This is a genomic window from Oribacterium sp. WCC10, from assembly GCF_900113415.1.
GTDB lineage: Bacteria > Bacillota > Clostridia > Lachnospirales > Lachnospiraceae > Oribacterium.
In genome coordinates this window covers 173014-230684 of sequence record NZ_FOPH01000003.1, presented here as the reverse complement: position 1 = coordinate 230684, position 57671 = coordinate 173014, and the positions used below count along the sequence as shown (strand labels likewise).

49 protein-coding genes and 2 riboswitches (1 of these 51 running past the window's edge) are annotated in these 57671 nt (G+C 39.6%); of the genes, 42 read left to right on the top strand and 7 right to left on the bottom strand.

The features are described 5' to 3' along the window. The first annotated feature begins 159 nt into the window (after positions 1-159). From BM294_RS03630 to BM294_RS03615, 4 genes are all read left to right on the top strand, one after another. Positions 160-1227, top strand: a complete 1068-nt coding sequence (locus tag BM294_RS03630) for an NAD(P)-dependent alcohol dehydrogenase (RefSeq protein WP_091204985.1) — start codon at positions 160-162, stop codon at positions 1225-1227. 181 nt (positions 1228-1408) lie between these two features. After that, positions 1409-2431, top strand: coding sequence for a CobW family GTP-binding protein (locus tag BM294_RS03625; protein WP_091204983.1), 1023 nt, complete (start codon positions 1409-1411; stop codon positions 2429-2431). Between the two features lie 187 nt (positions 2432-2618). Continuing rightward, on the top strand, positions 2619-3221 hold the full coding sequence (locus tag BM294_RS03620; RefSeq protein ID WP_091204982.1) for a 5' nucleotidase, NT5C type: 603 nt from the start codon (positions 2619-2621) through the stop codon (positions 3219-3221). Positions 3222-3442: 221 nt separating this feature from the next. Continuing rightward, entirely contained in the window at positions 3443-4276 is an 834-nt protein-coding gene (locus BM294_RS03615) for an alpha/beta fold hydrolase (RefSeq protein WP_091204980.1), read from the top strand. Here the strand turns inward: BM294_RS03615 and BM294_RS03610 are convergent. Together BM294_RS03610 and BM294_RS03605 are read right to left on the bottom strand one after the other, a co-directional pair. Continuing rightward, positions 4256-5434, bottom strand: coding sequence for a CapA family protein (locus BM294_RS03610; protein ID WP_091204978.1), 1179 nt, complete (start codon positions 5432-5434; stop codon positions 4256-4258). The genes BM294_RS03615 and BM294_RS03610 overlap by 21 nt on opposite strands. A gap of 141 nt (positions 5435-5575) precedes the next feature. Beyond that, positions 5576-6748 carry a DUF819 family protein gene (locus tag BM294_RS03605; protein ID WP_091204977.1) on the bottom strand — a complete coding sequence of 391 codons (1173 nt, stop codon included), beginning with the start codon at positions 6746-6748 and terminating at the stop codon, positions 5576-5578. A gap of 275 nt (positions 6749-7023) precedes the next feature. Between BM294_RS03605 and BM294_RS03600 the strand changes: the two genes are divergently transcribed. The 11 genes from BM294_RS03600 (at position 7024) to BM294_RS03550 (ending at position 19998) form a co-directional block, all read left to right on the top strand. Continuing rightward, positions 7024-7944 carry a hypothetical protein gene (locus BM294_RS03600; protein ID WP_091204975.1) on the top strand — a complete coding sequence of 307 codons (921 nt, stop codon included), beginning with the start codon at positions 7024-7026 and terminating at the stop codon, positions 7942-7944. Positions 7945-8090: 146 nt separating this feature from the next. Next, the gene (amrA, locus tag BM294_RS03595; RefSeq protein WP_091204973.1) at positions 8091-9476 is read left to right on the top strand and encodes an AmmeMemoRadiSam system protein A; all 1386 of its coding nucleotides are present in this window, start codon (positions 8091-8093) and stop codon (positions 9474-9476) included. Between the two features lie 173 nt (positions 9477-9649). After that, positions 9650-10177, top strand: a complete 528-nt coding sequence (locus BM294_RS03590; protein ID WP_091204972.1) for a nitroreductase — start codon at positions 9650-9652, stop codon at positions 10175-10177. 339 nt (positions 10178-10516) lie between these two features. Further along, on the top strand, positions 10517-13711 hold the full coding sequence (locus BM294_RS03585) for an EAL domain-containing protein (RefSeq protein ID WP_139225844.1): 3195 nt from the start codon (positions 10517-10519) through the stop codon (positions 13709-13711). A 201-nt stretch (positions 13712-13912) separates the two neighbouring features. After that, positions 13913-14785 carry a cation diffusion facilitator family transporter gene (locus BM294_RS03580; protein WP_091204968.1) on the top strand — a complete coding sequence of 291 codons (873 nt, stop codon included), beginning with the start codon at positions 13913-13915 and terminating at the stop codon, positions 14783-14785. Positions 14786-14942: 157 nt separating this feature from the next. Further along, positions 14943-15626 (top strand): cyclodeaminase/cyclohydrolase family protein, encoded by a 684-nt coding sequence (locus tag BM294_RS03575; RefSeq protein ID WP_091204967.1) that lies wholly within the window; start codon positions 14943-14945, stop codon positions 15624-15626. 71 nt (positions 15627-15697) lie between these two features. Next, positions 15698-16579 carry a bifunctional 5,10-methylenetetrahydrofolate dehydrogenase/5,10-methenyltetrahydrofolate cyclohydrolase gene (locus BM294_RS03570; RefSeq protein WP_091204964.1) on the top strand — a complete coding sequence of 294 codons (882 nt, stop codon included), beginning with the start codon at positions 15698-15700 and terminating at the stop codon, positions 16577-16579. A 90-nt stretch (positions 16580-16669) separates the two neighbouring features. Then, positions 16670-16779, top strand: a riboswitch (TPP riboswitch). A gap of 161 nt (positions 16780-16940) precedes the next feature. Next, positions 16941-17582: a thiamine phosphate synthase gene (gene thiE / locus BM294_RS03565; protein ID WP_091204963.1), complete on the top strand. Its 642-nt coding sequence runs from the start codon at positions 16941-16943 to the stop codon at positions 17580-17582. Between the two features lie 139 nt (positions 17583-17721). Further along, positions 17722-18540: a bifunctional hydroxymethylpyrimidine kinase/phosphomethylpyrimidine kinase gene (gene thiD / locus BM294_RS03560; RefSeq protein ID WP_091204961.1), complete on the top strand. Its 819-nt coding sequence runs from the start codon at positions 17722-17724 to the stop codon at positions 18538-18540. 28 nt (positions 18541-18568) lie between these two features. Beyond that, positions 18569-19123 (top strand): energy coupling factor transporter S component ThiW, encoded by a 555-nt coding sequence (gene thiW, locus BM294_RS03555; protein ID WP_242944409.1) that lies wholly within the window; start codon positions 18569-18571, stop codon positions 19121-19123. An 11-nt stretch (positions 19124-19134) separates the two neighbouring features. After that, a complete protein-coding gene (locus tag BM294_RS03550; protein ID WP_091204957.1) occupies positions 19135-19998 on the top strand; it encodes a hydroxyethylthiazole kinase in 864 nt (287 codons plus the stop codon). A 165-nt stretch (positions 19999-20163) separates the two neighbouring features. Here BM294_RS03550 and thiT read toward each other — a convergent pair whose 3' ends face one another. Further along, positions 20164-20703 carry an energy-coupled thiamine transporter ThiT gene (gene thiT, locus BM294_RS03545; protein ID WP_091204956.1) on the bottom strand — a complete coding sequence of 180 codons (540 nt, stop codon included), beginning with the start codon at positions 20701-20703 and terminating at the stop codon, positions 20164-20166. A gap of 67 nt (positions 20704-20770) precedes the next feature. Then, a riboswitch (TPP riboswitch) is annotated at positions 20771-20869 on the bottom strand. Between the two features lie 59 nt (positions 20870-20928). On the opposite strand from thiT, the gene BM294_RS03540 reads away from it, so the two are divergent. The 16 genes from BM294_RS03540 to BM294_RS03465 all read left to right on the top strand — a co-directional run bounded on the left by BM294_RS03540 (position 20929) and on the right by BM294_RS03465 (position 37403). Then, on the top strand, positions 20929-21495 hold the full coding sequence (locus BM294_RS03540) for a ComEA family DNA-binding protein (RefSeq protein WP_091204954.1): 567 nt from the start codon (positions 20929-20931) through the stop codon (positions 21493-21495). A gap of 159 nt (positions 21496-21654) precedes the next feature. Continuing rightward, complete coding sequence (locus BM294_RS03535; RefSeq protein ID WP_091204952.1) at positions 21655-22038, top strand: Asp23/Gls24 family envelope stress response protein; 384 nt, start codon at positions 21655-21657, stop codon at positions 22036-22038. A gap of 69 nt (positions 22039-22107) precedes the next feature. Further along, a complete protein-coding gene (gene nusB, locus BM294_RS03530; protein WP_091204951.1) occupies positions 22108-22656 on the top strand; it encodes a transcription antitermination factor NusB in 549 nt (182 codons plus the stop codon). A 2-nt stretch (positions 22657-22658) separates the two neighbouring features. Then, positions 22659-24002: an exodeoxyribonuclease VII large subunit gene (gene xseA, locus BM294_RS03525; protein WP_091204949.1), complete on the top strand. Its 1344-nt coding sequence runs from the start codon at positions 22659-22661 to the stop codon at positions 24000-24002. Then, positions 23986-24222, top strand: coding sequence for an exodeoxyribonuclease VII small subunit (locus tag BM294_RS03520; RefSeq protein ID WP_091204948.1), 237 nt, complete (start codon positions 23986-23988; stop codon positions 24220-24222). Before xseA ends, BM294_RS03520 begins: the two co-directional genes overlap by 17 nt. Continuing rightward, complete coding sequence (locus tag BM294_RS03515) at positions 24200-25183, top strand: polyprenyl synthetase family protein (RefSeq protein ID WP_242944408.1); 984 nt, start codon at positions 24200-24202, stop codon at positions 25181-25183. The genes BM294_RS03520 and BM294_RS03515 overlap by 23 nt, the downstream gene beginning before the upstream one ends. Positions 25184-25292: 109 nt before the next feature. Beyond that, the gene (dxs, locus tag BM294_RS03510) at positions 25293-27161 is read left to right on the top strand and encodes a 1-deoxy-D-xylulose-5-phosphate synthase (RefSeq protein ID WP_091204944.1); all 1869 of its coding nucleotides are present in this window, start codon (positions 25293-25295) and stop codon (positions 27159-27161) included. Positions 27162-27192: 31 nt separating this feature from the next. After that, entirely contained in the window at positions 27193-28023 is an 831-nt protein-coding gene (locus tag BM294_RS03505) for a TlyA family RNA methyltransferase (protein WP_091204943.1), read from the top strand. A 117-nt stretch (positions 28024-28140) separates the two neighbouring features. After that, positions 28141-28959 (top strand): NAD(+)/NADH kinase, encoded by an 819-nt coding sequence (locus BM294_RS03500; RefSeq protein ID WP_091204941.1) that lies wholly within the window; start codon positions 28141-28143, stop codon positions 28957-28959. A gap of 143 nt (positions 28960-29102) precedes the next feature. Then, entirely contained in the window at positions 29103-29552 is a 450-nt protein-coding gene (argR, locus tag BM294_RS03495) for an arginine repressor (RefSeq protein ID WP_091204940.1), read from the top strand. A gap of 77 nt (positions 29553-29629) precedes the next feature. Continuing rightward, positions 29630-31294 carry a DNA repair protein RecN gene (recN, locus tag BM294_RS03490; RefSeq protein ID WP_091204938.1) on the top strand — a complete coding sequence of 555 codons (1665 nt, stop codon included), beginning with the start codon at positions 29630-29632 and terminating at the stop codon, positions 31292-31294. A gap of 113 nt (positions 31295-31407) precedes the next feature. Then, positions 31408-32853: a glycogen synthase GlgA gene (gene glgA, locus BM294_RS03485; RefSeq protein ID WP_091204937.1), complete on the top strand. Its 1446-nt coding sequence runs from the start codon at positions 31408-31410 to the stop codon at positions 32851-32853. Between the two features lie 6 nt (positions 32854-32859). Then, on the top strand, positions 32860-33327 hold the full coding sequence (locus tag BM294_RS03480; RefSeq protein WP_091204935.1) for a divergent PAP2 family protein: 468 nt from the start codon (positions 32860-32862) through the stop codon (positions 33325-33327). A gap of 23 nt (positions 33328-33350) precedes the next feature. Next, positions 33351-34334 (top strand): peptidylprolyl isomerase, encoded by a 984-nt coding sequence (locus tag BM294_RS03475; protein ID WP_091204934.1) that lies wholly within the window; start codon positions 33351-33353, stop codon positions 34332-34334. A 321-nt stretch (positions 34335-34655) separates the two neighbouring features. Continuing rightward, positions 34656-36167: a carbon starvation CstA family protein gene (locus BM294_RS03470; RefSeq protein ID WP_091204931.1), complete on the top strand. Its 1512-nt coding sequence runs from the start codon at positions 34656-34658 to the stop codon at positions 36165-36167. 228 nt (positions 36168-36395) lie between these two features. Beyond that, positions 36396-37403, top strand: coding sequence for an ATPase P (locus BM294_RS03465; RefSeq protein WP_091204930.1), 1008 nt, complete (start codon positions 36396-36398; stop codon positions 37401-37403). A 47-nt stretch (positions 37404-37450) separates the two neighbouring features. On the opposite strand, the gene BM294_RS03460 is transcribed toward BM294_RS03465, so the two are convergent. Beyond that, complete coding sequence (locus BM294_RS03460) at positions 37451-38305, bottom strand: DegV family protein (RefSeq protein ID WP_091204928.1); 855 nt, start codon at positions 38303-38305, stop codon at positions 37451-37453. A 176-nt stretch (positions 38306-38481) separates the two neighbouring features. Here BM294_RS03460 and BM294_RS03455 point away from each other — a divergent pair, with 176 nt between their 5' ends. Both BM294_RS03455 and BM294_RS03450 read left to right on the top strand, forming a co-directional pair. Continuing rightward, positions 38482-40251, top strand: a complete 1770-nt coding sequence (locus BM294_RS03455) for a polysaccharide deacetylase family protein (RefSeq protein ID WP_242944407.1) — start codon at positions 38482-38484, stop codon at positions 40249-40251. Positions 40252-40711: 460 nt separating this feature from the next. Continuing rightward, complete coding sequence (locus tag BM294_RS03450) at positions 40712-41020, top strand: YerC/YecD family TrpR-related protein (RefSeq protein ID WP_091204927.1); 309 nt, start codon at positions 40712-40714, stop codon at positions 41018-41020. Positions 41021-41115: 95 nt separating this feature from the next. Here the strand turns inward: BM294_RS03450 and BM294_RS03445 are convergent, their stop codons facing one another. Continuing rightward, complete coding sequence (locus BM294_RS03445; protein WP_091205060.1) at positions 41116-41763, bottom strand: DUF1836 domain-containing protein; 648 nt, start codon at positions 41761-41763, stop codon at positions 41116-41118. Positions 41764-42012: 249 nt separating this feature from the next. On the opposite strand from BM294_RS03445, the gene BM294_RS03440 reads away from it, so the two are divergent. The 8 genes from BM294_RS03440 (at position 42013) to BM294_RS03405 (ending at position 52497) form a co-directional block, all read left to right on the top strand. Then, positions 42013-44607: an ATP-dependent helicase gene (locus BM294_RS03440; protein WP_091204925.1), complete on the top strand. Its 2595-nt coding sequence runs from the start codon at positions 42013-42015 to the stop codon at positions 44605-44607. Positions 44608-44704: 97 nt separating this feature from the next. Beyond that, complete coding sequence (locus tag BM294_RS03435; protein WP_242944406.1) at positions 44705-45019, top strand: DUF4366 domain-containing protein; 315 nt, start codon at positions 44705-44707, stop codon at positions 45017-45019. Positions 45020-45368: 349 nt separating this feature from the next. Next, positions 45369-46769, top strand: coding sequence for a class I SAM-dependent RNA methyltransferase (locus BM294_RS03430; protein WP_091204923.1), 1401 nt, complete (start codon positions 45369-45371; stop codon positions 46767-46769). A gap of 111 nt (positions 46770-46880) precedes the next feature. Then, positions 46881-49556 carry an EAL domain-containing protein gene (locus BM294_RS03425; RefSeq protein WP_091204922.1) on the top strand — a complete coding sequence of 892 codons (2676 nt, stop codon included), beginning with the start codon at positions 46881-46883 and terminating at the stop codon, positions 49554-49556. Positions 49557-49769: 213 nt separating this feature from the next. Further along, positions 49770-50339: a TVP38/TMEM64 family protein gene (locus tag BM294_RS03420; protein ID WP_242944405.1), complete on the top strand. Its 570-nt coding sequence runs from the start codon at positions 49770-49772 to the stop codon at positions 50337-50339. Between the two features lie 13 nt (positions 50340-50352). Beyond that, a complete protein-coding gene (locus BM294_RS03415) occupies positions 50353-50997 on the top strand; it encodes a CDP-alcohol phosphatidyltransferase family protein (RefSeq protein WP_091204920.1) in 645 nt (214 codons plus the stop codon). A gap of 22 nt (positions 50998-51019) precedes the next feature. After that, on the top strand, positions 51020-51814 hold the full coding sequence (locus BM294_RS03410) for a phosphatidylserine decarboxylase (RefSeq protein WP_091204919.1): 795 nt from the start codon (positions 51020-51022) through the stop codon (positions 51812-51814). Then, positions 51811-52497, top strand: coding sequence for a phosphatase PAP2 family protein (locus tag BM294_RS03405; protein WP_091204917.1), 687 nt, complete (start codon positions 51811-51813; stop codon positions 52495-52497). The genes BM294_RS03410 and BM294_RS03405 overlap by 4 nt, the downstream gene beginning before the upstream one ends. Before the next feature lie 161 nt (positions 52498-52658). Here the strand turns inward: BM294_RS03405 and BM294_RS03400 are convergent, their stop codons facing one another. Both BM294_RS03400 and BM294_RS03395 read right to left on the bottom strand, forming a co-directional pair. Continuing rightward, a complete protein-coding gene (locus BM294_RS03400; protein WP_091204915.1) occupies positions 52659-53777 on the bottom strand; it encodes an SLC13 family permease in 1119 nt (372 codons plus the stop codon). A 343-nt stretch (positions 53778-54120) separates the two neighbouring features. Further along, positions 54121-56562, bottom strand: a complete 2442-nt coding sequence (locus BM294_RS03395) for a glycoside hydrolase family 94 protein (RefSeq protein WP_091204914.1) — start codon at positions 56560-56562, stop codon at positions 54121-54123. A gap of 301 nt (positions 56563-56863) precedes the next feature. On the opposite strand from BM294_RS03395, the gene BM294_RS03390 reads away from it, so the two are divergent. Continuing rightward, positions 56864-57671 carry the 5' portion of a LacI family DNA-binding transcriptional regulator gene (locus BM294_RS03390; RefSeq protein ID WP_091204912.1) on the top strand. 254 nt of this gene lie beyond the right edge of the window, so only the first 808 of its 1062 coding nucleotides appear in the window; its start codon is at positions 56864-56866; its stop codon lies beyond the right edge, outside the window.

Sequence of the window (57671 nt, the reverse complement as noted above, 5' to 3'; positions counted from 1 at the left end):
AAATGTCAGATATTGTGCATATTTTATTGTGGGATAAAAAAAGAAATATCCTTTTATTGTTAAATTGTTCTCATATATTAGTGACATATTAGTATCACTAGTATATAATGTACATATCATGTAGATCGGTAAAAAAATAACAATATGAGGAGGTATTACATGAAGGGTTTTGCAATGCTTAAAATTGGCGAGGTAGGTTGGATTGAGAAGGAGCGTCCGGCTTGTGGTCCTATGGATGCTATATGTCGTCCGCTCGCTATCGCTATTTGTACTTCCGATGTACACACAGTCTGGGAAGGTGCTGTAGGTGATCGTCATAATATGATCCTTGGTCACGAGGGCTGCGCTGAGGTTGTTGAAGTAGGAAGCATGGTTAAGGATTTCAAACCGGGTGACAAGGTTCTTGTTCCTGCAATCACACCTGATTGGAATTCACTTGAAGCTCAGGCCGGTTATTCGATGCATTCAGGCGGAATGCTTGCAGGCTGGAAGTTCTCAAACTTTAAGGATGGTCTTGATTCTGAGTTTTTCCATGTTAATGATGCTGACGGTAATCTAGCACATATGCCTGAGGGTATGACTCTTGAAGATGCCTGCATGCTTTCAGATATGGTACCAACAGGATTCCATGGCGTAGAACTTGCAGATGTTCAGTTTGGTGATACAGTTCTTGTTATAGGTATCGGTCCTGTAGGATTGATGAGTGTTGCCGGTGCACGTCTTCGTGGTGCATCACGTATTATTGCAGTAGGTACACGTCCTAAGTGTGTTGATGCTGCAAGATTCTATGGAGCAGATGATTTCATCAGTTACAAGAATGGTACTATAGAAGATCAGGTTCTCGCTATGACTGATGGTAAGGGTGTAGATAAGGTTATCGTAGCAGGTGGTGGAGTTAATACATTTGAATCCGCTGTCAAGTCACTTAAGGCCGGCGGAAAGATCGGTAATGTCAACTACCTTGGAAGCGGTGATTTTGTAACTATTCCTCGTGTAGAGTGGGGCGTAGGAATGGGACACAAGCAGATCGCAGGTGGTCTTATGCCTGGTGGAAGACTTCGTATGGAGAAGCTTGGTTCACTTATTTCTTCAGGAAAACTTGATGTAAGCAAACTTTCTACACATGTATTCCATGGCTGGGAGCATATTCCTGAAGCTCTTCAGCTCATGAAAGATAAGCCTGCTGATCTCATTAAGCCGGTTGTTATCCTTGATAATCAGCCGTGATCATTTATATCTATTGATTAGCACCGTCGCAAATGAGATTTCGATATGTGGCGTGTAATATGGATATTTCGGGCGGTCTTCTGACCGTCCGTTCTTTTATATAGTTTCAGTTGTCAGTCAACAGGTAGACAGCGGACAATAAGTTCAAATGAAATATTTTTAGAATATCAGGAGTCATACGATGAAAATACTATTGGTATCCGGTTTTCTCGGTGCAGGAAAAACAACATTTATAAAAGAACTAATAAAAAAAACCGAGACTCATCCTGTAATCATGGAAAATGAGTATGGCGATAATAATCTTGATTCACTGGAATTGAAAGCTGAGACCGCCCAAAAAGATGATATTAAGGTTATGGAATTCATGGAAGGATGTGTTTGCTGTTCCATGAAGGACAGCTTTGCAAATTCGGTATTTACCATCTATTCATCCCTTGATCCCGAGTATCTTGTGGTTGAACCTACAGGAGTGGGAAAACTGAGTAATATCATCCGTAACCTAAGTCCTTTACTGCATAGTAATATCAGTCTGTTGAAGCCGGTTGTTGTTCTTTCTCCTGAAAATTTTACAAATAACATGAAGGAATGGCCTGAACTTTACAGGGATCAGATTGAAAATGCTTCTACCGTTGTTTTTTCAAAATGTGAACATACTTCAGCCGATATTCTTCAAAGAGTATCTGAAATGATTCATGATATCAATCCAAATGCTGATATAACAGGATCACATTATTCCTATATGAATGCTGAATGGTGGAATTCACTTATGGATATAAATGAGTCAGTCGATACGGGGGGTGACAGTCAGTATATTAACGGTTTAAATTCGGCAGATGCATCAATGTTGTCCTGGAAGCGGAATGGTGCTGATTCATTTTCACAGGTAAGCATTACTAAAACTGAACTTGATAATCCGGCAGAATTAGTTATGTTTCTTGAAGACTGCCTTCATGGTGAGTTTGGTCATATGGCGAGAGCAAAGGGAACCGTTCTAATAGAAGGTGAAATGCTCAGATTTGATCTCGCAGATCGTATGTATGCCATAACATCTTCTCCGGATACAAAGTGCCAGTGCGTATTTATCGGACAATTCCTTGATGAAAGGAAGATAAGAAAGCGTTTTTGCGGTGGAAGAAAAGTTATTCAAAAGATACAACAGATACCGGAAAAGAGATTTAAGACAGCGGTTAATGATATTTGGTGAACAAAAGTCCTGCTGATTCAGATATTTTTTAAATAAAGATGAGAAGTTCATGTGAGATACGCAGGATCTTATATGAACTTCTTTTTTTAGCATACCTCATCTCATGATTGATAGAATAGTCATTTGTAATTATACTAATCATTGTTTTTATTGTGACATTAAAAATATTCCTAAATGAGGTTGCTAAATGAAGTTTTATGTAGATTTTGATGATTGTCTGTGCGAAACGGCTAAATCATTTACAGTAATAGCTGAACGACTTTTCGGTAAGAAGGTGCAGTATGAGAATGTCAGATTCTTTGATCTGAAGAAAACATTTGATCTTACGGATGAAGAATATAAGAAGATGATGATCGAAGGACATCGGGAGGAAGTTCTCCTTTCGTATGAAGAGACTCCCGGAGCTTCATTTGTATTAAATGAGTTGATCGATAGCGGTCATGAAGTTTCCATCATAACCGGGCGACCGGCATGTACATATGATGTCTCAAGAAGATGGCTTGATGAGCACGGGCTTGAAAGAGTTACCCTGTACACACTTGATAAGTATGGCAGGGATACTTCGCCCAAGAACAACAGGTTCAATCTTGAACTTGAAGATTATTATAGGATGGAATTTGACTATGCAATAGAGGATTCACCTTTGGCCTTCAAATTCTTTGATCATATGCCTGAGTTGAAGGTTATGGTTTTTGACCGTCCATGGAATACGGACTATAAGCTACCGGGTGAGAATTATACCCGTTGTGTAGACTGGAAATGCATACGCGACAGAGTTAATGCAAAGTGAATTTTATCATAGGTGTGACAGGTAAAATCCGACTTTAGGTATATGTAATGACCTCCTCTTTGTAGCAACGTGGATTTACCTGTATACTAAAGTTGCTAAGACAATGGTAACAGGGATTACCGCATACAAAGGGAGGTCACAACATGAATAATACCACAGTTTACGTAGGTATTATAATAGTATGATGTCAGGGTCATAGTATAAAGAGGATTATTTGATATATGAGTGAGTTTGTACTGAAAAACGGAGAGAAATTATATTACGAAGATAAAGGTGAAGGCAGTCAAACAGTTGTGATGCTGCACGGATGGACCGGATCACATACTACTTATGACAAGGTAGTCGATGCTCTGAAAGGAAAAGTCCGTTGTATCACTTATGATCATAGAGGACACGGTAAAAGTAAGGATGCAAACGGTGAAAAAGTGAGTCTTTCTACTCTCGCATCCGACCTTGATGAGTTGCTTAGCGGACTTTTACTTAATGATGTGACTCTTTTGGGATGGTCTATGGGTTCCGGCGTTATTATGTCGTATATAAAAGAGTTTGGATGTGACCGTTTAAAACAGATTGTCTTATGCGACATGACACCAAGGCAGCTTAATGATAATGAGTGGTCACTGGGACTCTATCAGGGCAGATATAATGCTGAAAATATGGAAGCTGATTCCGTTAGACCATTTTTTGATCTTTATAAGGATTTTGCGTTGGCAGCATCTCCTAAATTAAAGAAAGTTCCGGGATTTATATTGAATCCCGGAATAAAAAAATTTCTTTTGCAATGTGATGAAGGTGTAGTGAGAAGTCTGTCTGCATCCATGAAGACAGTTGACAACAGAGATTTTGTTCAGAAACTCTCTGTCCCTATGTATTATTTTTATGCTGATCCGGGTTCTATCTTTTCACCTGAACTGGCCGTATGGTACGAGGAAAATGTTCCTACAGAGTATCATTCTGTGAAATTCAGTAATGCTACCCATATGCTGGTCAATGATCATCCTGAAGAAGTAGCCGCGGAACTGGCAAAAATACTTTCAGATCGATGCCATGGTTAGTATATATTCTTTGATTTTTTCAAGTTTTGACTTTTCCCATTCCCGGAGAGCTGCCTTCCTGGAAAGCGGAACTATCAGTGATAAGTCCATATGAGCGTCCTTGAAATATCCATCCGGTTCTTCACTGAAAAAGTAGGAATTCCATACATCCTCTGATGCATTTCTGAAACGTTCAGGTTCAAGATAGATCATCTTTTTTCGTTCTTCCTCGATGAAAGCGTTGGCAGAAAGAGGGGCGAGGAGTTCATAATCTTCTGATGGAATATCCGAAAAAACCGGAGGCAGTTCATCATCTGTAATCACTTCTCTTCCTCGAACTATTCTTGTTCCCAAGGCTTCAAATGACATTTCGCTTTCAGTAAAGGAAAGTTTCAGAAGCACACCTCTGTCAGTGTATGGATGGACCCGCTGATAGTCTGTATCAAATATAAAATTACCTAAGGAATAGAAAATTGCTTTTCCATTAGGAAATGTTTCGTAGTTTTCCACGACATGAGGATGATGCGCCACTACCAGGTCGGCCCCCATGTTCAGATACTCTATGTACCGGTTTCTTGTGTAGGGGTTTGGCATGGCGGCAAATTCTTCGCCACCGTGGGCAACAACTATACACCAGCGACACTTTGACTTTATCTCAAGTATACGTTCTTTTATTTTATTCATGGCATCCCAGCGAAATACTCCGGGCTCTGTGGAAGTGGCAGGAATGCATTCAGACATATATGCAACACCAAACATTCCGATACCGCCTGACTCGGGAAGTATCACAGGTGAGGATGCTTCAATATCATTAACTCCTGCGCCTATGGTCATTGCCTTATGTTCTCCGGCAAGACATCTGGTGTTAACAAGGCCGTCAAGGCCCGCATCCATGATGTGATTGTTGGAAATATTCCATATATCAGAATGGATTTTGTCGAGTAGATTGACCGCCTCCGGATTCATACTGTGAAAGAACACACCATGACTTCCGTTGTCATTTGCTTCAATCAGAGGACCTTCAACATTGGCGATGACATGATCACCGGAATCAAAAAACTTTTGTACAGCAGGAGATAAGAGCTCAGGGTCTTTCCAACGATCCTGCATATATTTATCAAATCCTATGTCTCCAGTGAAAATCAGATTAACTGCCTTACTGTGTATATTATCTTTCATTAAAGATAACCTCCGAAGGTTAGTGTAGTTAAACAATAATCGGTATTACAAAACCGGTAGTGAAAAGGATTTAAGTGAAACACTGATTTAATCAGTGTTTCCAAAGATAGTTCCTTAGTACTGCCGGTAAATCTATACTAATCACGCCAGAGATTTCATGATGTTGGCAACTATAACCGCAAAAGGAGTACCTACTACATAGCCCATAAGTGCCATAAGAATACCTACAGGTACAAGAGAACCGCTGTATGCTCCGGCAAGAACAGGAGCGGAAGCAGTACCACCGATATTTGCGAGAGATGCTACACCGGCAGTGAAGAGATCCAGTTTGAGTACCTTACATATGATAAGCATAAGAACAGCATGAATAGCCAGAATGATAAAACCTGTCAGGATCCAGGCCGGTGCATCTGCAAGTTCAAGGAGACTTGCACGGCTGGCCAGAAGACCGATGACCGCATATAAGAGGAGATTGGATACTTCTGAAGAACCTGCCACCTTACCAAGCGGAGTTACAGCTGCGATGAGTGAAACGGCAGTAATGAAAAGAACTGTCCAGGTTGCCTTATCAGAGAAGTTGGTTGCACTGTAAAGAGCAGCGCCTACATTGGAAGCAATTGCACTTGCAAGAAATGCTGAACCTATAAGCAGTAAAAGACTCTGGAAAGAGATTGAAGCGGTGTTGGATTTCGCTTCAGCTTCGAGATTACTGGATACTTCATCCAGAGTTTTTGTATTTGCCTTTGTCCATTTATTGAACTTTGGAGCAAGCTGAATAGCCCAAAGCAGAAACATTACCCAAAGAGAATAGTCGATGGAGTCAATCACAAGTGCATAACCCATGTCGGCTTCACTGATATTTAAAGCTGCCTGTACGGCTACCATGTTACCTGAGCCGCCGATCCATGATCCACAGAGTGCGCTGAGACCCATCCAGGAATCACTTCCTATAACACCTTTCATGATAAGGAATGCAGATATGAAACCTACCATGATAGTAACAGTTGCCGAGAAGAATCCGATAAGCATCTTTGGTCCGAGTTTAAGAACTTTACGAATGTCACATCTTAGCAGCATAGCAAAGATCATGGCATAGGTCAGATTGTTCTTTAATGCACTGTATGCAGGCTTGGTTTCCGCCATATCCCAGAGCTTAATAGTGCAAAAAAGCATAGCAAAGAGATAGCAGAGCACTACGGGTGGTACATAGCTGAAGAATTTCTTCAGCCCTCCCTTTGCATTCTTCTGCAAAGTAACGAGGACAGCCGCCATAAACAGCAGCACTGCAACATAAGTAAAGCCATTCGTAATCATAACATTCCCCTTTTCAATTGTATTTCCACTCTTAAAATTCGTGGATTTTTGAATAATTTAATCATAACACTTTAAAGTGAAAAATGTATTTATAAAAGAACATTTTGCGATACATTATGGTTATATATGCTAATTTGAGGTGTCATAACAAAAAATTAGGAATTTTATAAGAATTAGTGGACTTTTGTCCATATTTTCCTAAGAAATACGACAGTTGACCTTAGTGGCAGAGAATGATAAAACACTTCAATATCATCATTAGAAAAGAAGGTATTATGGAATTTCAGGAATACGCAGAACATTATTTTGATATGGAAAAGGCAGTCCCATACTTTCTGATATGCTTTGCAGCACTTCTTGTTGTTATGGGAATAATCCTTATTATCGCAAGGTTAAGAAAAGAACTGGATAAGACCGGTTCGGAAGGTGAGTATATAGATGAGTCGGAAATGGATACTTATGACCGGGAGGATTTCCGGGATAATGGTATTTCCACTCAGAATGATGAGTCACTAATTGATGAGCGACCGAATCATAGCATTAGAAGGCGTTCCAGAAGCCGTCAGCGCTTATTGCATCGTAAAATCGATATTCGTCCATTTGCATTCATTGAATCATTCTATGAAATGGCCTTTGCAAGCACCGCCGTGTTGCTCCTTCTCAGTCTTTACTACATTATCAATGACCGTATCAATCTTCGGGAAGTACATATACTTTGGGATACCTATAAAGACTGGATTCTGGTCGCATTTCTGATAGTATCAATGATTCTGAACCGTATCTTTGACCGACTTCTTGTGAGGCTTCGTTATATAGATGCAAAGCAGCGATCAAGTATTCGTTTAGTCAGTTCGATATATGTCATACTGATTCTTGTCTATATTTGCTTCATTTACCAGAGTCCAAACTACGGAAGCATCATCATATATTTCGTTATGATGGTCATTGGAAGACTTTTTTATTTTGATGTTACCTGGGAGAATTTTAAAGGAGATATCATCAACATCTGGAAAAATCTTCCTATATTGTTTCTGATGATTGCGTATTCAGGATTTACCATCTGGTACGGTTTCAATAGTCAGTTCTTGTGGAAGTCAAACGGTGTGCTTGTATCGACTCTGATAGCACATGTTTTCATGGATGTGGGAATAGTTCTCATTCATCATCTGAGACTCGTGAAGCTGATTCTTCGATGACATTTTTTTATGAATCGGATTATTTAGCCTGAAATGTTACAGTGAAAGACTTTTCTTTGAATTTGAAATCAGAGAAAAGTCTTTTTTGGTATATAAAATTTGGGATATAATGATGTGAGAATATTTGTTTGAAAGGAAGTGATCGAATGTCTATAGTCGCTGCATTTATGGTGCCACATCCCCCTCTTATTATCCCAAATGTAGGTAAAGGCGGTGAAAAAATAGTCAGTGAAACGATAAAGTCTTATGAACAGGTTGCATCTGAAATTGCAGAGTTGCGTCCTGATACCATTATCATCACAAGTCCTCACAGTATCATGTATTCTGACTACTTTCATATCTCACCAGGGGAAAGGGCCAAAGGATCATTTTCCAGGTTTAATGCCGGGGAAGTATCCTTCGATGAAATGTATGATACAGAACTCAGAAACAGAATCTGTGAAATTGCAGAACAGCGAGATTTTCCTGCAGGAGTTCTGGGCGAGAAGTCTTCTGAACTCGATCATGGTACTATGGTACCTCTCTGGTTCATAAGACAAAAATATAGTGATGGTAAGATAATACGTATAGGACTTTCTGGTCTTGGATTATTTGAACATTATGAGCTTGGAGAGATTATTGCAAAGGCCTCAGATGATTGTGATATAAATGCAGTGTTTGTAGCCAGCGGTGATCTTTCACACAAATTACAGGAAAAAGGTCCATACGGTTTTGATCCTGAAGGTCCTGTTTATGATGAACGAATAATGGATGTCGCAAGGAGATCTGCTTTTGATGAGATGTTTGACTTCGATGAATCCTTCTGTCGAAAAGCCGCTGAATGTGGACACAGATCTTTTGTTATCATGGCAGGTGCTTTTGATGGTAAAGCCGTGAAATCAAAAGTATATTCACATCAGGATGTGACAGGTGTAGGTTATGGTATTGCATCTTTTTACCCGGTAAAAACTGATGCAACAAGACATTTTCGAAAGAACAGAATGGAAAAGATGAAAGAAGAATTAGAGAAAAAATCAGAACATTCTGATGCCTATGTACGTCTTGCAGCAGATTCACTTCAGTCTTATATCATTTCCGGAAAGGTGCTTAAAGAACCGGAAGATTTACCGGATGAAATGCTCTCAAAGAGGGCAGGAACATTTGTATCTATCCATAAAGAAGGGAGACTCAGGGGATGTATAGGCACAATTCTTCCAACCAAAAGAAGTATTGCGGAAGAAATCATTTACAATGCTATCAGTGCGTCCACAAGGGATCCTCGTTTCAGTCCAATAAGACCTGATGAACTGCCTTTTCTGGAGATTAATGTTGATGTGCTCTCGGAACCGGAGGATATAGAATCTATGGATCAGCTTGATGTTAAGCGTTATGGTGTTATCGTGAGCAAAGGAAATCGCCGTGGACTGTTGCTGCCTGATCTTGAAGGTGTTGATACTGTAGAGCAGCAGGTGGCCATAGCTATGCAGAAGGCAGGTATAGATTCAGAAGAAGACATCAGACTTCAAAGATTTGAAGTAATCAGACATGTATGAAAAATGCGGGTTTCAGATGAGCTGGATTCCCGATGATTGTTTTTAAAAAAGTAAAAATCAAATAGACTTGAAAATTCAGAACGATATGGTACTATTATATTGTTTGCAATCTATAGCGATTTGATATGAATTACATCATTTTTTACATAACATATTCGTAAGGAGGGAACTTCATGAACGAGACATTAAAGGTACTTGAAACAAGACGAAGCTGCAGAAGCTTTAAGCCTGATATGATAAAAAAGGAAGAACTTGATGCTATACTCAGGGCAGGCACATACTCAGCTACAGGTATGGGAAAGCAGAGTCCTGTGATCATTGCTGTCACAAACAAGGAACTGCGTGACGCGATTTCTGAAGAGAACAGAAAGATCGGTGGATGGCCTGAGGGCTTTGATCCGTTCTATGGAGCTCCGGTTATTCTCATAGTACTTGCTGATAAGGCAGTTCGTACACATATTTACGACGGATCACTCGTTATGGGTAATCTTATGAATGCAGCAGAGAGTCTCGGTGTAGGAAGTATCTGGATTCACCGGGCAAAGGAAGAGTTTGAGTCTGAGTTTGGAAAAGAAATTCTCAAGAAGCTTGGAATTGAAGGTGATTTCGAAGGTATCGGACACTGTGCTCTCGGATATGCAGCTGCTCCCGCGAAGGATCCGGCTCCAAGAAAAGAGAACTATGTTTATTACGTTGACTGATATTTAGTGTCCTGCAAAAATTTTTCAGTCTATTAAGACACTTGATGAGGTTAAGCCTCTTGCAGAACAGGGTCTTAAGGAACTCGGACCTATGACAGGAAAAGAGGCAGCATAAATAAATAACAAGATTATTCATTTCATAAAGGCACACAGTATTTCTATGCTGTGTGTCTTTTTGTAATATAAAGATTGGGCCTTCATATGAATACAAAGGGAAATGCTGATTAAAGCATTTCCTCGGATATTTTTTCTGATATTTCTGATTCCTGAGTCTTATGAATTATTAAAAAACATACGAAGAAATATATGCATGCATATATTCTTACAGGAGGTATTCTCTTGAAAAAATACAGATATAGTGATGAAGAGCTGGCATTTCTGGAAAGCAGCGCTGTGCCGTTCGCTGTTTATCAGTTTATTAATAAAAGAGTAGTTACCATAGTATTATCCAAAGGATTCATTGAGCTTTTTGGTTACCGGGATATGAAAAAAAGTGAAGTATATGAACTGATGGATAATAACATGTATAAAGATACCCATCCTGACGATCTTGCGTCTTTAGGAGATGCCGCCTATCGTTTTGCTACTGAGGGCGGAGTATATGATGTTATCTACCGTAGCAAACGGGAAGGTCAGTACAGGATCATTCATTCTTACGGAAGACATATCGAAAAGGAGAATGGTGTCAGACTGGCCTTCGTCTGGTATACAGATCAGGGGGCTTTTGTTGGTGACGGTAAAAATGAAAAAGACGGATTGCTGAATGCATTAAAGAATCAGCTGACTGAAAGAAGTATTAACATAAAGATCGGTCATGACTATCTGACCGGTCTTCCTTCCATGTCATATTTCTTTGAGCTAGCTGAAGCCGGATGCAGGGAGATACGGAAGAACGGAAGAATTCCTGTTATTCTTTTCATGGATTTCAACGGTTTAAAAGTCTATAACCAAAAGTATGGTATCGAAGAAGGTGACAAATATTTAAAATCCTTTGCCGATAAAGTGATTGAGCTGTTCAGTCATGAGAATTGCAGTAGATTTAATGCTGATCATTTCTGTGTATATACTGATGATGAGAATGCTGAAAATGCTGCTGAAAAGCTGATAAAATCAAAATTCGGAATGGATAGTAATAAAGGAATGACTCTTCGAATCGGCATATACTATTATGAAGATGAAAGCATCAGCATAAGCGGAGCATGTGACAGAGCAAAGATTGCCTGTGATTCCGGCAGAAAAAACTATATTTCCAACATATATACATTCAACCCTAAGATGATGACTGAAATTGAAGAAAGACAGTATGTGGTTGAAAATATTGACAGAGCTATAAGTGATGAATGGATCAGGATCTTTTATCAGCCCATCATAAGAACAGCTAACGGAAGAGTTTGCCATGAGGAAGCTCTTGCAAGATGGATAGATCCGAAGAAAGGATTTTTCAGTCCTGCTGCCTTCATACCGGCACTTGAAGAGTCAAATACTATCTATAAGCTGGATCTTTATGTTGTAGATACCGTTCTTAAGAAAATGAAAGTGCAGGCAGAGAGAGGTCTCTATGTAGTTCCCATATCTGTCAATTTATCCCGTTCGGACTTTTATACCTGCGATATCGTTGAAGAAATCAGAAAACGAGTGGATGCATCGGGCATTGCGCGTGACAGACTTGTCATAGAGATAACGGAAAGCATTGTGGCCAATGACATCGATTATATGTTCAATGAGATAAAGCGGTTTAAAGATCTTGGGTTTGATGTATGGATGGATGATTACGGAAGCGGTTATTCATCTCCTTTGATACTGCATAAGATACCGTTTGATCTCATTAAGATAGATATGATGTTTGTCCGTCAGCTTGATGATGGTGATAAGGCGAAGATCATTCTGACCGAGATAGTAAGGATGGCTATGTCACTTGGCATGGATACAGTCGCAGAAGGGGTTGAAACAACAGAACAGGCTGAATTTCTTAAGGATATAGGATGCACCATGCTACAGGGCTACTATTTCTGTAAGCCTGTTTCACTTGAGGATATCATTGACAGATATGAAAAAGGCGTTCAGATCGGATTTGAAAATCCTCTTGAAACCGATTACTATTCAAGGATTGGAAAAGTTAATTTCTATAACCTTTCGTTTTCCAGCTCTGATGACGATAAGCTGAAAAACTATTTTGATACATGGCCTATGATTATGGTGGAATGTAAAGATCAATTTGCCTCAGTTATAAGAGCCAATGATGTTTATAAAAAGTTTTTCAAAGAGAATTTTCCGGATACTTATGGGAAATTGAGATTTGATACTTCCAGACTTATGGATAAGCCCGGAGCTTATTCAATGAAGGCTGTTATGAAGGTCGCCAGAGATGGTAAAAGAGTGATAGTTGATGACATAACAATTGACGGAAAAATGATTCAATTGTTTGTATGCAGAGTTGCTGTAAATCCTGTGAATGGTGTTTCGGCAGTTATGATAGTCATACTCTCGGCATCAGATGTGGACATTAACACAATTGCCGGTCATTCTGACAAAGAAATGTACAGAATATCAGGTAAACGGGCAAATCTGCAGCAGGATAACAAACGCGTAAAGCAGGATGTTAATACAATCAAAAAGATTTCCGAACTGAAAGAATCAGTAGATTCTCTTTTGAAAAATATGCCGGCAATGACATTTTCAAAGGATGTGACAACCGGAGTATATCTTGCATGTAATCAGGCATTTGCAGATTATGCCCATAAACCTACTCCGGAGGAAGTTGTTGGTTTAACAGATTATGAGATCTTCGATGAGAATACAGCGAGGCATTTTGTAGAAGATGATAAAAAGGCATTATCAATGGATAAACCCTACATTTTCTTTGAAGATGTACCGGATGCTGCAGGAAATCCGCAAAAATTCCAGACTACAAAGCTGAAGTTTGTTGATAATACCGGAAGACAATGCCTTTTAGGTATGTGTCAGGATGTTACTGATGCCATGCGTATCAAACGTGAGTACCTGGAACGCATTGCTCAGGCTCAGAATAAAGCTCAGATTGATACTCTGACAGGAATAAAAAACAAGAATGCATATCAGGAAATGGAGTCTATAATTAATCACAGGATAGCAGATAAGCGTCAGCCCTGTTTTGCGATCACGATTCTTGATATGAATGATCTCAAAAAGATCAATGATACAAAAGGTCATCGTGCAGGAGATGAATGCATCTGTGAAGCATGCAATATCATTTGCAGGACATTCAAGCATAGTGAGGTCTTTCGAGTCGGAGGTGATGAGTTTGTTGCTGTTTCTCAGGGGACAGACTACGAACAGATAGACAGTCTGATCAATACTATTGCCGCACACAATGAGGATGCATTATTCAATGATGGTGTAGTTATAGCATGCGGTATGTCAAAGTATAAAAATGATAATGACATTTGTGTGGCAGATGTTTTCACTCGTGCGGACAGGAGAATGTACAAGAACAAAAGCAATCTGAAGAAGTTTAATGTTACTATGAATGTAGAGGAAACGGATTCAGACTCCTAAATGGCGTAGGATTGACTTTTACAGATTATATGGGATATTCTGAATCTTAAGTTATAGAGTTCGTAAGCTTCGTGTTTCGGCACGAAGCTTAACTTTTGTGTAAAAATATAATGCTGTTCTTTAAAAAATAACTCAATATGCATTTTCTTTGGAAAATAAATTGTTTATAATTTATTTTATCGTTCTCATGGAGGAATGATTATGAGCAATGATAGTATTGTAAAAAGGCTTTCGAATGTAGGGATTTTCGGAAATATAGTTCTGGCCGGATTCAAACTTATTGCAGGTATCCTTGGAAACTCCGGTGCTATGATTTCAGATTCAGTACATTCACTTTCTGATGTATTCGCAACTCTTATTGCTACTGTAGGCGTGAGAATCTCTCAAAAGGCAGAAGATAAAAATCATCCCTACGGACATGAAAGATTTGAGTGTATTTCTTCACTGATGCTTGGACTTATTCTTGCAGGAACAGGTCTTGGAATAGGATATACCGGTATCAATGAACTGTTTTTTCATCAGGAAGAAATAAAGATACCTACATTTCTTCCGCTGATTGCAGCGATAGTTTCCATCATTGTCAAGGAAGGGATGTTCTGGTATACCATGTACTATGCCAGGAAACTTAATTCAGACGCCTTCAAGGCAGATGCATGGCATCACCGCTCTGATGCGATCTCTTCTGTCGGTTCTTTCATAGGAATAGGTCTGGCAAAACTTGGTTTTCCATTCATGGATCCTGTAGCGAGTCTTTTGATTTGCATTTTGATACTAAAGGTTGCTTTTGACATAATAAAAGATTCACTTAACAAGATGCTTGATACTTCCTGCGATGATGAATTTGAACAGAGCATAAGAGAATATGTTCTTTCTAAACCAGGTGTGATTCGTATAGATGTACTCAGGACAAGACAGTTCAGCAATAGAGTATATGTAGATCTTGAGATAGCGGTGAAGGGAGATATGTCCCTGATAAATGCCCACGCCATCGCAGAGGATGTTCACCATGGTCTTGAACATGAGTTTTCGGACATAAAGCATGTTATGATCCATGTGAATCCATACCTTGACTGAAATCTGAAAATGATGAATCATGTTCAGCAGCACAACAGCCTGTGATTATTATTGAAAGAGTCAGGCTTTGAGTGCAGTTTGTCAGGAATCCGTAAGGATTCCTGACAAACTGCACTCTTAAGTGTTAAATGTGTTTCTGATATGAACGGAGAATATTATGACATCTAAGGAAATGAAAATCGAAGAATATCTTGAAAAGCTCGGAGCCAAAGAATCCGTACCGGGAGGCGGCGGTGCCAGTGCATTAGCAGGTGCTTACGGTGTAAGTCTTGGACTTATGGTATGCAGCTTTACAAGCGGAAAGAAAAAGTATGCGGATTTTGAGCCGAGACTAAAGACAATACAGGAAAAGCTTAAAAAGCTCAGAAGCAGATTTTTGGAGTTGTCAGACGAAGATGAAAAAGTATTTTATCCTTTGAGCAAGGCTTATAGTCTTCCGGAAAACACTGTTGAAGAGAAGGACTACAAGGAAACAACTCTTGAAAGCTGTCTTTCCGCTGCTTCCATGACTCCTGTAAAAGTTATGGAATGTGCCTGTGAGGCACTGATATGCATGCAGGAGCTTGCGGATAACGGATCAAAGCTTATGCTTAGTGATGTCGGCGTTGGGGTATCATTTTTAAATACTGCAATTGAAGGCGCCGTCATGAATGTTTACATCAATACAAAGATGATGAAGAATAAAAACCGTATGATTGAGCTTAATGAATATGCATATAAGCTTCTTAATGACGGAAAGAGTAAAGCCCGTCTTATATATGAGCAGGTTGAAGATACAATAAGACCTGACTATGACGCTGAAAAAGACAGAATAAAAAGAAATAAAGTTGACTTCGAGTGATTATATTATGACGTGAGTGTCAAAAGTATATTTGCCCCTTACATCATATTATTTATAGAAAAGGAGAACTTATGCAGGAATTAAAAGGTAAATTAATTGCAGACCGTATAAAGGGAGAATGTCTTGATTTTGTTGGAAAGTACAATGGTATCCTGCCTGCACTCGCCATACTGAGAGTAGGTGACAAAGAAGCTGATATAGCCTACGAAAGAAATATAAAGAAACGTTTCGTTGATTTTGGCCTGGAAGCAAAAGATTATGAGCTTCCCGCAAACTGTACCAATGAAGAATTTCAGGAGGTTTTTGATTTTATCAACAACGATCCCGATATACACGGAATACTTGTTATGCGCCCGCTTCCTGAGCATATCGATGAAGAAGCCATGCTTAAGAAGATGAATCCTTTAAAGGATCTCGATGGTATCACAGATGCCAATGTTGCAGGAATCATGCGTGGTGACAAGGATGCATTTGCACCTTGTACAGCACAGGCTGTAGTTGAGATACTCAAAGGTTACAACATTGAGATGGCCGGAAAGAGAGCCTGTATCATAGGACGTTCCATGGTTGTAGGAAAGCCGCTTTCGATGCTTCTTCTTAAAGAGAATGCAACTGTAACTGTATGTCATTCAAAAACCGTAAATATCAAGTCGGTTGCATCAGAAGCGGATATAGTTGTAGCTGCAATTGGCAAAGCAAAGCAGATAAGCGGAGGCTATGTAAAGGAAGATGCCACTGTGATCGATGTGGGAATCAATGTAGATGAGCAGGGCAATCTCTCAGGTGACTGCGACTGGGATCAGATCGTTCTCAAAGCAGGTGCAGCAACACCTGTACCCGGTGGTGTTGGTACAGTTACAACTGCCGTTCTTGCAAAACACCTTGTAGATGCGGCAAGACTTCAGCTGAATCTTCCGGAAGTTGATGACTCCAAAGATGAATATATAGAATAAATATTTTTTTTAAAATTCAAAAATCAATATCACATATGTTTCTAACGTGATATAATTTAACAATAATTATGTACATTCAGTTGTACATATAGAAGTAAACGGGGGTGTCGGTCAGAACCGGCTGAGATTGGGAATGTGCTTCCCGGACCCTGAAACCTGATTTGGATCATGCCAACGTAGGGAGTAGAGCTTTTGTATACGTTAACCCGAGGACTATCCATATCAGGATAGTCCTTTTTTATTGTCGTGGCTTTACCTATCAGAAAAAGGATTGTTATTAATATCTGATTTATGCTGTACCTGTATGACCACATAACTTTAGCTTGTGTATCATGCATAAAGAATAAATGTTAGGAGCTGTATGAAAAGAGAAGAATTATTGCTTTACGGTATCACTGACAGAGCCTGTCTAAAAAATGGAAAAACACTGGCGGAAGCTGTTTCAGAAGCAATAGAAGGTGGTATCACCATGCTTCAGTTGAGAGAAAAGGAACTTAAGGGGGAAGATCTTTTGAATCTTTCAAAGGAAATACAACTTGTGTGCAGGAAACACAATATTCCTTTCATCATAAACGATGATGTTGAGCTTGCCGGACTTATCGATGCTGACGGTGTGCATGTTGGTCAGGATGATATGCCGGCTTATGAAGCAAGAAAGATGCTCGGTGAAAGAAAAATAGTAGGAGTCACTGCCAAAACAGTGAAACAGGCACTTCTTGCAGAGAAGGAAGGAGCTGATTATCTAGGATCCGGGGCACTTTTTGGCTCATCCACAAAGAAAGATGCCATATATATGACTATGGAAACATTTTCATCCATAACACAATCTGTTAAGGTTCCTGTTGTTGGAATTGGCGGGATAAACTTTTCCAATGCACATAATCTTATACATTCCGGAGCATCCGGAATAGCAGTTGTCAGCAGTATTTTCGGAGTCGATGATATAAAAAATGCAACAGCGGAACTAAGGAAGGTTGCTGAGTTGATAGCGGGTATAGATTAATCATGTCCACTGTCACTTGACATAAAAGCGGCATGTCGGGGGCACCACCTCATGTCGCTATATAAAATTAATGTTGAAGGATGCGGAATGAAGCAAGTGGCATTGCATCAAGTCTACCCCGCATCAGGAAGGAGATAATATGAAGACAGCATTAACAATCGCAGGAAGTGATTCCAGCGGAGGCGCCGGCATCCAGGCAGATATCAAGACAATGCTTGCACATCATGTATACGCCATGAGCGCAATTACAGCATTAACTGCCCAGAATACTACCGGTGTTTCTGACATTATGGAAAGCAGTCCTGAATTTTTAAAGGAGCAGCTGGACTGTATATTCACTGATATTTACCCGGATGCGGTAAAAACAGGAATGGTATCATCTTCCGGACTAATAAAGGTCATAGCCGAAAGACTCATATTTTATAAAGCGAAAAACATAGTTGTGGATCCTGTAATGGTGGCCACAAGCGGTTCAAGACTTATAACTGAAGAAGCTATCGAGACATTGAAAGAGCATTTGCTGCCCATAGCCACAGTTATCACTCCCAATATTCCTGAAGCAGAAGTTTTGTCGGGAATGAAGATTGAAAGTACTCAGGATATGATAAATGCTTCTAAAAAGATATTTGAGACTTTCGGATGTGCGGTATTATGTAAAGGCGGACATAGTCTTAATGATGCAAATGATCTCTTATATTCAGATAAAGGCTATGTCTGGTTCAACGGAAAACGTATAAACAACCCGAATACTCACGGTACCGGATGTACATTATCTTCTGCCATTGCCTCGAATCTTGCCAGGGGATATGGACTTCAGGATGCTGTACGTTATGCAAAGAACTATATCTCCGGTGCTTTGGGAGCAATGCTTGATCTTGGAAAGGGCTCAGGACCTATGGATCATGGCTTTGCGATAAAGGGTGATTATACTTTCTGTGATACCGGTATCGTAATGTAAATTTGCTGCTCCGGAACAGGAGATTGTAATGGATAATCTAAAAAAGGAAACTCTGGAAATGAATGTAACTTCGGGTATCAACACCAAAAAGCTTGCACTTGCAGCATTTTTTGCAGCTGTAGCTGTAGTAGGATCAACATTTTCCATACCCGTATTCGGCTCAAAATGTTCACCTGTACAGCATCTTGTAAATGTTTTGTGTGCAATCTTTTTGGGCCCCGGTTATGGAATAATAGCTGCTTTTACAGCAAGTGTACTGAGAAATCTTATGGGACTCGGATCATTGCTTGCTTTTCCGGGGTCTATGTGCGGTGCATTTTTATCAGGTATTATGTATAAGTATTTCAAAAAGCTTCCTGCAGCCTATATAGGTGAGGTTTTCGGTACCGGAATCATAGGCGGGATGCTGTCTTATCCTGTATCAGCATTTGTGATGGGAAACAGCGCTGCCGGTGTATTTACGTTTGTTATACCGTTCCTTATCAGCACCATAGGCGGAACATTTCTTGCAATCATCATAACAATGGCACTAAAGCAGATCAGAATGATTGAAAGAGCTAAAGATATTTTGGAGTCAAAGTAGACTATATTAAGATGGAAAGAATCATAGAAATAATCAGAAAAAACAGACCACTTATACATTCTATAACCAACTATGTGACTGTCAACGACTGTGCGAACGTACTCCTTGCCATAGGAGCACGTCCGGTCATGTCGCATGCACCGGAAGAGGCAGGTGAGATAACTTCGGGAAGTGACGGACTTGAATTGAATCTTGGAGCTACCGAGTACTTTGAATCCATGAGAGAAAGTGCTGCTGCGGCTAATGCTAAAGGTATTCCGATTCTGGTAGATCCGGTAGGCGTTTCAGGCTCTTCGTTCAGAAGAGGCTTTATGAAAGAACTTATCGATGATTATCATCCTTCTGTCATAAGAGGAAACCGTGCTGAAATCATGGCTGTCCTGAAGGATGAAAAAACAGAAACAGGAGTTGATTCATTCAGATTTAAGGATGGAACAGATGACGATGAACTTCTTCTGATGATGCAGAGGTTTTGCATCGATAAAAAGAAATGCTATGAAGAAAAGGGAATAGTTTATTCACCTGTTCTTATCTGTTCAGGCAGTACAGATCTTATTTCTTCACCGTATGAAACCGAAAAGGTAATAGGCGGTTCGGCAATGATGACGGGTGTGACGGGAACAGGATGTATGTCATCAGTCGTATTGTCAGCATTTTTAGCAGGAGCTGATATTTACAATAAGAGTGTTGGCGATTCGGGACAGTCGTTCACTTATTTCAGTGCGGTTCTTTCCGGTATCAGGTATATAAATCATGTTTCGGAAAAGGCAGAGGAAAATGTCAGATTCCTGAGACTGAATAAACCATTACCAAACGGAAACTATGGCTCAGGTACGTTTAGAATGATGATTATGGATATGTTTTCTGCATTTTAATTCTTGCTATATTTCTAAAATTAGGCTAATATATAAATCTCATTACCGGTCACTTTCGTGACCGGATTTCCATTAAATCAAATACAAAAATCAAAAAAAGTGAGCGGCATAGGCATGCCACCCACCATATTTCTTCGCATATGTGCTTATGTTATGAGGAATGATTCAGTGTGCTGTATTTATGCTGGATTTCATTGTGGTGAAAGCATTGATGAATGCCGGAACCTGAAGAACAACAAGAGTTAAAATGGCTTCTGAACCGATGCATATAAGGTTGTATACGGCAGAGTATGGAACAGGATTCCAGCCTGCCCATGCATATTCGCCAAAGAATAATACACCTGATAAAAATGCAAAGAACCATCTCAGTATGCATGCAGCAATGTATCCATAGCAGAGACCGTTCTTTTTGTTCGAAAAGAATCCGGACACGCCGAGTGCTCCGAAGGCAAGAATGTAATCAATAAATGCCTGTACAGGGGTAAGAATATATGGATCAACTATGAGCTGAAGAAGGCCATATGCTACTCCGGTAATGATACCTGTAACCGGACCGAAGAAAAATCCGGGAAGAATGGCAAAAAGCGAAGAACAAAGAGTGATGGAACCACCTGTGGGAAAGTGAAAGATCTTAATCATTGAAGTGATGGTGGCCAGTGCGATACATGCAGCACAGAAGACGATAGTTTTGACATTTTTTGACATAAAAAAACCTCCTTTGAATGGAGGGGCATGCATAAATATCATGTAACTCACTAAAAGTACAAGTGATATCAACAGATAATTGCTTCCCTACGCAGGTACTAACCTGATCAGGTAAAAAGGGTTGATCCAAAGGATCATCTCAGCAAATGCGCCCCTAGCGTTTGTTCTCAAGAATTATAACTCTTGACAGATTCGTGTCAAGTGAAGGAAGGAAACTTATATATCATGGATAAAAAGAAATACGAAATGCATGAAAAACTAAAAAGGTTCAAACAAATCACGGCCATGATTTTAATGATAATGTGCGGTATTTGGTATGTGACTTCTGAGAGAAAGGAAACAGGTATCAGCTTTGTAAGTGAACAGCAGGCAAATGCAATAATATATGAAGAGACCGGTGTTTCAGAGGGTAAAGCCGTGACTGATATAAACGATCAAACTGACTTTCCGGATGATGTACAGAAAAAGAATAATACAGGTGATAACGTATATGAAGAAGCATCACGTGAGACAGAAGAAAATGAATCTGAAGATGTTCTTGAGGAAACAGAAATAGCCTTACCGGAGGAAGCCGAGGTAAACACAGAAGAGAACTCGTCACTTGTAAATCTGAATAAAGCATCATTACAGGAGCTTGATTCATTGCCTGGAGTCGGTCCTTCAACGGCACAAAATATTATAGATTACAGAAACAGGTATGGCGGATTTGCAGATATTGAAGAAATCAAAAATGTAAAAAGAATAGGCGACAAAACTTTTGAAAAGCTTAAAAATTATATTACTGTGAGATAATATGCATTATTTGATGCATAAAACATATTATTGTGTTATCATATTGCCAAGGTTTAACTAAAAAATTGTCGGACTATGCCTAAATTTAAAAATAATCTGTACAAATTCGGCAGATGTCTGTAAAATGTGCATTTGCACAACTTTTATTGGAGGTTCTTTATGGAACAGAATCAAGAGAGAGCAACACATGTTGTATATGAGAAGGATGAGAACGGACAGGTTGTTATAGCTGATGAAGTTGTAGCAGTCATTGCCGGTATCGCAGCAACAGAGATTGAAGGAGTTGATTCCATGGACGGTGGATGGTCCGGAGAGATCATTACGATGATGGGTATCAAGGATCTTTCAAAGGGTGTGTCCATCAGCATCGAAGAAGAGCATGTCTCCGTTGATCTGAGTCTTAATGTCAAGTATGGTTACTCTATTCCTGAAGTATCCAAGAATGTTCAGGATAAGGTTGCTCAGGCTATTGAGTCTATGACCGGTCTTAACGTACTTGATGTCAACATCAAGATCTCCGGAGTTGTTACACCTGAAGAGTAAGTATTCTTACTATATGGAGTTTATATCCAGGAAACTTTTAGTCAGTACATTGAAATGAGATAGGAAAATATGAATAAGCGAGAAGAAAGAGATCATAAATTTAAACTTCTTTTCTCCACACAGTTTTACCCCGGAGAGGAGATCCCTACACAGATGGAGCGTTACTTTGATTCACCTGATTACGAAGACGGTGACAATCTGATCCGCATTGAGAAGCTTTCTGAGGAAGATCAGCAGGAACTTGAAAGTGCTGTTCAGAAGATAGTTGATAAGATTCCTGAGCTTGATGAAAGAATCAATTCGTCTGCTGAAGGATGGAAGACTGATCGTATGACCAAGACAGACCTTACAGCGATTCGTCTTGCTCTGTATGAGATCAATTATGATGAGACTGTACCTGAGAAGGTAGCCATAAACGAGGCTATTGAACTGGCCAAGAAGTATGGCGGCAATGAATCAGGTTCTTTTGTTAACGGAGTCCTTGCGAGGCTTGTTGACAGTACTCGTGAGCCTAAGAAGATTGAAAAGGCTCCTCGCAAGCAGCAGGGTGAAGTTACAGAGAAAAAGTCTGCTGAGGGTAAGAGTGTTCATATCCTAATCAATAAAAATAAAAAATAAATATGAAGCAGCTTAGAAATGCATATACGGTTTCGCAGGTCAACGGATACATATCCAATATGTTTGCCCAGGATTTTGCGTTGTCCGGTATCACTATCAAAGGCGAAATATCGAACCTGAAGTATCATACTTCAGGTCATATTTACTTCACATTAAAGGATTCAGCTTCGCAGATTTCCGGCGTTATGTTCGCCAGAGATCGTGCGGGGCTTCAGTTTAAGTTAGAGGATGGTATGAGTGTCCTCTGTACCGGTAATGTGGGAGTATATGAAAGAGGCGGTAACTATCAGATATATGCCAGGAGCTTTGTGGCGGATGGCATAGGTGATCTTTACGTAAGATTTGAACAGCTGAAAGAAGAACTTTCAGATATGGGACTGTTTGATCCTATGTATAAAAAGCCGATACCTGATTATGCCTCCAGGATAGGTATAGTGACTGCCAAGACCGGTGCTGCTGTCAGAGATATTATCCAGATATCCAAAAGACGAAATCCTTATGTTGATATAACTTTATATCCTGCTCTTGTTCAGGGCGACGGTGCTGTCGAATCCATAGTCAGAGGAATCAAAACTCTCGATCTCATGAATCTTGATGTGATCATTGTCGGAAGAGGCGGTGGTTCCATTGAGGATCTTTGGGCTTTTAATGAGCGTGACGTTGCTCAGGCTATTTTTGATGCAGACACACCTATCATCAGTGCTGTAGGACATGAGACAGATACCACCATAGCGGATTTTGTGGCGGATCTCAGAGCACCTACGCCAAGTGCAGGAGCAGAACTGGCTGTATTTGACTTCCAAAAGTTCATCGAAGATCTTGCGGGTTATAAGATGACCTTGAATTCAGTCATAAATGAACATATACATGATGCACGTCAGAAAACGTCTTTGTGTAAGCTGAATGTCAATCAACATAATCCTAAGTTCATACTCAGCGGATACCAGAAAAAAAGTATCCTTCTAAAAAGTGAACTTGACAGGCATATGCAGGATAAGCTGGTTCTTTCAAAAGATAAACTGAAAAACTATCTGGTAATCAGTACCATAATGAATGATCGCCTGCAGACTTTTAAACATCGTTTTCGAGATTTTGATGGTTTTTCAGCACTTATGGAGAAGAGCCTTGACAAAGCACATCATAAGCTTATGCTCAGGACAGAAAGACTTGATGCTGTCAGTCCGCTTCGCAAGCTGTCCGGTGGTTATGGCTATGTACAGGGCGAAGATGGTCACAGATTAGACAGTATAAAAAAGGTCAAAGAAGGTTCAATCATTACAACCACACTAAAAGACGGGCGTTTCAGAAGCCGTGTAGAGGAGGTCATATATGCCGGCAAGAGCTAAAAAAACAACCGAAGAAACAGCTGAGGAAAACAAGCTTCCTCTGAATGAGGTATTCAAAGAACTTGATGATCTTATAGTGAAAATGGAAGATGAAGACAGCCTGGAAAAAACATTTGATATGTATAAAAAAGGCATTGAGTTATTGAAAACTGCAAATGACAGTATCGACAGGATTGAAAAACAGGTAAAGGTATTGGATGATGATGGAATTCTCTCATGAACTTAATGAAACAGTGACTACTGTAAATGAAATCATTAAAAATCAACTTCCACCGGTAGATGGACTTCAGTCTACAGTTCTCGAAGCGATGAAGTATTCAGTGGAAGCAGGCGGGAAACGTATCAGGCCCATGCTTATGCTTAAAAGCTATGAACTGTATATCGATATTGCGGGTGAAAGCAGAGACAGGTTCATGAGACCGATACTTCATGCATGCATGGGTGCCATGGAGATGATACATACATTCAGCCTGTGCCATGATGATCTTCCATGCATGGACGGCGATAAGTACAGGAGAGGCAGAGAATCCACCTGGTACAAATTCGGTGAAGCCATGGGTACACTTGCCGGGGATGCTTTATCGCTTTATGCATTTGAAGCGGTTTCGGAAGCATATAGAAAGCAGCTTACTTCTGCGTTGTCAGGAGAATCGGATATTTCGGCAACAGATATCAATTCCTTTTCACTTTCCGTAGTTAAGGCCATCAATTATCTTTCTTCTCTGTCCGGAGTTAACGGGATGCTTGGAGGACAGGTTGTAGATGTGGAGATGACCGGACATAAGCTTTCAAACGAGCAGCTAATGTTTATATACAGACTTAAAACCGGTGCATTACTTCAGGCTTCACTTATGACGGGGGCAATTCTCGGTGGTGCGGATGATGAAGATATAGCGCGTCTTTCCGGAATCGGTGAAAAAATTGGCGTGGCTTTTCAGATTCAGGATGATATACTTGACGAAACAAGTACGGAAGAAGTGCTTGGTAAGCCTATTCATTCAGATGATCTCAATAATAAGACCACATATGTTTCCATATATGGCCTTTCAGAGGCTCATAAAGAAGTTGAGAAGCTTTCGGTACAGGCAATCGAAGAGCTTAAGGAACTTAAATCAGTTAATGAGGATTGCAAAAACTTCCTTATCAGTCTGACGGATATGCTTATAAATCGAAAGAAATGATGTGGGTCAGTAAGGGAATAGTGTATGAGAGATAACCTGTTATCTGCATGAGACATTAGCCATCTATCTCCCGGATACTCATAAATATTTAGAAAGTTTAAAGTTTGAAATGTTACTTGATGATATACATGGACCTCATGATCTAAAGAGGCTTAATGACAGGCAACTTGATCAGCTTGCGTCCGAAATCAGACAATTTATAATCGAAAAAACATCAGAATACGGCGGGCATCTTGCATCCAATCTGGGAGTTGTTGATCTCACCATCGGGCTGTATCGTGCACTTGATCTGCCAAATGATAAGATAGTATGGGATGTGGGACATCAGGCTTATACTCATAAGATTCTTTCCGGTCGTAAAGATAATTTTGACGGTTTAAGACAGTATCATGGCATGAGCGGTTTCCCTAAACGTTCTGAAAGTCCATATGATTGTTTCGGAACAGGTCATAGTTCGACTTCTATCTCTGCAGGGCTCGGTATTGCTGCTGCAAGAGACATTAAGGGTGAAAACTATACTGTGGTTTCCGTGATCGGAGACGGAGCATTGACGGGAGGCCTTGCTTACGAAGGTCTGAACAATGCATCCCGGATGCATAAGAATTTTATCATTGTTCTCAATGATAACAATATGTCAATTTCCCAGAATGTCGGAGGTATATCCAAATATCTCAACGGATTACGTTCGGCAAAGGGGTATAATCGTCTGAAAGTCGATGTTGGCGGTGTTCTTCTGAAAGTTCCTTTTGTCGGTGAGACTGTAGTAAGGCAGATTCAGCAGGCCAAGAAATCTCTGAAACAGCTTGTTATTCCCGGTATGTTTTTCGAAGATATGGGAATAACATATCTCGGACCTATCGATGGACACAATATTAAAGAAGTAGAACGTACAATCAATGAAGCCAAGCAGATAGATCATGCAGTTATAGTTCATGTACTGACACAAAAAGGTAAGGGTTATAAGCCGGCGGAGAAATATCCATCAAGATATCATGGAGTATCTCCGTTTGATGTACATTCGGGAAAACCTCTTTCACACAAGGGGAAAACATATACGGAATTCTTTTCTGATAAGATATGTGAGCTTGCCAAAAGCAATAAGAAGATCGTTGGAATTACAGCTGCAATGCCTGACGGAACAGGACTTACGAAGTTTTCACATGAGTTCCCAAATAGATTTTTTGATGTAGGTATAGCTGAACAACATGCTGTGACCTGTGCCGCCGGTATGGCATCCAACGGACTCAAGCCTGTTATTGCCGTATATTCAAGCTTTTTACAAAGAGCCTATGACCAGATTGTTCATGATGTTTGCCTTCAGAAACTTCCTGTTGTATTTTGCATCGACAGAGCAGGGCTTGTCGGGTCAGACGGAGAGACACATCAGGGAATTTTTGATTATAGCTTCCTTACATCTATTCCTCATATGTCTGTTATGGCACCAAAGAATGCTATAGAGCTTGGAATGATGATGGAATTTGCTATGAATTACAATCTTCCCATCAGTATCAGGTATCCGAGGGGTGTTGCATATCAGGGTTTAAGTGAATACGCTGCTCCTATTGAGTACGGAAGATCAGAGATGATCCATAAAGGAGAGAAGATAGCTCTTCTTGCTGCAGGCTCTATGGTTTCGACAGCGCTTCATATCAGAGAAAAGGCATTGAACAAGGGATTTGATCTCACACTGGTTAATGCACGTTTCATCAAACCTGTCGATACTTCAATGCTTGACCTTCTTGCATCAGATCATGAGGTCATAGTTACACTTGAAGAAAATGTCAAGCAGGGAGGATTTGGCATACAGGTTGAAGCTTATATTCATGAAAATCATCCGGAAGTGAAGATAGTAACTGTGACATTGCCTGATAATTATGTTGAGCATGGTGATGTCACTAAACTCCGTGAAGGATTAGGCATAGACAGTGAATCAATCATGAGGCTTTTGAGTGAAAAAGGTATCATCGATTTTGACTGAAAACACTCTATAGTTTTGAAAGGGATTTGTTTTGAAAAAAGAGAGACTTGATGTTTTGCTGGTAAATAAAGGTCTGGCTGAATCCAGAGAAAAAGCAAAGCGCACAATCATGGCAGGAATAGTTTATGTTAACGGTGAAAAAGAAGATAAAGCCGGTACTACATTTGATCCTGAAGTGTCTATAGAGGTAAGGGGCAATGTCTTACCTTATGTTTCAAGAGGTGGTTTAAAGCTTGAAAAAGCAATCAGGGAGTTTGGAGTTTCCTGTGAAGGCAAGGTCTGCATTGATATCGGAGCAAGTACAGGCGGTTTCACAGACTGCATGCTTCAGAACGGAGCAGTGAAAGTATTTGCAATTGATGTAGGACATGGACAGCTTGACTGGAAACTGAGAAATGACGAACGTGTTGTCTGCATGGAAAAAACAAATATTCGTTACGTGAAGCCTGAGGATCTTGGCGAAAAGGCAAGACTTGTCTCTATCGATGTCAGCTTTATCAGTCTTCAGCTTGTGCTTCCTGTAGTTAAAACTCTTATTGAGGAAGACTGCCAGGTTGTATGTCTCATTAAGCCTCAGTTTGAGGCAGGAAGAGATCAGGTTGGTAAGAAGGGCGTAGTCAGAGACAAGAAGGTTCATGTTGAAGTTATCGAAAAGACTCTGGCATTCGCTTATTCCATAGGCTTTGAGCTCAAAGGACTTACCTTCAGTCCTATAAAGGGACCTGAAGGTAATATCGAATACTTGTGCGAACTGATGCTTGGCGGTGATGACAATGCTGACAATGAAGAAAATCTTATGTGGATTCATGAAACAGCAGTAAAGACTGTAGATGCATCACATGATATGCTGGATATCAAGTGATTCTTATGGGATTGTTGCATAGAGTTATTGAGAATGCTTTGACACCTGTGTTATTTAGGATTCATTGGTATAAAGAGTATTCCGGGTTACACATAGATTGGTTTATTTTGATTTGACATGAAAGTAACATTAGTTGTTAATACAAGAAAAACAGAAGCTATAGACTATAAACATGCTATAGAGGATCATCTTTCATCAAAGGGGGTTAAAGTCACTTCTATCCTGGAAGAAAACTATAACAGAGATGATTTTTTTGATACAGACGCCATCGTAAGTATCGGTGGTGATGGAACCATGCTCAGGATAGCCGGAGTACTGAGAGGACAGGATACCCCGATACTTGGTGTAAATGCAGGACATCTGGGCTATCTCACTGAAGTTTCAAGGATTGAACAGATTCCTGAAGCTATGGATCGTCTGATCAGACATGATTACATTCGTGATGTAAGAACTATGCTTCATGGAAGTGTACGACGTAACGGTGAAGTCATCTCCAGAGGAACTGCATTAAACGAAATACTTGTCAGCCGCAGAAACGGAATCAGCGTGATGCATTTTGCTGTTTCGTGTGACGGACAGGAACTCAGTAATTACACTTCGGATGGCATCATTTTTTCTACACCGACAGGTTCCACTGCCTACAATCTTTCAGCAGGAGGTCCTATAGTTTCACCGGGTTCACCGGTTATAGTCATGACTCCGATATGTGCCCACAGTACAAAAAGCAGACCGGTTGTACTTTCTGATTCAAGCCGTATTCAGATCAGAGTTGAATCAGAAAATGAAATCGTGGCTTTTGACGGTGAGCATATAATTGATCTTAAACAGGGTGATATTGTCACTGTCAGAAAAGCAAATGAGATGACTACACTTATCAAATTACGTGAGGGAAGTTTTTTGGAAACACTCCGAAAAAAGATGGATAATGAACATTGATGCACAGTTATTTTCGATGCATGAACATGTTCGCGAGTATTGAGGCTTGACGGAAGCTGTTTTTCCCCGACAGTATGATATGTATCTTTTTCCTGGCTATAATAAAACATTTACACTTAATTTACGTATAAGGGAGAGCTGAGATGAAGAAATCAAGGCATCAGAAAATCATTGAACTGGTTGGAAGAATGCGTATAGGCACACAGGAAGAGCTTGCGGATATTCTTAACAGAGAAGGATATAAAGTCACACAGGCAACTGTATCAAGAGACATAAAAGAACTCAAGCTCAGTAAAGTTGCCGGAAACGATGGCATTCAGTACTATCAGATCATAGAGAAAGAAGAACATGTATACTCGGAGAAGTATATCCGTGTTCTCAGAGAGGCTCTGATGAGTATGGATACAGCAGGTAATCTTCTTGTTATCCGTACCATGGCAGGCATGGCCAATGCAGTTGCTGCAGCATTGGACCAGTTCAGACTTGAGAAGATCGTCGGAACCCTTGCCGGAGACGATACTATCATGTGTGCCATGAAAAATGCACAGGACGCCGAAGAAGTAAAGAGCCGCATACAGGAAATCATGGAATGACATATTCATGAACTAAATGCCGCAACATTTTATAACATTTACCGGATGATAAAGATAACTTAAAAAGAGGAGACAAAATGCTATATCATCTATATGTAAAAGATCTTGCACTCATAGAATCATCTGAGGTTGAGTTCGGAGAAGGACTTAATATACTTACCGGAGAAACAGGTGCCGGAAAATCCATTCTGATAGGTTCAATAAATCTATGCCTTGGTTCTAAAGCGAATAAGGATATGATACGAAACGGCAAGGAATATGGTTTCGTGGAAATAGTATTCGGAGGTCTCACAGAGGAACAGGAAGCGTTCATGAGATCCCTTGATATAGAACCCGAAGACGGGCAGATCATAATCAGGCGTAAAATCTCAACCACAAGATCCGAAATCAAAATCAATGATGAAACTGTTACACTTGCAAAGCTTCGTAAAGTGGCAGAACAGCTTATCGATATACATGGACAGCATGAACATCAGTCTTTATTAAGAGATGGATATCATCTTAAGGTACTTGATGATTTTCAGCAGAAAGAGACGGGATCCCTTCGTTTGTCTGTTTCCGGAAAATATCGTGAATATGTTCAGCTTAAGGAAAAACTCGACAGTTTTAACATGGATGAAAGTCAAAGACAAAGAGAACTTGATTTTCTTAAATTTGAAATTGAGGATATAGAGAACGCTGAGCTTAAAGAGGGGGAAGAGGAAGAGCTTGCCCAGAGATACAAAAAGTATCAGAACATACAAAAGATTTATGGTTCAGTTCAAAAAGCAAGAGCTGTACTCGATCAAGTTGATTTGTCATCAGCTATAAAGTCCATACAGGATGCGCTTGGTTATGATGATTCACTTCAGAATATAAGCGACAGTTTGTATGATCTCCAGACTATTTCAGAGGATACTGTCAGGGAACTGGATCATTATCTCGATAAAAATGATTTTGATGAAGAGGATTTTCAGGAGGTTACCGAAAGGCTTGACTATATCCGTGGAGTCATGGCCAAGTATGGCGGTACTGTAGATAAGACAGAAAAAGCCCTTGTTGAAAAGCAGGAGAGATTAAAACTTCTCGAAGACTATGACGAAGAAAGGTCCAAATGCGAAAAAACATTGGACAAGACAAAATCAGAACTTCTGAAGCTTTGTTCAGAACTTACAAATGCCCGTAAGAAGGGTGCAAAAGTTCTTGCAGAAAGGATTCGTACCGAGATGACCGAAATGGGATTTCTCGACGTAAAGTTTGAACTTGCGTTTACCGAGTTGAGTGAACCGGGATCAAACGGCATAGATGAGGTGCATTTTGTAGTTAGTCTGAATCCCGGTGAGCCACTGAGACCACTCAGTGACGTGGCATCCGGTGGTGAACTCAGCCGTATCATGCTCTCTATCAAAACTGTCCTTGCGGATACCGATGAAATATCTACACTTATTTTTGACGAGATAGATACAGGAATATCAGGCAGAACGGCTGAAAAAGTATCAGAGAAGCTGAAAAAGATCTCCATGTCACATCAGGTTATACTTATAACTCATCTTCCTCAGATAGCTGCAAAGGCAGATGAACATTTCTGCATTGAAAAGCTTGCGGAAAGCGGACATACACATACAAATATCAGAAGACTTGATGAAGATGAATCTGTCATGGAACTTGCGAGACTTCTTGCCGGAGGCAGAGTGACTGATGCGGTACTTGCCAATGCCAGAGAACTTAAAAGTCTTGCGAAGGGTGCTTCTAAAGAAGTATAATAATAGAGACAATATGTAAAAATTTAAGATTAAAGGTGTCTTGCATATTTTGTCATCACATCATGTATATACCAGAAGCATTCAACTAAATAGCAAGTAGGAGGCTGTATAAAATGAAAAATGTATTGATGCTTGCATCGGAAGCTGTACCTTTTATAAAAACCGGTGGATTGGCCGATGTAGTTGGTTCTCTTCCGAAAACCATCGATAAACGTTATTATGATTGCCGTGTTATGATTCCAAAGTATATGTGCATACCTTGGGAATGGCGTCAGAAAATGGAGTATGTAACACATTTTTACATGGATTATCTAGGACAGTCTCGATATGTAGGCGTTCTTAAGTATGAGCAGGACGGCGTGACATACTACTTCATTGATAATGAATCATATTTCTCCGGCGATCGTCCATACGGAGACTGGTATTGGGATCTTGAGAAGTTCTGTTTCTTCTGCTATGCCGCACTTTCAGCATTGCCTCTTCTTGACTGGCATCCTGATCTTATTCATTGTCATGACTGGCAGACAGGCCTTGTTCCGGTACTGCTACATGACAAGTTTGCCGGTGGAGAGTTTTATCGTTCCATAAAGTCTGTTATTACAATTCATAATCTTAAATTCCAGGGAGTTTGGGATGTTAAGACCATACAGCGCTTCACACAGTTAAGTGATTATTATTTTACTGCCGATAAACTCGAGTGCAAGAAGGACGGTAATCTCTTAAAGGGCGGTATTGTTTATGCTGATGCTATAACAACTGTTTCCGATACTTATGCAGAGGAGATCAAGATGCCGTTCTATGGTGAAGGTCTTGATGGACTTCTGAGAGCAAGAGAACATGACCTCAGAGGTATTGTTAACGGTATCGACTATGATGAGTGGAATCCTGAAACTGATAAGTTCCTTGTAAAGAATTACAATGCAAAGAACTTCAGAAAAGAAAAAGCCAGAAACAAGAAGGCTCTTCAGGAAGAGTGGGGTATGGATGTAGATCCCGGTAAGATGATGATAGGTATCGTATCAAGACTTACAGATCAGAAGGGACTTGATCTTGTAGAGTGCATCATGGATGAACTTTGTCAGGATGATATTCAGTTTGTTGTACTAGGAACAGGTGACGAGAAGTATGAGAATATGTTCCGCCACTATGACTGGAAGTATCACAATAAGGTTTCTGCACAGATTTATTATTCCAATGCAATAAGCCATAAGATGTACGCTGCTTGTGATGCATACCTTATGCCGTCACTTTTTGAGCCGTGCGGTCTTTCACAGCTCATAGCACTGAGATACGGAACCATACCTATAGTCAGAGAAACCGGTGGACTCAGAGATACAGTTGAGCCTTTCAATGAATATGAGGACAAGGGTACAGGTTTCTCATTCATGAATTACAATGCACATGAGATGCTTTCAACCATCCGTTATGCAGAAAAAATATATTACGATCGTAAACGTGACTGGAACAAGATGGTAGATCGTGCCATGGCTACGGATTATTCATGGAGAACATCTGCTATGAAATATCAGGAGCTTTATGATTGGTTGATAGGATATTGATTTTAGATGAATTTTTTTGATGAACTACTTAGCAATTATATGCTTGTGACAGCTGTAGTCTCCTGGTTTTCAGCACAGGTGATAAAGACGGCTATTGATGCATATTTCAACAGAGGAATCAATTGGGAAAGAATGACTGGATCAGGTGGCATGCCTTCCAGCCATTCTTCATTCGTGGTATCTATAGCGACTGCTGCCGCACTTCAATATGGAATATCATCATCATATTTTGCCATGAGTTTTGCTCTTGCCAGTGTTGTAATGTATGATGCTACAGGTGTACGCAGAGAAACAGGAAAACAGGCTGTTCTTCTTAACAAGATTCTCGAAGACAATCCATTTAACTGGAAACCTGAAGAATTCGAAATGAAGCTTAAGGAGTATGTGGGACATACACCCTTACAGGTACTTATGGGAGCTATACTCGGTATAGTTGTAGCTTTTTTAGTCAAGATAAAGTACCCATATTTATAGGCTCATCAGGATACTAATAACGTATGATTTTAAAGAATATAAAAAAAATTACAGTAGTACTTATAAGCTGCATGCTTATGGCATGCAGCTTAGTTTCGTGTAAAGGTGTTGAAATCACCGGAAAAACAGAAGACGTAGCCGGCTATACTGAAGCCGAGTGCAGAATAGTTATCGGTTCTGAAAGAAACAGATATCAGAATGCACTTGGTGCAGAGATATGGAATCTTCCTGTTGAGAATCAGTTCGAAACAACCTATGGTCCTTACTTTGTAGCGAGGATAAAGGAGTTTCTTCAGGATATAAAAACTCTGAATCTCCTCGCGGAAAGAACAGGAATCATAGCAACATCCACAGAGATGGATACCATAAGAACCATAGCCGGTCAATTCTATGATAGCCTTACCCCGGAAGATAAGGAATTCATGGGTGATTGCTCTCTGGATGATGTCATCCATATCTATACAGAGTATTTCGTTGCATGCAAGACTGCAAACTATCTGATATCTGATGCAGATCTTGAGGTATCTGACGCTGAAGTAAAAGTAATCAAAATACAGCTAATAGAAAAATCGGACCTTGCAGAAGCACAGAAACTACTTGAACTTGTTAATGTTGAAGGAGCAAATTTTGCCTATTACGCAAGACAAAACAGCGAAGATACAGATATAGAAAAAACTCTTTCAAAGTCTGACAGTACTGATGAGTTGTATACGGCAGCATTTTCTCTTGAAGAAGGTCAGATTTCAGATATCATCTCAAAGGATGGAAAGTACTATATCATCAAATGTATCAATGCTTACGATGAAGAGGCAACTCATGATAAAAAGAAAAAGCTGGAGAGTGCTTTAAAGTCAAAAGCATTTTTTGATGATTTCGGTGAATACAAGGAACAGCATATAGTACGATTCAGAGAACCTTTCTGGAATGAGATAGATCTTTCTCAAAATAGTGAAAGTAAAGCTGATAATTTCTTTGAATTATTTGATGAAAATGTCAATTTAAAGTAATTGAATTGGCACATAATGGAAGCATCTGCCGAAATACTATACAAAATAAAAATTTATTTTAATGCACTTTTCACAGATATTTAATATGTATTAATAACCTCTTGAAAACGTTTTCTTAAAATTCTAAAATAAAAATGAAAAATTTATAAAGTGATTTAACATTATGTTATACGGTCAATAACATAATGTTAAACCCAATATCCATAAGGTTGTGTCATTCTTTTAAGATCAATTCTTTGAAGTCTTTTAAGTCTGGCATGTTTCGTCAGTCAGGTTTAGGGATAAATGCTGGCTGACGTCCAAAAAGTCAGGAGGTTATGTATGATCAGTTTTTTCATTTGTCTCTGCTTACTGATCGCAGGCTACTTTACTTATGGTAAATTGGTTGACAGCACCTTTGGGCCGGATGATCGTGAAACACCGGCCGTATCTATTAACGATGGTGTCGATTACGTAGTTTTACCACAGTGGAAGCTGTTCCTGGTTCAGCTTTTGAACATCGCAGGACTTGGTCCTATCTTTGGTGCACTTCAGGGAGCTCTTTGGGGACCTATCGTATTTCTTTGGATCACTTTTGGTACTATCTTTGCAGGTGGTGTTCATGATTATTTCTCCGGTATGCTTAGTGAGAGAAATAACGGTGAGTCCATTGCAGAGGTTACAGGTAAGTACCTCGGAAAGACCATGAAGAACATTATGAGAGTATTCTCAGTTGTACTTCTTGTTATGGTAGGTACAGTATTTGCAGTAGGACCTGCAGGTCTTATTGTTCAGCTTCTTGCAAACAAGGGTGTTACGGGAGCATTTGCCAATACAGCAGTATGGCTTGCAATCATCCTTACTTACTACTTCATCGCAACTTTCATTTCAATCGACAAAATCATCGGTAAGATTTATCCGATATTCGGTATCTGTCTTATCATCATGGCAATCGGTGTAGTTATTGGACTTCCATTAAATGGTTTCCATACACCTGAGCTTTGGGACCACTTCTATAACATGCATCCTAAGACAACTCCTATATGGTCATTCATGTTCATAACCGTTGCATGTGGTGCTATTTCAGGTTTCCATTCAACACAGTCACCTATCATGGCAAGATGTCTTAAGTCAGAGAGACAGGGACACTTCGTTTTCTATGGAGCCATGGTAGCTGAAGGATGTATCGCTCTTGTATGGGCTGCCGCCGGATGTTCACTTTATGCCGCTGATGGTGGTCTGAACACAGGTCTTCAGGAAGCTCTTGCAGCCGGACAGTCTGCTGCCATCTATGATGTATGTGTAAAGACTATGGGAAGTGTTGGTGTTGTTCTTGCAATGCTTGGTGTAGTTGCTTGTCCTATCACATCAGGTGATACAGCATTCCGTTCAGCAAGACTTACACTTTCAGACTGGTTAAAGATTGAGCAGGAGTCTTTTACAAACAGACTTAAGCTTTGTGTTCCACTTCTTGGATGCGGTGCTTTCCTTGGATTTGGTAACTCTCTGGGAATCTTCAGCTATGCTGTTATCTGGAGATATTTCTCATGGACAAACCAGACACTTGCAATGCTTGTTCTTTGGTCAGGTGCTATGTATCTCGTAAGAGAGAAGAAGAATTATTGGGTTTGTGCAGTTCCTGCAACATTCATGTCAGCAGTTTCTGCTACATATTTCTCAATGGCTCCTGAATGTCTGGGACTTATCCCTGTATTCACAAACAATAAGACATTTGCATATCCATTCGGTATCATCGTTGCAATCTGCTTCCTTGCTCTTTTCCTTAAAGCAGCAAAGAAGTACAATCCGAATCAGCATATGAATATGAACCATGCAGGTGCAGCTCACGCATAAGTCTAAATAGAGTTCTTTCTATTCTTACCTATGTAAATAGATATACGGTAGATATCAAATGACCGATGATACTACATATATGAGCAGTTCTTAACTTTGAAAATGATAAAGCAGAGTGGAGATTTATTCACTCTGCTTTTTATATATGTGTTCCCGGAATAAATATTTTTAGAATATATAAAGGTTTTAGCAGTGTTTATTTTGAGAACATTTTAAAGGGAGGTTGTCATGTTATTTATTCCAAAATGTCTCGGAACCACAAGATTAACAAAAGAAGAGCTCAAAGAGGATAAGAAAAGGTGTTTCAAAATCGGACCTTGTGGTCTTGGAGAGAAAGCTCTTTATTTAAACAGCTTTTTCATAGACAGAGTTTACTACATTTGTTACAGAGACATAAACAGATGTTTCAAGAGAGTCGCCATGAGCAAAGGCGGATTCACCGGAAAAGGTGTATTTGGAAGTATGCCATATCTTGTTGTTCAGTACGGAACGGGAATGGAAAAACAGTGTAATTTCAAATTTGAAGAAGAGGTTGATATGTTTCTTGAAGAACTTTCAAAGATCAGACCTGAGATGCCTCTTCACAGTGTTGAAGCAGAGTTTAAACTTCGTGAAGCAGAAGAGAAAGAACGAAACAGATACCTTAAGGTACTTTCGCCGGAGCAGGAGAATTCAGTTAATGTACTTAAGGAGGCCAAGGAAGTTGTAAATGCCTATCCCGATCAGTACACAAAGCTTTCGGTAAGTGCAAAACAGAAAAGAATCATCGAACGAATCAGTCCTACATATCAAAAAGTTGCTTTAGTGATCCTAATGCTTTCCATATTTGCTGCAGTATTTGGAATATTTGCTTTGCTAAAGGGCATGGGTATAGCGATATATTTTGTTCTTTTTGGATTTTCATTTATATTTGTTGTCATTTCTTCAAGAATACTTCCTACAGGACATAACAACAAAGCCTATGCAGAAAAAGAATGGTCTGATGCATTAAAAGAAATGTCAGAGACTATGAAGGATAATGTTAACTTCCCGGTACCTCCTCAATATGCTCATCCTATAGTGCTTGATCGAATGATTAGAGTTATTCGTGAAGGAAGAGCTGAAAGTGTAGGCGAGGCTTTTATGATAATGAAAGATGATCTCAAAAAACTTAACAGTGATGTTACTGTTTCTCAGAAAGAATATGATGAGGTAGTGACAGTTAAGCCTATGTTCCTTGTTATGAATTATGAATAAAAATAATCCCGCACACTTCGGTGTACGGGATTTGTAATATACAGTGATCAAATAGCTAAAACGATGCCACCATCTTCAGCATAGACGGTAGCAACACCCATGGTGTTGGAAATAACTATCCTGCGGAATGATGCGAGTTTCAAAAGTTCTTCCTTAACATACTCTGCGCGTTCAGGATTGTTTACATGACAAATGGTTATAAGCATATGCTGTGTTTTTTCAGGACCGCCTGCACGCTCTACAGCAAGTTCAACCATACGCTTAATCGCTTTGTTGAGACCTCTCTGCTGATCAAGCTTCTGAATGACGCCATGAATTGCAGTCATAACCGGTTTGATATTGAGAGCTGTGGCCAGGAATGACTTCATTGCAGAAAGACGTCCGTTTCTACGAAGATTCTCAATTGACTCAAGAACAAATAATATCTGCATAACATGAATCTTGTCGTTTATAATTGTGACAACCTCATCGAAGGTCTTTCCCTCGGCCTTTAATTCCTGAATCGTAAGACAAAGATTCAACTCACCGGCAGTGGCAGTATCTGTACTGAAAACATATACCTTTTTTGTACTGTCAGGGTGATCCTCTTCAAACATCTGAAGACCTATAACAGCAGACTGATAAGAGCCGGAAAGATGCTCTGATATAGTTATGACATAATTTTCATCAGAATCGCTTTCTTCTATTGCATGCATAAATGCTTCAGGTGAAGGACATGCTGTCTTGGCACCTTCTGTAGACTCCTTCAGCCTTTTCAGGAAGTCCACCTGATTAAAGTTCTCATCATCAACAACAGAATAGGTTCCGATCTCCAATGTGAGCGGAACTATAGTAAAATGAGGATCAGCTTTTAATTCCGGTGTTAAATCACAGCAGCTGTCTCCTATAATTTTGTAATCCATAAAACCTCCGGGTTTTCTGACGTAGTTTTGATTACTACATATTATAACAAACGATAAAAGTATGTCAATAACCTTGCCCTTAAGCCCGTTAAGCGTTAATATAAAAAGAAGTGTGAAATCTATTTGCCATATAGCATTCATAAAATATCTAAACGGCAGAAAAGGTCAAAGAATATATGAGCTTAAAAAATTTTTCCAAAAACAATCCTGACTATTTAAAAGAAAACGAGTACTTAAAGAAGTATAGACGAAGCAATTCCGATATTACTTCCCGGTCATCAGATACAAAAGACGGAGAACATAAAAGTTTCTCTGTAGATATCACTCCCGGCGATTCAAGAAAAAAAGGAACTTCCAGACGGAGAGTTCAGGAACCATTGCCGGATGAGAATTCAGAAGATTTCTACCTTGATGATGAAACATCAGAATCAGATATATCTTTTTTTCATGATGAAGAAAAAAGCATTGAAGAAAAGCTTGCTGAGGGAAAAGAGGCAGTTCGTAACCGATACAGACAAAGGGCAAAAAAACGGCAGGTTTACAGGCTGTCTGTTATTCTCATAGCTATAGACTTACTGATAATTATATTTTTAGCTTTTGGCATCTTTACCGGTAAGATCAATCTCGGCGGCCTGTTTAAGGGAAAAAGTGAAACCAACACAACAGTATCTGCTGAAGTAAACGAATCTTCAGAGGCCAGTGAAACAGCCGGCGACGGAACTGAAACAGCCATGGCAGCGGTAAACGATCTGACTACACTTATAGCAACAAGTGACAGACAGGCTGCAATGTATGATTATGATGCAGCAATTGCAACATTATCAGGTTCAAGTTATGCATCAGATGCTACAGTACAGTCAAAGATACAGGAATATCAGGCTTCCGCAGCCGCTTGTGTTCCTTTTGATAACTCACAGATAACACACATTTTCTTCCATATACTATGTGTTGATACCGACAGGGCATTTACAAACGATGCAGCCGGAAAGGATTTCAACCAGGTTATGACCACAATACCTGAATTCGAGGCTATCCTTCAGCAGATGTATGACAGAGGATATGTTCTTGTAGGACTTCATGATATGGCTGAGATCCAGACTCAGGAAGATGGTACAGAGAAGATGGTACAGAAGAAAATCATGCTACCTGAAGGCAAGAAGGCCTTTGTTATGTCCGAGGATGATGTCTGCTACTACGAGTACATGGAGGGCAAGGGCTTTGCCGACAAGATGGTTCTTGATGAAAACGGAAAGCTGAAACTTCAGTACACAGATGCTCAGGGTAATGTTTCGGTTGGAGACTATGACATTGTACCAATACTTGATAACTTTATAGAGCAGCATCCTGATTTCTCATACAGAGGTGCAAAGGCAATCATGGCATTCACAGGATATAATGGTGTTCTTGGATATCGTACGGATGAAACCTATGATGCAGCATCTCCGAATTATGACAGCAAAATGAAGGCCAATGACAATATCGCAGCTGACAGAGAAACAGTCAGAACATTGTTCCAGGCACTTGTAGATGACGGATATGAGCTTGCATCTCACAGCTGGGGACATGTTAACTTCACAAAGAGAGAGCTTGCGGATCTTACTAGAGATACTGACAGATGGGAACGTAACGTAGAATCTCTGATGCCCGGTAACTGTGATATCATTCTTTATCCGTTCGGCGCAGACATTGCGGACTGGCATCCTTATACTACTGAAAATGAAAAGTTTAATATGCTGGAGAATGCAGGATTCAGATACTTCTGTAATGTTGACTCATCTCAGGTCTGGGTTCAGTTCGGAAGCAACTTTGTTCGTCAGGGTCGAAGAAATCTGGATGGATACAGACTATGGATGGACTATTCAGGACAGGCTACCAAGTTGTCGGATCTTTTGGATGTAAGCACTGTATTTGATACCAGAAGACCAACTCCTATCACCTGGAATTAAGATATACCGTATCGGTAAATAATTGTAATAATATATATAAAATCTAATAAAGGAAAACATATTGATTCTTATATAACTATAGGGTATCTTATGTATTCGTAAATGTAATATAAAAGAGTGTGTATAATGTACATACTCTTTTATTTTTGTGAATAAGTGCCGTGCATATAAGCCATGATGAAAACGAAACACTCTTTTCGGCTTCATCACTTGAAATGAATATAGACGGGTGTTATACTACTTTCAAGTTGTAAAGCGTGAAAGTAGTTATATTAACGTTTGACCGATTTAAAAGATTAAACCATAAAAATATTGAAGTATTTATGCATTAGCACTTTATAAAACTAATACCTGATTATTAAGTGGATTTCATGTTCACACAAAAGAATATAGTATGCAGTGCGACAAAGAAGTCGATTTGATTATTTCTGGCGACAGGTGCGCACGGAATGGAGAGATTATGAACAGTAAGTTAAAAACAAATGAAGTTGACCATTTATTCGATGCTATTCTTACATTAAAATCAAAGGATGAATGCTATAAGTTTTTTGAGGATGTCTGCACTATCAATGAGCTTCTTTCCATGGCTCAGCGTTATGAAGTAGCAAAGATGCTCAGAGAAGGTGATACCTATCTCAATATAGCCAAGGCTACAGGTGCTTCTACAGCGACTATTTCGAGAGTCAACCGTTCACTTAATTACGGTGCTGACGGCTATGATATGGTTTTCAGCAGACTCGGCTATGAAGATAATCTCAAGAGAAAATAATAAAAAAAGAGTGTATCGCCTGAATGACGATACACTCTTTTTATCTTGATGCAAACACCCAGTCTGATCTCAAAGTCCAATGATGTAATAAACTATCACTTCTTTTTCTTCATCGCACGTTCTTCAGCTATCCTGGCAAATTCAGCTTCATGAAGCTTATCGGCGATCTTTTCCATCAGAAGTTTCTTCATAAATACATCCAGACCAAGCTCACATAAAAATGAGAAAAGCTGGAGTTCCTGACGATCTTCATCTGAAAGATCACTGAATTTAGGATCATCTGCTTTGAAAGAATTCAAAGAGAGGCCAGCCATATTCTCGACCTCTGCAAATATACGCTCTTTCTCATCCGGTTCCAAAGTAAATACCTCATCATATATGTCAGTGAGTGTAACCGATGAATGTCCGGAGAAATACTTCTCATTAAGTGGCTTTAATATAACCTCGATATCATTGAGCTGAAGAATACCCTTGTAATAATAGATGAATAACAAAATGAGCATATGCTCGCGGTTATATCTCTTTTTATTGGGCGGAGGAAGAAGCTTGTTTTTCGCATAATTGTTGATCATGGTTTTGGTCAACGCTTTATCCTCATGATGTCTCTTTATGGGGTCAAGATGTAGATCCATAAATCCCGTGACCTGATCCATATACAGTTCAAGATTGGGAATATCGTCAGTAGTTATATGACTCAGAGAATGAAAATATTCAATTAATTCTTCAAAAAAATTTTTGTCCATGCCGTAAAGTATAACACAACTGATTTTTTGTAACAACAGCTAGTTTCTTATACTACATAATACTTTAACATATAAAACGTGGCAGAACATTATCCCATATGTTATAATCGAGCAACTGTCTATCAGGATATGATTTTAGACGATATGAGACACAAATACTATGGAATCACTGATTAAATAGCCGATCAGATTGGCATCTGTATGTCAGATATTTCGGCTAAGATACAGCGATAATAGATAAGGAGAGATATGGAAAATCTTGAAAGTATATTAAATAAAGAACAGTGTGAAGCTGTCAAAGCCACTGAAGGCCCGTTACTGGTTCTTGCAGGAGCCGGTTCAGGAAAAACACGGGTTCTGACACATCGTATAGCTTATCTTATTGAGAACTGCAGAGTGGCTCCATGGAATATCCTTGCTATAACATTTACCAACAAAGCCGCAGGGGAAATGAGAGAACGTGTAGACAAAATCGTCGGTGATAGAGCACGTGAAGTATGGGTATCAACATTTCATTCCATGTGTGTACGTATGCTGCGCAGATATATAGAGCGTATAGGTTATACGTCAAATTTCTCGATATATGACACTGATGACCAGAAAACAGTTATGCGTCAGATCTTTAAGGAACTGAACATTGATTCCAAAAACATCAAGGAACGTGCTGTACTTTCCGCGATTTCAAAGGCAAAAAATGAAGGTATGTCACCTTCCGAATACCGTGATCAGATTTCCGGCGGAGATTACAACGAAAAAAAGATAGCAGATTGCTACACTCTTTATGAAAAGAAACTTCATCAGAATGATGCACTTGATTTTGATGATCTTCTGATGAAAACAGTCGAGCTATTGGATACAGAGCCTGAGGTTTTGGATTATTATCAGGAACGTTTCAAGTATATTCTGGTTGATGAGTATCAGGATACCAATGATATTCAGTTCAATCTTGTCCATAAGCTTGCAGCAAAATATAAAAACATTTGCGTTGTAGGTGATGATGACCAAAGTATCTACAAATTCCGTGGTGCCAATCTTGAAAATATTCTTTCATTTGAAAAAAGTTTTCCTGGTGCAAGAGTTATCAAGCTTGAGCAGAACTACCGTTCAACAGAGAAAATTCTTGATTGTGCCAATGCTGTCATTGCTCACAATACCGGACGTAAGCAGAAACGCCTTTGGACAGATAAAAAGGGTGGCGCAGATGTAACTTTTCAGGAGTTTGAGAGTGCCAATGATGAAGCATATGCAGTTATACGGGAAGTAAAGAACACCGGACGTTCATATCAGGATCAGGCTATTCTTTACCGTACCAACGCCCAGTCACGTCTCATGGAAGAACAGTGCATAAAGATGAATGTCCCTTACCAGATAATCGGTGGTGTAAACTTCTATCAGCGAAAGGAAATAAAAGACGTTCTTGCGTATATGAAGGTCATAGCCAATGCTGCTGATAATGTCGCCTTCGAACGTATCATCAATGTACCGAAACGAGGTATCGGCGATGCAACACTTGAAAAGCTCAGAGTATTTGCTTCTGCCAATACTACTTCCGAACACGTAGTCACCATGTATGAAGCAGCCGCCAAAACAGATATTATAGGCATTGGCGGAAAAGCAGGTACAAAGCTTAAAGAGTTTGTTGAAATGATTGAAAACTGGAAATACAAGCTTCGTATCGCCGGATACATGGATGAGCAGGCATTAGATGAGGAAAGCTTTTCCATTCAGAAACTTATTGAGTCAATCCGTGATGATACCGGATATGGTAATGAAATAAAAGCTGAGGGAACCATAGAAGCCGAGACCAGATTCCAGAATATCGAAGAAATCATAAACAAGGCATCTGACTATCAGTCCAAAGCCGAAGAGCCTAAACTCAGTGAGTTTCTTGAGGAGGTTTCATTGGTTGCTGATATTGACAGAAAAGATGATGATACGGATCTTCTCACACTTATGACACTTCACGGAGCCAAAGGCCTTGAATTCCCAAAGGTTTATCTTGTGGGTATGAGCGATGGCCTGTTCCCCGGATACATGTCCATGAACGAACATGAGGATCTCGAAGAAGAAAGACGTCTCTGCTATGTAGGCATTACCCGTGCAGAGGAGGAACTTGTGATGACATCAGCACGTTCCAGGATGGTCAACGGTAACTATGAAAGAATGAAAGCTTCCATGTTCATTGACGAAATACCGGATGAAATGTGCAGAAAAACATTTCTCAATCGTTTCAATGATGATGACACACCTTTTGCAGACTCCTTCGGAGGATTCGGTGGTTCCGGTTCAAACTATGGCGGACGTTCTTTTGGCGGTTCAGGTTACGGAAGTCGTCAGGGAGGATTCGGAACAGGCAGTTATGGAACTGGTTCCGGATACGGCAATTACAGAACCAACAAACGGGAAAGCCAAAAGTATAATGAACGTGATGAATACAGAAATCATGATGATGACTTCGGAACAGTTATAGGCGGAAGAAGCAGTCGCAGCACCGGCCGTGGTTCATCATCAGGATTCGGTACATCCGGTGGTTTCGGCGCTAACAGTTATGGACTTTCCGGTATGGGATCAACAGGATACGGAAGCAGAAAAGCTGCAGCTTCAGCTAAAAAGTCAGGCTCAGGCATCCCTAAGAATCTTATGACTACAGGTGTTCAGAAACTTGACAGTCTTGATTATAAAGAAGGCGATACAGTAAGCCATATCAAATTCGGAAAGGGAACGGTTGTTTCCATCACTGATGGTAAAAAAGACTTTGAAGTTACAGTGGATTTTGAAAAATCAGGACAGAAGAAGATGTTGGCAAGTTTTGCAAAGCTCAAAAAAGTCGATCAGGATTTATGAACTAGTGAAAATAATCTTCATTTCCTCATTTTGCAGCATAGTAATATTCCACTATCAATGGTATAATTTCTTGTGTATCACATAGAGGAGGTATCTCATGGATAAGTTTGATATTTTGAGTTTATTTGATAATGCAAAAGATTTCAAAAACTGTGTAAAGACACACAGAGAAGATGCTAAAGAGCGTGCTGAATTACTTCTTCAGAAGCTTAAATTACAGGATTATCTTGAGCAGAAAAAGGAAGATGAAAAGCTTAAGAAGACTCTTCTTACTATTCTTGCCATCATCGGAATCATCGCTTCGGTTGCAGCTATAGCCTATGCTGTTTATCGTTTTGTTGCACCTGATTATCTTGAGGACTATGATGACTATGAGGATCCTGAAGAGGATGGAGAAATAGCAGAGGATTGACACTGTACAGGTGCTCTGATCCGGCATGTGCTTTTACCACATATATCGCAGCATTTCAAAGAGACATGGTTTTATGACCTGTCTCTTTCTTTTTATAATACTTTTGACACCCATGACATTGTTATAGTACAATGTCGATTTGAAATCAGAGTCATCACATGACGTGAGTGTCAAAAGTATTTGCCACTCACCGATTAGCGCCAACGCACACCTTTAGTGAGCATAGAGCAGGAATCCTTACAGATTCATTTGAAGCGCTCAAAGCCGCGTGCAAGCACGTGATTTGGTACTTTTGACCCTTGTATCATCACATTATATTCGGACTATCCCAAACAGGAGATATAGATTTATGGAATTATGTATCAATGCAGAAAGATGCGGAGGATGTTTCTATCAGGGAATATCCTATGAAGAAGAACTCAAGATCAAGGATAAAGAGATGCATGAGCTTTTGGAGCCTGTTGTCAAAGCAGATGATTATGTTTTTGAGAGCATAGTCCCATCCCCGATCTGTAAGGGCTACCGCAACAAGATGGAATTTTCATTTGGTGATTCAGAGAAAGATGGACCTCTCACTCTCGGCTTACATCAGAAACACAGTTTCTTTAATATCATAGATACCGATGTATGTGCTCTGCCTCATAGCGACGCAAACGAGATTGTCAGAGCTACAAGAGATTACTTTGCAAAACTGGAGATCACATACGAGCACAAGAAAGCTCATGAAGGATATCTCAGACATCTTTTATTCAGAAGAGCTATCAAAACAGGTGAAATCCTTGTTGATCTGGTAACTACATCACAATGGAACAGTGCTATGCGTGTACCTGCACCACAGGAAGTCATTGATCAAAGAGCAAAAGAACTGGATGAGTGGTTTAACAGAAGATACAGTCCAAAGGCTCAGAAGAAACATAAAAAACCGGCTCCTGATAAATATGTAAGAGTTGCTCCGCCTATGAGTGAAGAAGAGGTTCTTAACGGTTGGAAGAACTCTCTTTTAAAACTTAAGGATGATGGAAAGATAGAAGGCAAATTTGCCGGTATACTTCACACCATCAATGACTCACTTGCGGATGCGGTTACCGATATGGGCACTTCAGTTCTCTATGGTCAGAACTACTTCTATGAGGAGATTCTGGGACTTCGTTTCAGGATAACACCTTTCAGCTTTTTTCAAACAAATTCATTGGGAGCAGAAAAGCTTTATGATAAGGTACGTGAATATGCCGGATTCACAGAACTTAAGAAAGCTCAGGAAGTTAACGGAGCTGACAAACCTGTTATCTATGATCTTTACTCGGGAACAGGCACCATCACTCAGCTTATGAGCAGTGTTGCAAGCAAAGCTGTCGGTGTTGAGATCGTCGAGGAGGCTGTGGCTGCAGCAAGGGAAAATGCACAATTAAACGGTGTTACGAACTGTGATTTCATAGCAGGTGATGTATTAAAGGTTATAGAGCAGGGCGGAAGACTTATAAAGGAAGACGGAAGTTATGAAGATGCGCCCAGACCTGACTTTATAATCCTTGATCCGCCAAGAGACGGTATACATCCAAAGGCTCTTACCAAAATCATCGACTACGGAGTTGATAAGCTTATCTATGTAGCCTGCAAACCAAAGAGTCTTGCAAGAGATCTTGTTCCTCTTCAGGAAGCCGGATATAAGGTTGTTAAACTTTGTCCGGTTGATATGTTCCCAAGAACAAATAACTGTGAGATGATTTGCCTCTTGTCAAAAGATAATTAAATAATGCAATTATTTACTCTGAATTTAAGCTAAATGCTACATTCAGAGTTTTTTTATATGTTATAATCAATTTATATTAATTTCTTTTTTAGGGGTAAAAGAGAAACGTATATGGAAGAGTATAGATATAGAGCACACACTTTCGGTCATGATTATCTGACCGGTCTGCCTGACATGAATTATTTCTTTGAACTCTCACAGTCATGTCATGAAATAGCTGCAGAGAAACACAGATCCACGGCGATGATGTTCATGGATCTCCACGGAATGCAGGCATACAACCAAAGGTATGGATATACCGAAGGAGATAAGCTTATCAAGTCGATTGCTGATATTCTGGTTCAGCATTTCAGTATCAAAAACTGCTGTCGTATAACAGCAGATCATTTTGCTGTCTGCACATTTGCAGATACGTTGGATAAACATATTCCATCGCTCATCAAGGACTTTGGTCTTGCAAATGACGGAAAAAATCTCCCGGTAAGAATGGGAGTATATAAAAGTGATCTTGAAGCAGTCGGATCTGCCACAGCATGTGACCGTGCAAAGATCGCCTGTGATTCCTGCGGTAACATATACAATTCAACAGTTGTATATTTCGACAAAAAACTTCTGGATAAATTTGAAAATAAAAGATACGTTTTTGAAAATTTCGAGATGGCTCTCGACGAAGGCTGGCTTTATGTCAATTATCAGCCTATAGTCAGAACATCTAACGGTAAAGTCTGCTGCGAAGAAGCACTTGTAAGATGGCAGGATCCTACCAAAGGACTCATACCTCCGCTTGACTTCATTCCTATACTCGAAGATGCAAAGATTGCATATAAGCTTGATCTTTATGTTGCGGAACAGGTTATCAATAAGCTTAAGAAGCAGTCGGTTGAAGGGCTTTATGTAGTACCGACTTCTATCAATCTCTCAAGAACAGATTTCCACTTCTGTGATATGGTCGAAGAGATAAGACGTCGAGTGGATGATGCGGGACTTGAAAGAAGCAGTATTATCATAGAGATAACCGAAAGCATCATCATGGATGATGTAGACTTTATGATGGTTCAGATAAACCGTTTCAGAGAACTTGGCTTCAGCGTGTGGATGGATGATTTCGGAAGCGGTTATTCATCTCCAGATATACTTCAGCGTGTTCATTTTGATGTCATCAAGCTTGACAAGGCATTCATCAGTCAGATTGAAAAAAGTGAAGGAAGCAGAATCATCATTACTGAACTCATACGTCTTGCCAACGGTCTGGGAAGTGAAACTGTTGCAGAAGGTGTTGAAACATCGGAACAGGTTGAGTTTCTTAAGGAGATAGGTTGTACCAGAGTTCAGGGATTCTTTTACTATAAACCCATTTCATATGAAGAAATTCTGGAAATGAATAAAAAAGACATATTAAAAGGCTTTGAAAATCCTATGGAGTCGGAATACTATTCCATTCTTGGCAATGTAAACCTTTATGATGTGTCATTTGCTTCTGACGAAGAGGATGAAAGTTTAAGGAATTATTTTGATACAATGCCTATGTTCATAGTCGAAGTAAGCGATCATGAAGCCATATTTGCAAGAGGCAATAAATCCTACAGAGACTTTATGGTCAAGTATCATTATGATCTATACACAAAGGAACGTATCAATTATACAGATTCAAGCAGCATTACCAATCCCGATCTGATTCAGGCATTAAGAAAATGCAGAAGCGACGGAAAACGCATAGTAGTAGGAGTAAAAAACAAAAACGGAGATCTCACTCACCTCTTTTTGAGAAGAATTGCCACCAACCCTGTAACAGGCATAGTTGCAATCGCCATCATCATTCTTGATCACGTGAACAATGATGCCGAACTGAGACATAAAGAAGCACTTGAACGTATTCGTCAGGAACAGAAAATCTACTCACGGATCACTGCGCTTTCAGGGGATTATATCTGCATTTATAATGTTGATCCGGAAACCGATCACTATATTGAATTCAGTATAAAAGGAAGTCTTAAATCTCTCGGTATAGCGAGTGAAGGATCTGACTTCTTTGAGCAGTCACGTAAAAACAGTCTTAAAGTCCTTTATCCCGACGATATCGATTTATTCCTGTCGAAGTTCTCCAAAGAATCGATAATGAGAGAAATACATGAAAAAGGAGTTTTCTCACTTAATTACAGGATGATTTTTGACGGCACTGCCCGTTATGTAAAATTAAAAGCTGCTATGATAAGAGAGGATGACCGCTTACAGCTTATAGTAGGTCTCATTGATATTGATCTTCAGGTTCATAAGGATCAGGAATACAGTAAGATGCTTATGGCTGCAAGGAATATCGCCAATGTTGATCCTCTGACCGGCGGAAAGAACAAGCATGCATATGTTGATGCCGTAAACACACTTAATGATCTTATCAAAAAAGAAGATGCACCTGACTTTGCGGTTGTGGTATTTGATCTTAACGGTCTCAAGGAGGTCAATGATACTCAGGGACATCAGGCAGGAGATCAGTTCATAAAAGATGGCTTTATGTGCATATGCAGGACATTTAAACACAGCCCTGTATTCAGAATTGGAGGAGATGAATTCGTAGTCATTGCTCAAAATGATGACTACAGAAATATGGATGCTCTTTTGGAGGGTTTTGAACATCTTAATATCAATAACAGAAAAGACCATAAGGTTGTTATCGCAGCCGGAATGTCAAGATATCATCATAAGGATGACAAATCCGTAAGCCAGGTGTTTGAAAGAGCTGATAATAATATGTATATCAATAAAAAGCAGCTTAAAGAAGTATGCTTATAAAGTATCTCATATAGATTTCCGGGGTAATGATACTTAAATTAATTGAAATTAGTCCCTGTTAACTATTGGTATATAATCTTGGGATAGCGTTTTTGTATGTTCATTCGCTATCCCAAGGTTTATTTATCGGGATAAATATTATATTATATACAGGTGACTGATCATTTGATTTGGAAGGTTATGATCTTCCTGAAGGATTAGGAAGGTTTTAATTTGGATAATAAGTTAAGTAAACAGATTAAAATTGTCTGTATCATTTTACTTATTGGATTTCTTTATGCATTCATTAAGTATGTATATGGACACAATATAACTTCCGTACAGGATTATCAGGATTTGATGAAGAAGTTCGGTATTGCCGGTCCTCTTGTGCTTACTTTTTTTCAGGCACTTCAGGTAGTGATTCCTATTCTTCCCGGATATCTCGGATGCGCCGCCGGAGCTATCAGCTTTGGAACCATTATAGGCTTTTTGTGTAACTACATAGGGATTTCAGTAGGATCCATCATTGCTTTTTTTCTCGCAAAGCGATTTGGGGTTGATCTTGTTATATCTCTTTTTTCGGAAAAAGAGTATCTTAAATGGAAACACAAACTGGAAAACAAGAGGTACTATGATGCATTTCTGTTTATAGCTATGTTACTTCCTTTGTTTCCGGATGATTTTTTGTGCTATTTTTCCGGATTGATCGGCATGAACACACGTAAGTTTATCTGGATTATTATTTTGGGAAAACCATGGTGTATCCTTGCGTACAGCATTTTGTTCGGTCTCATCAGGTAGGAGAGGTTAAATTATGGATAAAAAGAAGTTTTTAGGATTCTATGATTATACAGTTGTTTTGACATATATGGGTATGCTGTTTGCATTTACAGGTATACTTTCAGCTATAAAGCTGGATTTTGTACATAGTATGACCTGTCTTATGACTGCCGGTATTTGTGATATGTTCGACGGAGCTGTTGCTTCGACCAAAGAAAGGAACTGCTATGAGAAGCATTTCGGAATAGAAATCGATTCTATGAGTGATCTCATAAGCTTTGGTGTTCTTCCCGCATTATTTGTCTACATGATATATGATAAGGCTTTTATGGCCGGTATAGTAGCATCTGTTTATGTACTGTGTGCACTTATCCGTCTTTCTTATTTCAATGTTCAGGAGTTGGACAGACAGAAGAAAACGACAGGTAAAAGAGAGTTTTATCTCGGTGTGCCGGTTACAACCGTAGCCATTTTGCTTCCGCTTATGTTCCTTATCAAGTCACAACTTGGACTTAGAGGAAAGCTTAGTTATATCGTCCTCCTTCTTATTATGGCCTGTGGGTTCATCAGCGGAATAGAGATTAAAAAGCCTAAACTTGTAGGAAAGATCATTATGATAGCTCTGGGACTTCTTGAGTTTATCGGTATCTTCCTTTTATCCGGCGCAGATATCATGTGAGATACTTACAGGAGCATAACTAATGAGCGAAAGCTTAATGATTGATTTTTTGTACGGCACCCCCTGTGGAAGATTTCTCCTTAAAGGACTCGTCAACAGAAAGGTGTCGGTTTGTGCGGCAGAATTAATGTCGTCTGGTCTTTCTGCACATATAGTCCCATCTTTTATAAAGAATAATGGTATTAATCCTGATGACTATGAAGTACCCGAAGGCGGATACAAATCATTCAATGATTTTTTTACACGAAAGATAAAGCCGGGAAGACGTATCATCGAAGATGGATTGCTCACCAGTCCCTGTGATGCATACCTTACTGTTTCAGATATTGACGAAAACAGTATTTTTCATATCAAGCACACTTCATATTCGTTGAATCAGCTTCTTAAGGATAAGGATCTTGCCGGGCAGTTTATGGGTGGATCAGCTCTTATATTCAGATTGACCCCCTCACATTATCACAGATACAGTTTCTGCGTTTCCGGTGACGTAAGACTGTCAAGACGCATAGACGGTATACTTCATTCGGTAAAACCCGTTTGTCATGAGAAGTACCCTGTATTTATTCAAAACAGCAGAGAATTCGTTGTTCTAAATAACAAGGATCTGGGCGATATCGTTCAGATGGAGATAGGTGCACTTCTGGTCGGAAAAATATCCAATTCTGATTACAGAACAGGAGATATGGTTCAAAAGGGTTCTGAAAAGGGATATTTTGAATATGGCGGTTCATCAATTGTCGTATTGACTAAACGAAGACTTCCTGAAATCAAGGACGAAATATCTGTAGAGCTTGGAAAAGCCCTCATACAACGATGAAAGAATTACATACAAAAGATTTGACTCATCAATACAATATCAGAGTAAAGAGCAGCATCATTCCGAACTATGCCTACGCACCGCTTCTTATGATGTTTCTTGTTAATATTTTGGTGTATTTCGGAACAAGATTATTCACTGAAAAGCTGGTACATCATGATATTTCCTTATGGCTTGACTATAAACTTCCGTTTTTGCCGGTTTTTGTGATTCCTTATATTCTGTCATATATACAATGGATCATCGGATATATTCAAATCGCGAGAGTGGGACAAAGATACAGCTTAAAGGTATTTACAGGAGAGATTATTTCAAAGCTCATGGTATGTCTTTTTTTTATCTTTTTCCCAACAACCATGAGAAGAGTTACTGTAGAAGGAATGGATATATTCAGCAGACTGGTATCACTGATTTATAGATTGGACGCCCCAACAAATCTTTTTCCATCCATACACTGCCTGGAAAGTTATATATGTATGAGAGCGGCATTGGAGATTAAGAGTTTCGGAAAAGGCTATAAACTAATGATGGTAATCATGAGTATGCTGGTATTTCTAAGTACTCTATTTATAAAACAGCATGTTATCCTGGATTTCTTTGGAGCCGTACTTGTGGCAGAAGCAGGAAGGGCTGTATCGGATATTCTCATTCATCATTTTTATAAGAATTCATATAATCAATAATCATTGATGAAACACTTATCAAATCAGTGCTTCATTAAAGCCTCCTGCGTCGGGGCACGGATTTTCAAAGGAGATTGATGCTTCACATCGAAAATACGGCCAGGGAAACGCTTTAATCAGTGTCAAAAAACCTTCTGCTGTAATCGCAGAAGGTTTTTTAGTTAATAGAACAGCTTTACAACAAGAATCATGACTATCAGGAAAATAATATTTACCGATGTAAAGATTCCGATGTACTTTTTTGTATTGCATTTTTGAGTGTTACAGTACTGCTTAAAGGATATAAGACTGGCCATGGAAGCTATCAATGTTCCCAGTCCTCCCAGATTCGTACCAACAATAAGCTTTTGAATATCTGATGTAAATCCGGAGCAAAGTATGGCAGCCGGAACATTACTTATAAACTGACTCAGAAGTATTGATATTCCGATCTCGTTTGATTTTACAAGTCTCCCGAGTACATCACTTAAGGCTGGAATCCTCTTGATATTGCCGATAAAGATAAATAAAAATACGAATGTAAACAGGAGAGAATAGTCAGGCTTAAAAAGTATCTTTCTGTCAAAAAGAAGAACAGCAAGTACGACAGTCATAAGTCCGATCTGATAGGATACGGTATGAGCTACCACAAGGATGGATATAAAGAACATCAGCACATACAACGCTATCATCATCTTTCTTTTGGATGAGTTTTCAATTTCACTGTGTTCAGTTAATGCTACAGGTGAGGACTTTATCAATATAAATATAAAGACAAGAAGCAAAACTGCTGCTGCAACACTATATGGAAGCATTAACTTCACAAATTCACTAAGGTTCATACCGGAAAGTGAGTAGAGATAAAGATTCTGAGGATTCCCCAAAGGTGTTAGCATACTACCGAGATTAGCCGCAACTGTCTCCAGAACTATAACATTGATGTACAGGTCATCTCTGCCTGAAATAGTCAGCGTTACTATGGAGAACGGAACAAAGGTCAGGAGTGCCACATCGTTAGTGATAAACATGCTTGAAACAAAGCATAGGCCGATAAGGATAAGAACGACTCCTCGTATAGAATTCATTCTTCCCACAAGATAACTTCCGATCTGTAAAAATACATTTTGCTTTTGAAAGCCAGCCATTGTGATCATTAGCGATAGAAGAATGCTCAGTGTTCTGTAATCAATATAACCCGCATATTGTTCATCGGGTGTTACAAAAAAGCAAGACAGAACCGCCAACAAAAAAGACACACATAATACTACTTCATTTTTCAAAAAAACCTTTACTGAACTCATGATTTCCCCGTTTGAATAATCGGATCACAAAGTAGCAAATCAACATGCAGGCAGCTGATTTACTACTTTTGCCCATTACATCATAATATTAAATGATGCAGCCCTGCTATCTGCGATTTCAATCGAAGTAGCTGCATCGTTTTTAGCCACTCGCATAGAATAATCCTTTATACTCCGGAGGTCAATAAGATAAAGATCCAGTCGTAAATAGTATTCGGCAATATTTAAATATTGCAAAAGGCATGTGCAAATAATCCGCACATGCCTTTTATGAAGACGTAAGGATCAAAGTATCAAAACACTTGCTTTAACGAGGATTTATACTTTATGACCCGCTTTATGATCACATAATTGCCGTAACATTATATTCCTTTACCTTTTCATCATAAGGAATAACATTACCGCTTATCTCATTACCATTTACGACCAGCTTTTTTATACCTTTCTGTGATCCGTTTGTCTCTACTGTGATGTTGTATACAGCACCGCGATACTTTCTTGATAATGTGAAATCGCCGAAGTCAGATGGGAGACATGGATCTATGGAAAGACCATGGTGTGTAGGGCAGACACCAAGGATGTACTGCGAAACATTAACAAAGGTCCAGGCTGCAGTACCTGTGAGCCAGCTGTTTTTGCCCTGTCCGAAAAATCTTGCATCTTTTCCCGCTACCATCTGTGAATAAACATATGGCTCCGTACAATGTACTTCGCTTATTTCCTCTATAAACGCCGGACAGGTCTTCTTATATATGTCAAATGCTCTGTCACCGTGTCCGAGAACTGTTTCAGCTATAGAAACCCATGGATTGTTGTGGCAGAAGATACCTCCGTTCTCCTTGTATCCAGGCGGATATGAGCTTACTTCGCCAAGTTCGAGATGATACTTTGTATAAGCAGGCTGAAGTATCATAACTCCATACTTTGTATCAAGTTTTTCTTCGACACTCTTTAATGCTTTTTCAGCAAGGCCTTCCTTTACACCGATACCGGCAAGAGTACAGAAACCCTGTGGCTCGATATAGATCTGACCTTCCTCGCAATCCTTTGAACCTACTTTCTCAGAATGTGCATCATAGGCTCTCAGGAACCATTCTCCGTCCCAACCGTAGTTGATAACGGCATCATATACCTTTTCAACTTCTTTTCTTGCTCTTTCTGCTTCACTTGTATCTCCGAAAAGCTCTGCAAGTTCAGCATATTCCTTACCGTACTTGACAAACATTCCTGCTATAAATACAGACTCGGCAACAGGTCCCTCGGAAGGTCCGAATGTCTGAAAAGATTCACCGGGATGAGCAGAGAAGCAGTTCAGATTCAGGCAGTCATTCCAGTCTGCACGTCCTATAAGAGGAAGTCCATGAGGTCCCTTATGTGTGACAGTGAAGTCAAAGGATCTTTGGAGATGAGCCATAAGAGGCTGAGCAGTGCTTGTGTCATTGTCAAACGGAACCAGCTCACTCAATATGGAAAGATCACCGGTCTCTCTGATATAGGCACTTGTTCCTGCGATAAGCCACAGAGGATCATCATTAAATCCGGAACCTATATCTGAATTCCCCTTTTTGGTAAGGGGCTGATACTGATGATATGCACTTCCGTCAGGGAATTGTGTTGAAGCTATGTCGATGATTCTCTGTCTTGCTCTGTCCGGAATCAGATGAACAAATCCGAGGAGATCCTGACAGGAATCTCTGAATCCCATGCCTCTGCCAATTCCTGATTCATAGTATGAAGCCGATCTTGACATATTGAATGTAACCATGCACTGATACTGATTCCATATATTAACCATTCTGTCAACTTTTTCATTTGAAGAAGATACATGGTATATTCCGAGAAGGTCATCCCAATAGTTTTTGAGTTCAGAGAAAGCCTGTTCAACCTTTGTGGTATCATTATATCTTTCCAGCATTTCAAATGCTTTCTTTTTGTTGATTACGGATGGAGCTTCCCACTTTTGATTCTCTTCGTTTTCTATATATCCGAGAGTGAATATAAATGTTTTTGATTCGCCCTTCGAAAGTTTAAGATCAATCTGATGAGAAGCGATAGGAGACCAGCCGCTGGCAACAGAATTCGTGGCCTTTCCCGAAGCCAAAACATCAGGACTGTCCGGACCGTTATATGCCCCCAGAAATGCATCTCTACTTGTGTCAAATCCTGTCACAGCACTGTTTACACCATATACTGCATAATGATTTCTTCTTTCACGGTACTCTGTCTTATGGAAAAGAACTGAGCCACCTTCTGCAACCTCAACTTCACCGGTACTAAGGTTACGCTGAAAGTTCTTCATATCATCATCAGCATTCCAAAGACACCATTCAACATAAGAGAAAAGAGACAGATCAATGTCTACATCATTATTATTTGTGATTGTTATCATTGAAATTTCACAATTGTCATCCATAGGAACAAAAGTAAGAAGAGAAGCTTCAACACCATTCTTAGAAGACTTGAACCTGCTGTATCCAAGACCATGTCTGCACTCGTAACTGTCAAGAGCCGTCTTAACAGGCTGCCAACCCGGATTCCAGACAGTGTCGTTACTTAAGTCTTTGATATAAAAATACTTACCGTTGTTATCATATGGTACATTGTTGTATCTGTATCTGGTAAGTCTCATCAGCTTTGCATCTTTATAAAATGAATAACCACCACAGGTATTGGATATAAGTGAGAAAAACTCCTTATTTCCAAGATAGTTTATCCATGGCAAAGGTGTCTTTGGGGTAGTAATGACGTATTCACGAGCAGCGTCATCGAAGAAACCGAATTTCATAAATGCCTCCTGTAACTTAAACGTTTAAGGTGTATGTTTAGTGGCATTATATACTCACAATTGCTATTATGCAACCGCAAATACAGCATTTATATGAAAACGTTACAGTAATTTTTGCTGTTAACTAAATGTTTTTTTCTACAACCGGAAAAAATATCGGTCAAAACCCACGCTTCATCAACAAATATTGACAATTAATATAAAATATACACAATTTTTTTAATTTTAATCTTGTATATCTCAACAAGATGATGTATATTCAAGTTGCGAAAACGATTAAGTAAACAATGAGTGAGGATATATGACTAAAAGAACAGTTTCTCTCAAGGACATATCTAATGCTTGCGGAGTTTCTATCGCGACAGTATCAAAAGCACTGAATGATCATAGTGATATAAGTGCAGAGAAAAAAGCACAGATCAAAAAAACTGCTGCAGAGCTTGGATACAGACCAAACGCCGCTGCTCAGGCATTGAAGACAAACAGAACAAATAATATCGGAGTTCTATTTGTTGATGAAGCAAACAGTGGACTTACACATGACTATTTCTCACATGTATTGGACAGTTTCAAGCAGACCGCAGAGAAAAACGGTTATGACATAACATTTATCAACTCAAACAGAAGCGATGAAAACAGAATGTCATATCTATCCCATGCGTTGTACAGAGGTTTTGATGGAGTAGTGATAGCCTGCGTTGACTTCTATGATCCCGAAGTGACAGAGCTTGTCAACAGCAGCATACCTGTAGTTACCATTGATCATATGTTTGACAGCTGCATGTCGGTTCAGTCTGATAACGTTACAGGAATGAAAGATCTTGTTACCTATATATATAAGCAGGGACACAAAAAAATCGCATATATACACGCTCGCGAAACCTCATCAGTAACACAGAGCAGATTGACATGTTTCTATAAGACTATGCAGGAATTCGGTCTTGAGATTCCTGATGAGTACATGATCTCTGCTCCATACAGAGATACGGTCAAGACCTATGAAGCAACCAAGAAGCTTTTGGATCTCAAAAATCCGCCGACCTGTATCATCTGCCCTGATGATTTTTCATCCTTCGGATGCATGAATGCAGTCAGGGAAAGAGGACTCA

Bases quoted from the DNA above. Each gene is read 5' to 3' on its own strand.
- BM294_RS03610 (WP_091204978.1), bottom strand. From the start codon at position 5,434: ATGAAAGATAATATACACAGTAAGGCAGTTAATCTGATTTTCACTGGA.
- recN (WP_091204938.1), top strand. From the start codon at position 29,630: ATGCTATATCATCTATATGTAAAAGATCTTGCACTCATAGAATCATCT.
- BM294_RS03415 (WP_091204920.1), top strand. From the start codon at position 50,353: ATGGATAAAAAGAAGTTTTTAGGATTCTATGATTATACAGTTGTTTTG.
- BM294_RS03605 (WP_091204977.1), bottom strand. From the start codon at position 6,748: ATGATTACGAATGGCTTTACTTATGTTGCAGTGCTGCTGTTTATGGCG.
- argR (WP_091204940.1), top strand. From the start codon at position 29,103: ATGAAGAAATCAAGGCATCAGAAAATCATTGAACTGGTTGGAAGAATG.
- BM294_RS03450 (WP_091204927.1), top strand. From the start codon at position 40,712: ATGAACAGTAAGTTAAAAACAAATGAAGTTGACCATTTATTCGATGCT.
- amrA (WP_091204973.1), top strand. From the start codon at position 8,091: ATGTCTATAGTCGCTGCATTTATGGTGCCACATCCCCCTCTTATTATC.
- BM294_RS03475 (WP_091204934.1), top strand. From the start codon at position 33,351: ATGATTTTAAAGAATATAAAAAAAATTACAGTAGTACTTATAAGCTGC.
- BM294_RS03515 (WP_242944408.1), top strand. From the start codon at position 24,200: ATGATGATGGAATTCTCTCATGAACTTAATGAAACAGTGACTACTGTA.
- thiW (WP_242944409.1), top strand. From the start codon at position 18,569: ATGGATAATCTAAAAAAGGAAACTCTGGAAATGAATGTAACTTCGGGT.
- thiD (WP_091204961.1), top strand. From the start codon at position 17,722: ATGAAGACAGCATTAACAATCGCAGGAAGTGATTCCAGCGGAGGCGCC.
- BM294_RS03460 (WP_091204928.1), bottom strand. From the start codon at position 38,305: ATGGATTACAAAATTATAGGAGACAGCTGCTGTGATTTAACACCGGAA.
- BM294_RS03395 (WP_091204914.1), bottom strand. From the start codon at position 56,562: ATGAAATTCGGTTTCTTCGATGACGCTGCTCGTGAATACGTCATTACT.
- BM294_RS03600 (WP_091204975.1), top strand. From the start codon at position 7,024: ATGGAATTTCAGGAATACGCAGAACATTATTTTGATATGGAAAAGGCA.
- BM294_RS03520 (WP_091204948.1), top strand. From the start codon at position 23,986: ATGCCGGCAAGAGCTAAAAAAACAACCGAAGAAACAGCTGAGGAAAAC.
- BM294_RS03480 (WP_091204935.1), top strand. From the start codon at position 32,860: ATGAATTTTTTTGATGAACTACTTAGCAATTATATGCTTGTGACAGCT.
- BM294_RS03625 (WP_091204983.1), top strand. From the start codon at position 1,409: ATGAAAATACTATTGGTATCCGGTTTTCTCGGTGCAGGAAAAACAACA.
- nusB (WP_091204951.1), top strand. From the start codon at position 22,108: ATGAATAAGCGAGAAGAAAGAGATCATAAATTTAAACTTCTTTTCTCC.
- BM294_RS03630 (WP_091204985.1), top strand. From the start codon at position 160: ATGAAGGGTTTTGCAATGCTTAAAATTGGCGAGGTAGGTTGGATTGAG.
- BM294_RS03575 (WP_091204967.1), top strand. From the start codon at position 14,943: ATGACATCTAAGGAAATGAAAATCGAAGAATATCTTGAAAAGCTCGGA.
- BM294_RS03570 (WP_091204964.1), top strand. From the start codon at position 15,698: ATGCAGGAATTAAAAGGTAAATTAATTGCAGACCGTATAAAGGGAGAA.
- BM294_RS03620 (WP_091204982.1), top strand. From the start codon at position 2,619: ATGAAGTTTTATGTAGATTTTGATGATTGTCTGTGCGAAACGGCTAAA.
- BM294_RS03435 (WP_242944406.1), top strand. From the start codon at position 44,705: ATGGATAAGTTTGATATTTTGAGTTTATTTGATAATGCAAAAGATTTC.
- BM294_RS03580 (WP_091204968.1), top strand. From the start codon at position 13,913: ATGAGCAATGATAGTATTGTAAAAAGGCTTTCGAATGTAGGGATTTTC.
- glgA (WP_091204937.1), top strand. From the start codon at position 31,408: ATGAAAAATGTATTGATGCTTGCATCGGAAGCTGTACCTTTTATAAAA.
- BM294_RS03445 (WP_091205060.1), bottom strand. From the start codon at position 41,763: ATGGACAAAAATTTTTTTGAAGAATTAATTGAATATTTTCATTCTCTG.
- thiT (WP_091204956.1), bottom strand. From the start codon at position 20,703: ATGTCAAAAAATGTCAAAACTATCGTCTTCTGTGCTGCATGTATCGCA.
- xseA (WP_091204949.1), top strand. From the start codon at position 22,659: ATGAAGCAGCTTAGAAATGCATATACGGTTTCGCAGGTCAACGGATAC.
- BM294_RS03405 (WP_091204917.1), top strand. From the start codon at position 51,811: ATGAAAGAATTACATACAAAAGATTTGACTCATCAATACAATATCAGA.
- BM294_RS03540 (WP_091204954.1), top strand. From the start codon at position 20,929: ATGGATAAAAAGAAATACGAAATGCATGAAAAACTAAAAAGGTTCAAA.
- BM294_RS03550 (WP_091204957.1), top strand. From the start codon at position 19,135: ATGGAAAGAATCATAGAAATAATCAGAAAAAACAGACCACTTATACAT.
- dxs (WP_091204944.1), top strand. From the start codon at position 25,293: ATGTTACTTGATGATATACATGGACCTCATGATCTAAAGAGGCTTAAT.
- BM294_RS03455 (WP_242944407.1), top strand. From the start codon at position 38,482: ATGAGCTTAAAAAATTTTTCCAAAAACAATCCTGACTATTTAAAAGAA.
- BM294_RS03535 (WP_091204952.1), top strand. From the start codon at position 21,655: ATGGAACAGAATCAAGAGAGAGCAACACATGTTGTATATGAGAAGGAT.
- BM294_RS03590 (WP_091204972.1), top strand. From the start codon at position 9,650: ATGAACGAGACATTAAAGGTACTTGAAACAAGACGAAGCTGCAGAAGC.
- BM294_RS03430 (WP_091204923.1), top strand. From the start codon at position 45,369: ATGGAATTATGTATCAATGCAGAAAGATGCGGAGGATGTTTCTATCAG.
- thiE (WP_091204963.1), top strand. From the start codon at position 16,941: ATGAAAAGAGAAGAATTATTGCTTTACGGTATCACTGACAGAGCCTGT.
- BM294_RS03615 (WP_091204980.1), top strand. From the start codon at position 3,443: ATGAGTGAGTTTGTACTGAAAAACGGAGAGAAATTATATTACGAAGAT.
- BM294_RS03500 (WP_091204941.1), top strand. From the start codon at position 28,141: ATGAAAGTAACATTAGTTGTTAATACAAGAAAAACAGAAGCTATAGAC.
- BM294_RS03400 (WP_091204915.1), bottom strand. From the start codon at position 53,777: ATGAGTTCAGTAAAGGTTTTTTTGAAAAATGAAGTAGTATTATGTGTG.
- BM294_RS03425 (WP_091204922.1), top strand. From the start codon at position 46,881: ATGGAAGAGTATAGATATAGAGCACACACTTTCGGTCATGATTATCTG.
- BM294_RS03440 (WP_091204925.1), top strand. From the start codon at position 42,013: ATGGAAAATCTTGAAAGTATATTAAATAAAGAACAGTGTGAAGCTGTC.
- BM294_RS03470 (WP_091204931.1), top strand. From the start codon at position 34,656: ATGATCAGTTTTTTCATTTGTCTCTGCTTACTGATCGCAGGCTACTTT.
- BM294_RS03465 (WP_091204930.1), top strand. From the start codon at position 36,396: ATGTTATTTATTCCAAAATGTCTCGGAACCACAAGATTAACAAAAGAA.
- BM294_RS03410 (WP_091204919.1), top strand. From the start codon at position 51,020: ATGAGCGAAAGCTTAATGATTGATTTTTTGTACGGCACCCCCTGTGGA.